A 57671-nucleotide genomic window follows, 5' to 3' on the forward strand; every position below is an offset into this window, starting at 1 on the left:
TGCTTGGTTGGGATTTTGGACATTTGCATTCAGTTCTGTTATCTTTAATCATAAAAAAGCAGATTAGCCAATTACCAGGCACTAAATACGCGAGGGTATGACGAAGCTACAACCTACGTAGTGCGTGGAAATATATAATTAGCAGAAGTTATTAACTATGCATAAGCTTACAAAACAGTTTCATGACAGTTTCATGACTGAGAGGAGGATGAACCTATGGCGGATGCACTCGTAATCGTGGAGTCGCCCTCAAAGGCGAAGACGATAGGCAAATATTTAGGCAGCAAGTTCATCGTAAAAGCTTCGATGGGGCATATTCGCGATTTGCCAAAGAGTCAGATCGGCGTTGAGGTAGAGAATGATTTTAATCCGAAATATATTACGATCCGCGGCAAAGGTTCAATTTTGAAAGAACTGAAGGATGCACGGAAGAAAGTGAAAAAAGTGTATCTCGCAGCTGACCCGGATCGCGAAGGTGAGGCTATCGCATGGCATTTGGCCCATGCTCTTGAACTGGATGATACGGCAGATTGCCGGGTAGTATTTAATGAAATTACAAAACAGGCGGTCAAAGATGCGTTCAAAACGCCGCGGAAAATCAATATGGATTTGGTTAACGCGCAGCAGGCAAGACGTATTCTGGATCGACTCGTTGGATATAAAATTAGTCCGTTATTATGGAAGAAAGTGAAAAAAGGTTTGTCTGCAGGCCGGGTTCAGTCCGTGGCTGTTAAAATCATTTTAGATCGTGAAAATGAAATTGATGATTTTGAGCCGGAAGAATACTGGAGCATTACCGCCAAACTGACAGCAGACGGCAATCCGTTTGAAGCCAAGTTTCATAAACTGAACGGGGCCAAAACAGAGCTGGGCAGTGAAGCGGAAGTGCAAGCGATCCTGAAACAGATCGAAGGTGCAGACTTTACGATCAAGGAAGTTAAAGAGAAAGAACGGAGCCGTAACCCCTCCGCCCCGTTTACGACAAGTTCTCTGCAACAGGAAGCGGCACGTAAATTGAATTTCAGAGCTTCCAAGACGATGTCGGTCGCCCAACAACTATATGAAGGTGTAGACCTTGGAAAAGAAGGCACAGTAGGTCTCATCACGTATATGCGTACGGACTCCACACGAATTGCGGCATCTGCACAAGAAGAAGCCAAAGAATATATCGTTGGTAAGTATGGTGAGCCATTTGCACCTGAGACTCCACGAAACTATTCCAAAAAAGCAGCTAATGCTCAGGATGCGCATGAAGCGATTCGTCCAACTTCAATTTTGCGTGACCCTGACTCAATCAAGTCATTCATGAGTCGCGATCAGTTCCGGTTGTACAAACTGGTATGGGAACGTTTTGTTGCGAGCCAGATGTCTTCGGCTATCCTGGATACACTCTCTGTAGATATTGCTGCGGGGGACACCATTTTCCGTGCAGCAGGTTCGAAGGTACGATTCCAAGGTTTCATGAAGGTATATGTTGAAGGAAACGACGATGGTACAACTGATGAAGATCGTCTGCTGCCTCCGTTGAAAAGTGGAGATGTGCTTGAGAAGCAGGAGATTGAGCCAAAACAGCATTTTACACAACCGCCACCCCGATATACGGAGGCAAGGTTGGTTAAGACGCTTGAGGAATTGGGTATAGGGCGTCCGAGTACATATGCGCCAACACTGGAGACCATTCAGAAGCGCGGATATGTTGCAATTGAGGAAAAGAAATTCATGCCGACCGAGCTGGGTGAACTGGTCATCGAACAGATGGAAGAGTTTTTCCCGGAAATCCTGAATGTAGAGTTCACCGCAAACATGGAAGGTGATCTTGACCATGTGGAGGAAGGTTCGGAGGATTGGGTCAAAGTACTCGCAGAATTCTATGAATCTTTTGAGAAACGCCTTGAGTTTGCGGAAGAAGAAATGAAAGAAATCGAGATTGAAGACGAAGTATCCGATGAGATCTGTGAGAAGTGCGGCAAACCGCTGGTTTATAAACTCGGACGTTTTGGCAAGTTTCTTGCGTGCTCGGGCTTCCCTGATTGCCGGAATACCAAACCGATTATCAAGGATATCGGCGTGACTTGTCCGAAGTGTAAGGAAGGTCATGTTGTTGAGCGTCGTAGCAAAAAAGGACGTATTTTCTACGGTTGTGACAAATATCCTGAATGTGATTTTGTCTCATGGGACAGACCTTCAGCCAAACCATGTCCAAGTTGCGGATCGCTAATGATTGAAAAGCGGAACAAAAAGGGAGCACGATTGCAGTGTACTTCATGTGATCATCAGGAGCCGGTGGATGAACCGGATGACGAATCAGCAGATTAGTATATATGTGAATCAATACAATTATAGTGAAATATGAAATTGCTTTATGGGGGTAAATGATTTTGACGAATGAACAACAAGTAACCGTTATTGGTGCCGGTCTGGCAGGAACAGAAGCGGCCTGGCAGATTGCAAGTCGCGGCGTACGCGTAAAATTATACGAGATGAGACCTGTTGTGAAAACGCCAGCCCATCATACGGATAAATTTGCAGAACTGGTATGTAGCAACTCGCTGCGTGCGAATGGATTGACCAATGCAGTAGGTGTGTTAAAAGAAGAAATGAGAATGCTCAATTCTCTTGTATTGTCAGCAGCAGACAAACATGCAGTTCCCGCAGGTGGGGCGCTTGCTGTGGACCGGGATGGATTTTCAGGTGAGATTACATCCACGTTGCACCAGCATCCGCTCATCGAAGTGGTGAATGAGGAATTAACTTCTCTGCCGGAAGATGGCATCGTTGTTGTGGCAACGGGTCCGTTGACTTCACCGGCATTGTCTGAGCAAATCAAGGCACTAATGGGTGAAGAATATTTCTACTTCTATGATGCAGCAGCACCGATCATCGAAAAAGATTCAATTGATATGAATAAAGTGTATCTGGCTTCCCGTTATGATAAGGGTGAAGCGGCATATCTGAACTGTCCGATGACAGAAGAAGAGTTTGATGTCTTCTATGAAGCTCTCATTACTGCTGAGGTTGCTCAATTAAAAGAGTTTGAGAAAGAAATCTACTTTGAAGGCTGTATGCCAATCGAAGTGATGATGAAACGCGGGAAACAGACGGCTCTGTTTGGTCCAATGAAACCGGTAGGTCTGGTTAACCCTCATACAGGAGAGTTGCCACATGCGGTTGTTCAGCTTAGACAGGACAATGCAGCTGGAACCCTGTATAACTTGGTGGGCTTCCAGACGCATCTGAAATGGGGAGAACAGAAACGTGTCTTTTCCCTTATTCCTGGACTTGAAAATGCAGAGTTCGTTCGTTATGGCGTAATGCACCGTAATACATTTATTAACTCTCCTAAACTGCTTCTTCCGACGTATCAGTTTAAAGAGCGTCCAAACCTGTTCTTTGCAGGTCAGATGACGGGTGTAGAAGGATATGTGGAATCTGCTGCATCAGGGCTAATTGCCGGCATGAACGCAGCCAAAGCAGCACTTGGGCAGGAACTGGTGGTATTGCCGGTAGAAACAACACTTGGCAGTATGGCTCAGTATATTACAACTGCTGACTTCAAGCACTTCCAACCAATGAACGCAAACTTTGGTTTGTTGCCGAAGCTTGAAACAAAGATTCGTAACAAAAAGGAAAAAAATGAAGCTCTTGCACAGCGTGCACTGGATGGCATTACTAGTTTTGCTGCGGCAGAAGGTCTAACTGTTCCGGAACGCGTATAAATTATTCGTGGGAGGATGCTGATATCATGGATATGTCATTTCATGCTACAACGATCTGTGCTGTTCGTCATAATGGTAAGGCTGCAATCGCAGGAGATGGTCAGGTGACCATGGGCCAAAGTGTTGTGATGAAGAATACAGCCAAGAAGGTAAGACGTTTGTACCGCGGACAGGTTGTTGCTGGCTTTGCTGGTTCTGTGGCGGATGCGATCACCCTGTTTGAGAAATTCGAAGGTAAGCTCGAGGAGCACCATGGTAACTTGCAACGTGCTGCTGTAGAGCTTGCCAAGGATTGGCGTCAGGATCGGATCTTGCGTAAGCTTGAGGCGCTGTTGATTGTGATGGACAAATCAGGTATGCTGCTCATTTCAGGCGGCGGGGAGATAATTGAACCGGATGATGACGTTATTGCTATCGGATCAGGTGGAAACTTCGCCTTATCTGCTGCGCGTGCGTTGAAACGTCATGCAGTAAACCTGGAAGCCAAAGATATTGCGCGTGAATCACTTCAGATTGCCTCGGAGCTATGTGTATATACCAATAATAATATTATTGTAGAAGAGTTATAAGCCAAAGAAATCTCCCGTAGTGGAGCATGATTCTGTAATCTGCTCCAGGACGTCTAGGGGATTCTTTGTCCTTGTTAGGAAAAATAAATTCAACATACTGGTAGGAGGGAAGCAATATGAATACTCAAGCGTTAACACCGAGACAGATTGTTGCAGAGCTTGACAAGTATATTGTAGGTCAAAAGAAAGCTAAAAAATCGGTAGCGGTAGCCCTTCGTAATCGTTATCGGCGTAGCCTTTTGCCTGAGCACACTCAGGACGACATTGTGCCTAAAAATATCTTGATGATTGGACCTACCGGTGTGGGTAAAACGGAAATCGCCCGTCGCCTCGCTAAACTGGTAGGTGCGCCATTTGTGAAAGTGGAAGCTACCAAGTTCACTGAAGTAGGTTACGTTGGCCGTGACGTTGAATCGATGGTGCGTGATCTGATTGAGACATCACTGCGTATGGTGAAGCTGGAGCGGACTGAAAAAGTGAAGGACAAAGCTGAAGAAGCTGCCAATGAGCGAATTGTACATATTTTGGCTCCTTCACAGTCTAAGTCCAAGAGTCAGCGTAATCCCTTTGAGATGATCTTTGGTAATAATGGCAACAACGTTCAGGAACAGGATGAGCCAGAACCGGATACTGGGGTTGCCGAACGCCGCCGTAAGATCAAGTTTGATCTGTTGTCCGGCAAGTTGGAGGATGACATCATTGAGATTGATGTCGAAGACACTGCGCCTAACATGATGGACATGTTTGCTGGACAAGGTAATGATCAGATGGGCATGAATATGCAGGAGATGTTTGGCAGCCTCTTACCTCGTCGTACGAAAAAGCGCAAGCTCGCTATCAAAGAAGCGCGCAAAGTGTTGATCCAGGAAGAAGCAGGCAAATTGATCGATATGGATGATGTTACACAAGAGTCCATTCGCCGGGCGGAGCAGACAGGTATCATTTTCATAGATGAAATCGACAAGGTTGCCAGTCAAGGACGCGGTAGTGGACCTGATGTATCCCGTGAGGGTGTGCAACGTGACATTCTGCCTATCGTAGAGGGGTCTACAGTAATGACGAAATATGGTCCTGTCAAAACGGATTATATTCTGTTTATGGCAGCTGGTGCATTCCACGTCGCCAAACCCTCTGATCTGATTCCTGAGCTTCAGGGACGCTTCCCAATCCGTGTGGAACTAAGCAGTCTAACACTTGAGGAGTTTGTATCCATTCTGACTGAACCCCAAAATGCACTGACCAAGCAGTATGTTGATCTGTTGCGCACAGAGAATATTGAGATTGAGTTCTCAGATGAGGCCATTCGCGAGATTGCCAAATTGGCTGAATCCGTCAATCAAAATACAGAAAATATAGGTGCACGTCGATTGCATACGATTCTTGAGAAGCTTTTGGAGGATTTATCCTTTGAGGCACCTGAGCTTACACTGGAACGTATGGTGATTACTCCGGAGTATGTCCGGGAGAAATTAAATGATATTGCGCTTGATCGTGATTTGAGTCAGTATATCCTGTAACATGCGGCTGCGGCTAGTAATGTAGTTGTTAAAATGATGTTATAAATGAACGGTATGCAAGAGAGTAGAGAACATTTGTGTGATCGACAAAGGGACGCGATCCTTTAACGAATCACAAAGGCCCTCTTACTTGGCGCATATCGTTTATTTTTGTTTCTATCTAAAGGATTTTGATGTTACAACCGATAAAAGATGTGTGGTTGTTATACGGATCGACAAAACCTAGGACTTGTGCCGCATGTATACGGAGTTAAAACCTATCGGAGTGGTAGTTATTCTTCCATTCCATACCCAATGATTCCCATTAAAAGAATTTTCCTTATTCCAAGTCTGGTCATCGGTTTAGTCGACAGATTGGTAAATGTTGCGTAAATGCGCAAAATGATGAATTGTTGAAAAGTTTGAAGTCACTAATTGTTTTCTTAAAATTAAAATATATAGACCCCGCTTAATTGTTAAGAAAGTGTTGTGTGGGCAAGACGAGTTTTCTTTAGTCTTGAAAGATAATTTGTCAATTGATTAATATACAGCTTTGTATGTATACCTATCATATTGTCTTTAAACCCTTAGTATAACAGCAAAAAATTCTAACATTATCAACTATGAAATATTCGGAATTATACATAATTACGGGCGTTATAAGCTCATGTTGAGACTCGAAATTTTTTTTTTATTTTAAGAATGTATAAGAACAATAAGGGAGAGTATTAACATACTTTTGTTTTGGGCCCCAACATTTACGAAAAAATTCATAATTTGCAGAAAATACACAAAAAGCCCCGTCTTTCAGAAAAGATAGGGCTTTTTTCTTATTGTAATAAATCCCAAACTCGAAGAAACTTATGTTATACGACAACATCAGAGTTAATTCTACTTAAGTCCTAGAAAACCGTGTAAAGACGAATGTTTTTGTCGAAAAAAACATAAGAATTTTCAAGGGAAAAGATACAATCTTTTTCCATAACTTCTAAAGAGAGGAGGGGGATTGTGAATCTTTTAAACGATATCAGCTTTAAAAGATTGCAAGGTGCACTCGATGCGTCCAATATCAGACAACGAACAATTGCTGACAACATCGCGAACGCCGATACCCCGTATTTCAAGCGCTCGGACGTTTCTTTTGAAGAAATGTTGCAAGGGCAAATGAATGGAGATATGCCTGTTCTTAAGGGTAAAGTAACTGATGCAAGGCATTTTGTCATAGGTCCTTCCTCTTCCGTACCCACGCCAGTAGTTAATATGGACCAGTCAACCTCCATGAATAACAACGAAAACAATGTCGATATAGACAGAGAAATGAGTCTTCTGGCGGAGAATCAGTTACGTTATAACGCTTATATTCAGCAAGTGAATGAACAAATTAAAATCATGCGTGTTGGCGTGGAAGGGAGATAACCTAAATTGAACATTAGTAATAGTTTTAGTATCAGTAGCTCAGCTCTGACAGCCCAACGGTTGCGGATGGACGTTATATCTTCCAACATTGCCAACGCAGAGACTACGCGCGCGAGCGTATCCAATGGTGAAGCGGTCCCTTACAAACGTAAAATGGTTGTGCTTGAGCCGAATAAAACGTCATTTGGTACGATGCTGCAAAATCAGATGAGAGGTAGCGGTTCAGGAGATGGCGTAAGAGTAACGGAGATTCGCGAGGATCAGTCACCTCTGAAACCTGTGTATGACCCTTCTCATCCGGATGCAAACGCAGAAGGATATGTATTTATGCCTAATGTGGATATTGCGAAAGAAATGGTCGACATGATCTCTGCTTCGCGTTCCTATGAAGCAAACGTAACAGCACTGAATTCAACCAAAGCGATGATCTCCAAAGCTTTGGAGATTGGAAGATAATCTGCTTAAAAATGAAAATAAGAAAAATACAAACCAGGATGAAGGGGAGGGACATTAATGATTCAGAACAACATGTTTAGCACACAGGGGATACAACCGCTACAGATGAAGAGTGCAACCGAAAGTAAGCCTTCTACACCAGCCGAAACCATTCAGAGCTTCGGTACATACTTACAGAATGCATTAGGGTCCGTTGCAGCACAGGAGGCTCAATCGCATGAAATGTCGAATCAATTTTTGGTCGGCAAAGCGAATGTGGATCAAGTGATGATTGCTTCAGAACAGGCCTTGTTAAGCCTACAACTCACAACTCAAGTCCGAAACAAAGTGGTCGAAGCATACCAAGAAGTTATGCGAACGCAGTTATAGAATAACCTACTTGCGCTTCGATAATAGCGCTGATCATTACAACAAAGCAGCTGCGATGCTGCTCCTGATCGTCAACCTATGAAACGGCTAGGGTTGAGTAAGGACAGACTAAGCAAAGTTTCGGATGGGGTGACAGAGTGAATGAGAGAATCGCCCAGTACAGGGATAAGGCATCCCAGTATTGGAATAGTTTTAGCAAAAAGCAAAAAGTATTATTTATATCCACCTTCCTGTTCCTGATTTTGGCTGCAGTCGTACTCACGATGCAATTGTCCAAAACGGAATATGAAGTTGCTTTTACAGATTTGAATGCAAGTGATTCAGCGGGCGTTATCAGTTATCTCGATTCATCTAGCATTCCATACAAATTAAGTTCAGATGGCAAGACCATATCCGTACCGAGTACAAGTGTTGCAATTGCAAAGGTGAACGTTGGATCTCAAGGGATTATTCAGAATGGTTCATTAGGGTATAAGTCATTCGAGGAGTCATCATCCCCCATCGGGATGACGGATAAAGAGTTTGATGTAAAGTACAACAACGCTATAAACGGAGAAGTTGAACAGTTACTTCAGCGGATGCAAGGGATACAGGATGCTAAAGTACTGGTTAATATGCCGAAAGATAACATCTTTGCTGGTTTAGAAGAACAAGACAAAGCATCAGCATCGGTAGCTCTTCAATTCAAACCGGGTTATCACCCAAATCAGGCAGCGGTAGATGGCTACTTTAACTTGGTTAAGACTGCAATTCCTAATCTGCCTGTTGAGAACATCACAATTACGAACACAGATGAAGCAGAATTGATTCCAACTGCCCGAGGTGGCAGTGGCGGGTTGTCTTCCGAAGTTCAAGAGAACATGGCACTACAGAAAAAGTTTGAAAACGATGTCCGTAATAACGTAAAGCAATTCCTTTCCCAGATTGTAGGCGAAGACAAAGTTAATGTTTTGGTAGCGTCCAAGCTTAATTTTGACAAAGAAACACGTAAGGAAAATCTGGTCACACCTGTTGATGTAGATAATATGAAAGGCATCGAGATCAGTGTGCAGGAGATTCAAAAGAGCTACACTGGCGCAAGCAATCCAACAGGTGGTGTTGCTGGCACAGGACAAGAGGAAGTTCCGGGTTACCCATCATCTGATGCAACCGGTAACTCTACCTCCGAAGAATCATCAAGCACTATAAACTACGATGTTAATCGAATTGCCAAGGATATCATTTCCAGTCCGTATACTGTAAAAGACTTAACCATTAACGTTGCAGTTGAACCACCGAATGGAGAAACAGAATTACAGGGACCGGTTCAGGACGCAATTGAGAACATTTTGGTTAACATTGTTCGTGCTTCACTGGCAGACTCAGGCACTGTAATAAGTGACGCCGATCTGACAAAGAAAGTTTCAGTCATGTCACAAGGCTTCCAGACTGCCTCTGCAGACAATACAGGTTTCCAGCTTTCCTCAACGATGATGTGGGGTGGAGGCGCACTCATAGCGGCATTGATCGCAGCGGTAGTTATTTTGTTAGTACGCCGTCGCCGCAAACAAAACGAAGTCGAAGAAGAAGAGATTCCTCTTCCAATAGCAACAGAGTTCCCATCCATTACGCTGGACAGTGTAACGAACGAAAGTCAGGTGCGCAAACAATTGGAGAGTTTGGCCAAGAAAAAGCCAGACGAATTCGTCAATCTGCTGCGTACATGGCTGGCTGACGAATAGAGGTGAGCGCATTGGCAAAGGCAAGCAGTCAAGGTTTGACTGGCAGACAAAAAGCAGCAATATTGTTGATTACATTAGGTCCGGAAGTATCGGCTCAGATTTTCAAACATCTGCGTGACGAAGAGATCGAGCAACTTACGTTGGAGATTGCCAACGTTCGCAAAGTTGATTCTTCCGAAAAGGATATGATCATGGCCGAGTTTCACCAGATTTGTCTGGCGCAGGAATATATCTCTCAGGGCGGTATCAATTACGCCAGAGAAATCCTGGAAAAAGCTCTGGGTTCATCAAAAGCACTTGAAGTCATTAATCGTTTGACAGCTACGCTGCAAGTCAGACCATTTGACTTTGCGCGCAAAGCAGATCCGAATCAAATTTTGAACTTTATTCAGAATGAAAGCCCGCAAACGATTGCCCTGGTTCTGTCTTACCTGCAATTCGAACAGGCAGCAGCGATTCTATCATCCTTGCCACAAGAGAAACAGGCAGATGTCGCTCGCCGGGTGGCTGTTATGGATAGTACTTCGCCAGAAGTTATCTCTCAAGTGGAGCGGGTTCTGGAACAGAAACTATCTTCTACTGTAACGCAGGATTACACGAATGCGGGTGGTATCGAATCGATCGTTCAGATTCTGAACGGAGTCGATCGGGGGACAGAACGTACCATTTTGGACTCGCTCGAGATTCAGGATCCAGAGCTTGCAGAGGAAATCAAAAAACGCATGTTTGTATTCGAAGATATCGTCAATGTGGATGATCGTTCGATTCAGCGCATTATTCGGGATATCGACAACGCAGATTTGCAGTTGGCACTCAAAGTGGCAAGCGAAGAAGTTCGGGATGCCGTGTTCCGGAATATGTCGAAACGGATGTCCGAGACATTCAAAGAAGAGATGGAATTCATGGGACCTGTGCGATTGCGTGATGTTGAGGAAGCTCAGACACGTATCGTAGGAACGATACGCAGATTGGAAGAAGCCGGTGAGATCATTATCGCACGCGGTGGAGGAGATGATATCATTGTCTAATTTGATTAAATCTTTCCAGTATGTACCGGTTGATGACCGTAAAAAACTTGAAAATCATCATCATTATGGTGGTGCTGAGGAGTCTGAAACGGAATTAAATGGTGTGAGTGCTGAAGGTTCTGAAGTTGAGACACTTCAAGCACGCGTGGACGAAGAAACACAACGTCTTACCGCAGAAATGCTGGAAGATGCCAAGGAGTTTGCAGAAAAGCAAGTACGTGAAGCTTCAGAAGAGGCAGAGCGCATGCTTCAAGAGGCCCGTGAACAGATCGACAGCTGGTGGCAGGAACAACGACAACAGGATGAACATCTGACTGAAGCGCTTCGTTCACAAGGTTTCCAACAGGGTTTTGAAGAAGGCAAAGTACAAGCTGAACTGGATCTCCAGGTGCAGATCGAAAAGATGATGATTGAAGCCCAGGAAGTGCTCAAGGAAGCTTATGTAGCTAAAGATCAGATCATTCAGGAAGCCGAACCGTTCCTCGTGGAGCTCGCTTGCGGGATCGCTGAGAAAGTCATTGATAAGCAACTTACCATTGAACCCGATCATACATTGGAACTGATTCGTCAGAGTTTGTCACGTAAACGGGAACAGGGTTTGATCACACTCTGTGTGGCACCTGATCAGTTTACATTTGTACAGGCAGCTCGTGAAGAATTGTCTCTGTCCATTGACTCTCAGGCAGAATTGCAGATTTTGCCTGATTCAACGGTCAAAGATAAGGGATGTGTCATTCGTTCTTCGTTTGGAAGTGTAGATGCGAGAATTGATACACAGCTTGCTGAGATTAAAAAAGAACTGGTCCGCATAGCACTTGAGGATGAGGAGCGAAAAAATCAACATGAAGGTTCTTAGTTCACAGCGATATATGGAACATTTGCGCCAATTCGATCCTGTTCGTATTAACGGCAAAGTTACTCAGGTCATTGGTCTTATGGTGGAGTCAGAAGGGCCAGATGCAAGTATCGGTGACGTATGTTATATCTATCCTGGTAAATCGGCTAAGCCTCTTCAGGCCGAAGTTGTTGGGTTTCGAGATAACAAAGTGCTGCTGATGCCACTGGGTGAACTTCAATCCATCGGTCCTGGTTGCGATGTAGTAGGTACGGGTAAACCACTCGGCGTTCAGGTAGGCTCCGAATTGCTCGGTAAAGTATTGGACGGACTTGGACAACCGCTGGACGGTTCCCTCCTTCCATCCAGAATGCCGATGTACTCAACCTCCAATACACCGGTTAATCCAATGGATCGTCCACGTGTACTTGAAACGATGGGTGTTGGTGTAAGAGCTATCGACGGATTGTTGACCGTAGGTAAGGGACAGCGTGTAGGTATTTTTGCCGGTTCTGGTGTTGGTAAGAGTACATTGATGGGCATGATCGCTCGTAATACAGCAGCAGATGTCAATGTCATCGCGCTTGTGGGTGAGCGTGGACGTGAGGTGCGCGACTTTATTGAACGGGATCTGGGTCCGGAAGGACTGGAACGCTCCGTAGTCATTGTTGCAACTTCAGATCAGCCTGCCCTGATTCGGATTAAGGGAGCAGTTATTGCGACCACTATTGCAGAGTATTTCCGAGATCGTGGAATGAACGTGATGCTCATGATGGATTCGGTAACCCGATATGCGATGGCACAAAGGGAAGTGGGTCTGGCCGTAGGTGAACCTCCGGCAATGAGAGGATATACGCCATCGGTTTTTGCGAGTTTGCCAAAACTGCTTGAACGGGCGGGTACAGGACCTACCGGTTCGATTACAGCCTTTTACACCGTTCTGGTCGATGGGGATGACATGAATGAACCGATCGCGGATGCGGTAAGGGGTATTCTGGATGGACACATCGTATTAAATCGATCCATTGCAAATAAAGGTCATTTTCCAGCGATTGATGTGTTAGCCAGCATAAGCCGTGTTATGAAGGATATTGCTCCAGAAGAGCAGTTGGAAGCCGTTAATAATATGAAACGTTTGATGGCTGTGTACAAAGAATCGGAAGATTTGATCAATATTGGAGCTTACCAGCGGGGATCAAATGCAGCCATAGATGAATCGATAGACCAGATTGATAGTATATGGAACTTTACCAAGCAGAAAGTCGACGAGAAAGTCACTTTAAGTGAAGTACAGGAACGTTTGATTCTTGAATTTGCAAGGAGATGAATGGGTAAACGATGAAATTTCGATATCATTTCCAGAAAGTTGTTGACCTGAAGAGCAATGAAAAAACACAGGCAGAGTGGATGTTATCCACAGCGATCGGTAAACTTCAGACGGAGGAAGAACATCTGATTCAACTTCTGAACGATAGAAATAATCTGGTCGGGATCATCCAATCTGCTACGGAAAATACAGCGTCTGTAAACAGTCTGCAGGAAATGCAGCGATATGTACATCATCTTGACGAGTGCATTTCACGCAAAAACAGTGATGTTAAACATGCTCAGGTCAATGTGCAACGGAATCAGACGTTTCTGAACGGTAAGATGGTTGATGAAAAAGTATGGCTTGGAGCGAGAGACAAGGCAAAAATCAAATTTCAGCAGGAGATGCTCCTCCGGGAACAGAACGATCTGGACGAGATGGCTACTGTACGCTTCGCTGCCAAAGCCGGACGCGCGAATTGATGTGAGCCGGACGCGAAGTTGTCTCGTGAAGGAGGAATGAACGATGGCTGTTAAAGATGATAGCGACATGGAAAAAGAATCGGGAGGCGGCTGGGAAAAATTTCTCATGATTTCCATCCCGATTGTATTCACCGTAGTATTGCTGGGCGTATTGCTTACGCTTTTTAATGTAGATATTCGTAATAATTTGTTCGAATTCGCCAACAAGATACCAGTAGTTAAGGAATGGGTACCTGATCCTGTACTGGATCCGGAGAAGGAGAAGCTGGAGAAGAGTGAGCAGCAGGTTGAAAGTGCTGAAGCCACAATCGAAAAGCTGAAATCCCAAGTAACTGCCAAAGAAACAGAGCTCAAGGCAGCACAGGAAGCGACAACAACTGAAGCAAAGAAGGCCACGGACCTTCAGAAGAAGTTGGATGATGCGGAAAAAGCGGCTGAAACGGCTACAGCAGCAACGCCCGAAACGGAATCTGATTATCAGAAACAAATCAAAGATTTAGCTAAAATGTATGCGGATATGAGTCCAAGCAAAGCTGCACCGATTTTGCAAAATATGACGAATGAGGAAATGGTATTGTTGTTGAATGCCATGCAGTCATCTGCTCGGACCAAGGTGCTTGAAAAGATGGACCCGAAAACGGCAGCCGATGTCACCATGATGATGAAGGATGCTAAACCGTCCGGAGATCTGGCACTGGATGCGCTGCAATCCAGATTGAAGAAAGAAACCGCAGCAACTTCAACTGCATCCACAACCACAAGCAAAAACCTGGATAAAAACCAGCTTAGTCAAACATTTGCTTCGATGTCTGCTTCAAGTGGTGCCAAGCTATTATTGGAAACATACAAGTTAAGTCCTGACAAAACATTGACCATCCTGAATTCAGTAGATGATGCAACACGCTCTCAATTGCTTGAGAACATGTCTTCAGAGGACTCGGTTGAAACTGCAAAAATTTTGAACAAATTAATGGGCAACAAGTAGACCTGATTACACTGTTTAACCGAGAGGAGGTGAAAATAAATGTCGATTGTATATCAAATGGCATCCACAGCAACTGCAAAAGCAACAGGAGCAGGTCAGACAACCGGAGCACAATCTAAAGGTTCAGTTGCAGGTGCTAGCGGTGAATTTCTCCAAACTCTTGCACAATCGCTATCTGGAGGAAATACAGAAGGTGATAGTTCAAGCGCTACTGGAAGTTTAACTGCCAATCCGTTGGTGTTTTCCTTTGCTACAAGTGAAGAAGGAGAAGCGGCGTCAATCACGGCTATACTGAATTCGTTGTTCACGGACTTGGATTCACTTGACGAAGCTTTGGAAAATGACCCAGCTCTACTTGCAGGTTTGCAAACTCTGATTCAACAAATGTATACACAATTAAGTAATCCTTCAGGTACTAATGCAGAAGGTTCCGACGAGTCTTCGAACGGAGCGGAAAGCGTAAAAACAGTACCCGCAATTGAACTGTCGCAGCATCCTGCAGCAGTACGTTTTGTTCTACAAGATATGCTTACACAATTAGTAGCTGGAATGAATGATCCTGAGAGTAACGTTGCGAAGAACGCTCCTGAATTCAAACATTTGTTACAATCTCTGCAGAGTCAGCTTCAAGAGGCTGGAGTGGATACCACTAGTAACAAAGGATGGACTGAACTGAAATCCATACTGGATACATTGACTGCAGTTAAGGATCAGACTGCACAAGTCGCTCCAAGTACTTCGCTTCAAACATCCAAACAGGATTCGGTCGTACCACAAGTTCTTGTTGCAGCAGTGGCGAATTCTGGAACCCAGGTAAAAGATGAGGCTGTTACCACATCTGGTTCAAATGCAGGTGGAGAAGTGGAACACTCAACCATCATTACTGCAGGAGAGCTGTCCTTGCGTTCATCAGGTACAACAGCAGGAAAACCGGCTGAACCTGTAATGCAAACATCACAGTTTGCCAAGGAAATGACACAGTTTGTTGTTAACAAGCTGGATATTGTCCAGCAAAAAGGATTTTCCGAGGCGACCATCTCACTTCGGCCTGAGCATCTAGGTAAATTGGATGTTCAAATTACCTTGCAGAACGGGCAGTTGGTTGCACGGTTTATGACTGAGCATACGATGGCTAAAGACATGCTTGAACAACAAATGACGCAGCTGCGTTCTTCACTTCAAGCCCAGGGAATTCAAGTGGAACGACTTGAGGTTACCCAGAACAGTTCAATCGGATCACAGATGTATCAGGACGGAGGCCGTCAGCCGGGAAGTAACTCTCAACAACAACGCCGTTCGCGTGAGCGTGAGGAACAATCGGATGATGCTATAGCTACAGCAGGGATTCAAGAAGAATTGCGTAACTGGCGTAGCGAGCAAGTCGAAGGAAATGAATTACAGAGAGATACGTTTAGTGCTAAGGCTTAAATAGAAATGAGGTGAGCATATGGCTAATGAAATTGTTTCAACGAATAATACCTGGCCGAACTATTCGGCAGCCAATAAAGCAACCACAAGTGCTGCAACAAAAGAATTGGGTAAAGATCAGTTTCTAAAAATCCTGATTACCCAGCTGCAAAATCAAGACCCGATGCAGCCGATGGAGGATAAGGAATTTATCGCTCAAATGGCACAGTTCAGCTCAGTGGAACAACTGGTCAATATTTCTACGCAGCTTAAAACATTGAACCAGTCCCTTGGTGCTGTATCCGGCATGATTGGCATGGAGGTAAGTTGGCTCTCTTCTAATAAAGATGATAACGGAACTCTTCGTCAGGGTATTGTAGATTCCATCATTGTAAGAGATAGCGTTCAATACGCAAAAGTGGGCAACGACGAGATTAAGCTGGATGAGATCATTCAGGTGAATTATCCAAAACAGGCAGAAGAGAGTCAAACTCCGGTACAGAACGTTCAGGATGTAACCCCTGAAACGAACGAGAGCCAGGAAGTTGAATCATCCGCTGAAACGGGTGATACGGAAGATAGCGGGAAAACGATATGAGTGATCGCATAACGGTTGGACAATTATACGCAGGCCCGATTACACCGAATATGCTTCAAAGACCCAAAACGGGAGAAGCTTCGGCTATACCCGAAAAACCTTTTGCAAAGGTGCTGGAAGATAATCTTCTGAAATTGAGCAATCATGCTGCCAAACGATTGGAACAGCGTGGTATTGAACTCAAAACCGAGCAAATGGAACAGATTGGTTCTGCTTTAGACAAAGCTGCTGCCAAAGGAGCCAAAGAGTCATTGATTTTAATGCAGGATATGGCTTTTATCGTCAATGTCAAAAATCGTACTGTGGTTACAGCTATGGACAGTGAGAGCATGAAGAATAATGTGTTCACTCAGATTGATAGTGCCGTAATCATTTCTTAACCGGCTGGCCCTTCTCGGGAGCCGGAATGCCGCTGACCGACTGATGCGGTAACCAAATGAAGACTGGGAGGATTTTTAAAAATGATAAAATCAATGTACTCAGGCGTTTCCGGGATGCGGGGTTTCCAAACAAAACTCGACGTAATTGGTAACAATATTGCGAACGTAAACACGGTTGGCTTCAAAGGCAGTCGGGTTATGTTCAAAGATATTATGAGCCAAACAACGGCAGGGGTAACTGCCCCTGGCGATGCAAGTGGTGGTGTCAATGCGAAACAAATCGGTCTTGGTGTAACGGTAGGTTCAATTGATACGCTGCATCTGGCAGGTAGCCCAATGACAACGAATAATCCAACAGATCTTCGGATTAATGGAGATGGATTCTTCTTGGTACGTTTGAGTGAAGATCAGGAAGTACCTTACCTGACTCGTGCAGGGGATTTTCATGTGGATGCTGCACGTAACCTTTTGACTTCGGATGGATTGTTTGTTCTGGATAACGGTGGTGGAAATATTACGATACCGGATGATGTTGTTTCCTTCACGATAGGTCAGGATGGAACAATTAACCAAACCATGGCAGACGGAACCATCGAAGCGGGTCCACAGATTGGAATAGGTAAAGTTGTCAATCCAGAAGGCCTTGAGAAAATTGGGGGCAACTTGTACCGTATGACAGCAAACGCGAATCCGGATGGGGCGCTGGAACCATTAACAGCGAACAGTGCTGAGGACGGAACAGGAGCAATCATTGCTGGACAGCTCGAGATGTCTAACGTGGATCTGACAGGAGAGTTTACTGAGATGATCGTAGCTCAACGTGGATTCCAGGCAAACTCCCGGATCATTACAACGTCGGATGAAATACTTCAGGAAGTTGTTAACCTGAAACGTTAATAACTGATTAATGAATTTTTAAAACGTGGGGGAGCTTGCTCCTCCCACTCTGATTAAGGGGGCTTAGCATGATTTCGGTTACGCGGTTAAATGGTTCTCCCATGTGGTTAAATGCGCTGATGGTTGAAATTGTGGAAGAGACGCCGGATACGTATATTACTCTGGTAACTGGAAAGAGACTGATTGTGCTTGAAAAAGCCGCTGACGTTATTTCCAAGATTAAAGATTACAACCGTGAAATCGGGGTTCAGGCAGCCACTATTAAAGTGCAGCAAACGGAGGAATCCTGATGAAAAAAATGATGCCCTGGCTTGCAACAATGTTGCTGGCAATAACACTCATTGTGGTGGTTGTGTTTGTATTTATGCAAGGACAGAACGGGAATAAGGACGACACACATACGGCGGCGGCTTCAGAAGCCAAGAAGATGACTGCGGATGAGATTGTAGAGGTTTCCTCTGAGCTTGGAGAAATTAAAACCAATTTGGCTGATACGGATCATGTTGTAGTTGTCAGCTTCTCATTCAAGTTGTCAGACAAAACAGCCAAAGAAGATTTCGAGAAAATCAAAGAAATTACAGTGAAGCCTATTATCATTCAGACGTTTGCGGATACAAAGTCTGAGGAGCTGGCTACAGCGAAGGGCCGCGTACAATTTAATGAGAGATTGACGGGGCTAATTAATGAAGCTTTACCTGAAGGTAAGTTGAGCAGCACCAGTTTTTCAGCTTTTGTAATGGCGCCAATGTAAATGAACAGAACACGCTGTAGACCTGTAAGGGGGTGAGAACATGGTGGATGTATTATCACAAAATGAGATTGACGCCCTATTAGCAGCCCTTTCTTCTGGTGAAATGGACGCAGAAGAATTGAAGAAGGAAGAAACTCAGAAGAAAATTAGATCGTACGATTTTAAGCGGGCAGTGCGTTTTTCCAAAGACCATATCAGAAGCTTGACTCGTATTCACGAAAACTTTGCACGCTTTCTCACCACTTATTTTTCAGCCCAACTGCGGACGTTCGTTCAAATCAATGTCGTTCAGGTCGAACAGTTGCCTTATGATGAGTTTATCCGTTCTATTCCTAAGATGACGATATTGAACATTTTTGAAGCGGAGCCACTACAGGGACGAATGGTGATGGAAGTCCATCCAAACGTGGGATATGCGATGTTGGATCGCCTGCTTGGTGGAACCGGAATTGCTCCAACCAAGATCGCATCCATGACGGAGATTGAGACTACCATCATGGAGCGGATATTCAGCCGAGCATTTGAAAGTTTGCAGGAAGCATGGAAGACTGTGTTGGATATTTCCCCAAGGATGGAAGCGCTCGAGACCAATCCGCAATTTATGCAGATTGTGTCTCCCAATGAGACCATTGCTCTGATCTCGCTCAGTACCAAAATTGGTGACACGACAGGCATGATCAATCTATGTATACCGCATGTCGTTCTTGAACCTATTATGTCACGGTTGTCAACTCATCAGTGGTTTGTTTCGGAGAAGAAAACGAGAGCTCCGGAGGAGTATGATGCTCTAAAAGAGCGTGTGAACAAAGCCAAGTTACCAATCGTTGCGGAATTGGGAGAATCGAGAATTTCAATTGCAGAATTTCTGGGTCTGTCCGTTGGTGATGTCATTACATTGAACAAACCAGTTGATGAGGGACTTTCCATTAAAGTGGGTGACAAACTGAAATACATGGGCAGTCCGGGGACAATCAAAGACCGTGTGGCTGTGCAAATAGACAAGATTGTCACCGAAGGAGTTGAAGAATTTGACGAGTAAGGATTATTTATCCCAAGAAGAAATCGATGCTTTGCTCAGGCAATCGGAATCGATAAACAGCTCGGAACCCGCTGAAAAGACGGTTGATGATTTTTTGACCGAGCTGGAGCAGGATGCCTTGGGGGAGATTGGTAACATTACATTTGGTAGCGCGGCAACAGCCTTATCCACGCTATTAGGCCTCAAAGTAGATATTACAACACCTAAAGTTTCTATCATTAGTCGAACGCAGTTTGAAGAAGCTTTTCCTAAGCCACATGTTGCCGTTCATGTGAATTACGTGGATGGATTCGAAGGCATTAACTCACTTGTTATCAAGAAGAGAGATGCCCAAGTCATCGCTGATTTGATGTTGGGTGGCGAAGGAAATCCGGTCGATGAAGAACTGAATGAAATCCATATTAGTGCAGTACAGGAAGCAATGAACCAGATGATGGGTTCCTCAGCAACCTCAATGTCCACGATTTTTAATCGTTTTGTGAATATTTCCCCTCCGGGAATCGATATTCTCAATCTGGAGAGTGGAGAGGGTGTAAGTAATCTTCCAGCAGATGAGACACTTATCCAAGTTTCATTTCGTTTGTTAATCGGGGATCTGATCGATTCCAATCTGATGCAGTTGCTTCCAGTACATTTTGCCAAAAGCATGGTAGATATGCTGATTGGAGGCGCTCAGGAGTCAACTGCCAGCGCACCAGTGGCATCAACACCTGAACCTGCGCCAGCAGCTGTACCAGCAACGCCACCACCGGTTGCGGAGCAGCCGCCCGTTCAGCACCAACAGGCTCCACAGGCTCCACAGGCTCCACAACAGCCTGCTCAGGACTATAACGGATATGGACAGGCCCCGATGGGTATGCCTCAAGGAATGCCGCCACAGCAGCCGTATGGCATGCCACCGCAGCAACCTAATGGTGCACCTCAACATTACGGTGGAATGCCAAATAGGAATGTTAACGTACAACCAGTTCAATTCGCCAATTTGCAAAATGGGGCGTATGGTCAGGTAGACGAAAACAATTTGAATTTATTGATGGACATTCCCCTTAAGGTCACCGTAGAATTAGGAAGGACCCAGAAGCAAATTAAAGATATTTTGGAACTGTCACAGGGTTCGATTGTCGAACTGGATAAGTTAGCCGGGGAACCTGTCGATATTTTGGTGAATAACAAACTGATCGCCAAGGGAGAAGTTGTCGTTATTGACGAAAACTTTGGTGTTCGTGTTATAGATATCGTTAGCCAATGGGACCGAATTCAGAAATTACAATAAGCACAATTTAGGGAGGACTTGAATCAAGATGGCAAACCGAATTTTAGTCGTAGACGACGCTGCATTTATGAGAATGATGATCCGGGACATTTTGTCCAAAAATGGATATGAGGTTGTTGGTGAGGCACAGGATGGCTCACAAGCAATTGAGAAATTTAAAGAGCTTCGTCCGGATCTGATCACAATGGATATTACGATGCCTGAGATGGACGGCATTGCAGCTTTGAAAGAAATCAAGAAGATTGATGCTAACGCTAAAGTAATTATGTGCTCCGCGATGGGTCAACAAGCGATGGTAATCGACGCTATCCAAGCAGGTGCTAAAGACTTTATCGTTAAACCGTTCCAATCTGACCGGGTTATCGAAGCGATCAGCAAGACACTGGGCGTTTAAGAGACATGATGATGGCTCAGGGTGATATTCCAGGAGGAGCTGGCGTGGGAAGTAATTATTATTTACAGCTTGTATGGGTGATTGTTGTCCTGGCCGTCATCCTGGCCCTTATTGTTTATCTGATCCGTTTTCTAAACAAAAGGAATCAGCAAATGTTCCGGCACGGCACAATTCGTACCCTGGGCGGAGTTGGACTGGGGCAAAACAAGTCGTTGCAAATTATGGAAATTGGTGGATGTGTATATCTGCTTGGTGTAGGTGAAGACATCCAGTTGATAGATAAGGTTTCGGATCTGGAAGAGGCCCAAAGAATCATTGATTCCTTCGAACGAGATGCTGCTGCACAACAAGGAAATCTCTCACCTCTCATTGCCAAGCTCACAAAACGTTTCCGTAAAGAAGAACCGCCGCGGGAAATGGAACTAGAGGACACAACTTCTTTTCACGAAATGTTTGAATCCAAACTTCGGCAGATGCCTAACCGTAAAGAGAAGATGGAAAAGCTCCTGGATAAAGACAATACTACAGATCGGTCGAGGGATTCATGAAGAAAAAGATTTGGTTAGCGTGTTGTTTATTAGGACTTATCAGTCTGGCATCTGTAACGGTTGCCTTTGCCGAACCCATTCCGAATATTGATATTCAGATTGGAAACGGTGATGGAGGGACACCAAGCACGAGTTCACTGTCCATCATTCTGTTAATTACGGTGCTTAGTATTGCTCCAGCAATGCTTGTACTGATGACCAGTTTTACCCGGATTGTAATTGTGCTCGGTTTTATACGTACATCTTTGGGTACACAACAAATGCCACCCAATCAGGTGCTGGTCGGTTTGGCGCTATTTCTGACACTTTTCATTATGTCGCCGACGTTGTCTTCCATAAATCAGGTAGCGCTTCAGCCCTATCTCCAGGGAGAGCTTACGCAAACCGAGGCACTTGAAAAAGCAGCGGATCCCATGAAGAAATTTATGTTTAGTCACACCAGAGAAAAAGATCTTCTGCTATTTATGAAGTACAATCAGACTGAACAACCAAAGACCTATCAGGATATCCCAATTACTGTTATGGTGCCGGCATATGTAATCAGTGAGTTGAAGACAGCATTCCAGATGGGGTTTATGATTTTTATTCCGTTTCTGGTTATAGACATTGTTGTCGCGAGTACACTCATGGCAATGGGGATGATGATGCTTCCGCCGGTCATGATCTCATTACCTTTCAAAATACTGCTCTTTGTCCTTGTGGACGGGTGGTATCTGGTTGTCAAGTCACTGTTACTGAGTTTTAACACTTGATCCGGAAAGTTAAAGGAGGACGGTCATGACTTCGGAATTTATTATCGGTCTGGCCGGGAAAGCGGTATACACGTCATTGCTGGCCAGCGCACCTATGCTTATACTAGCTCTGGTTGTAGGACTTGCAATCAGTATTTTTCAAGCGACAACTCAAATTCAGGAACAAACATTAGCTTTTGTGCCCAAGATTGTTGCCGTACTTCTGTCAGTACTTTTGTTTGGACCCTGGATCTTAAATATCTTGGTCGATTTTACGTTTAACATTCTCGATAATCTATACAGATACATAGGGTAGGCTTTAGCAGATGGAGACATTGTTGCAAAGTTTCCCTGTCGCTCTGCTTATGTTTTGTCGAATCACATCATTTTTTGTAACTGCGCCAGTTTTTTCGGCTCGAAATGTGCCGGCTTCAGTTAAAATAGGTATCTCTGCATTTGTCACATTATCTGTCTATCTGATTTACGGAATAGACCAGACCGTACCCACAGACCTGAGTTATGTCTTATTGATCATCAGAGAGATTCTAATTGGCCTGCTTTTAGGTTTTGTGGCTTATCTGTTGATGACGGCAGTTCAGACTGCGGGGACCTTTATCGATCTACAGATCGGTTTTGGTATGGCCAATGTATACGATCCAATGACAGGTGCTTCAGCTCCACTTACGGGTAACTTGAAGTATGCATTTGCTATGCTTCTGTTTCTGACGATGAATGGTCACCATTATTTGCTGGATGCGATAGTTTACAGTTACCGGTGGGTACCATTATCTAATGTGTTTTTCATACGGTTGGCAGATGGAAGTATTGCTGAATTTTTGATTCAGACCTTAGGTCAATCATTTATGCTGGCTTTTCAGATGTCGGCTCCGATTGTAGTTGCGTTGTTTTTGACGGATGTTGGATTGGGTTTTTTGGCCAAAACTGCTCCTCAATTTAATGTATTTGCAGTTGGGTTGCCGCTTAAGTTACTCGTTGGTCTTGCTATTTTGCTTTTGCTGGTTCCCAGTTTCTCCTTTGTATTTAGTCAATTGTTCGAAGCGATATTCAGATCGATGGAAAAATTGCTTGGAACCATTGGACAAAGGCCCGGCTGAGTGAAACGGAGGAAAAGACACGGATGAAACTTCAACTCGACCTCCAGTTGTTTTCAGGGGAGAAGACGGAGAAAGCTACCCCGAAAAAGAGACAGGATACACGAAAAAAAGGACAGGTTGTAAAAAGCGCTGAACTATCTGGCGCATCCATTCTCCTAATCGTGTTTTTGATCATGATGGTATTCAGCAATTTCTATAAAGAACGTATAGTTCGTCTGTTTACTGATATCTTCATCAATCGATTGAGTATGGATATCACCGGAGAGAATGTGATGGCGCTTATGATGCGCTATGGCATTGAAGTTTTGTTATTGATCGCTCCCATTTTGCTGGGTGCGTTCCTGGTTGCTTTGATCGTTAACTACATGCAAGTTGGTTTTCTTCTTGTAGGGGAAGGATTGAAGCCAAAACTTGAGAAACTGGACCCGATTAAAGGTTTCAAAAATATATTCTCTCTCCGCTCATTAGTGGAATTTGCTAAATCCATTTTGAAAATGTCGATTATCGGTTATCTCGTTTACAGTACAATTAAAGGCTACCAGTCAGATATTGCTTCACTTTCTCATTTTTCATTGGATGCTATTTTACATTTCGCTGCGTCGATCACTTTAAGTCTTGGTATCAAGATTGCAGTGGCATTAATGATACTTGCGATATTTGATTACATGTATCAGAAGTATGACCATGAGAAGAAGATTCGTATGTCCAAGCAAGACATCAAAGACGAGTACAAGAAAATGGAAGGTGATCCGCTGATCAAAGGTAAAATCCGGGAACGCCAGCGTCGTATGGCTATGCAGCGTATGATGCAGGAAGTGCCAAATGCGGATGTAATCATCACGAACCCGACCCACTTTGCGGTTGCGCTAAAGTATGAAGGTTCCGAGATGGAGGCACCACAGATTATTGCCAAAGGTCAGGATTATGTCGCCTTGCGTATTAAGGAAATAGCCAAAGAAAACGGTGTTATTACGATGGAAAACAAGCCGCTGGCACGGGCATTGTTCCAGAGAGCCGAGATTGGTGACGCTATACCGGCCGATTTGTTCCAAGCGGTAGCTGAAGTGCTGGCTTATGTATATAAACTAAAGGGCAGAACGAAATAAAAGGGGATCGGAGGCCGTACATTCATTGAAGATTAAAGATATAGCTGTCCTTGCGGGTATCATTGGCATTGTGTTGATGATGATTCTTCCGATCCCGACCTGGCTGTTGGACTTGTTGCTGGTCGTCAATATTTCAATTGCACTGATGATACTCCTTGTTGCAATGAACAGCAAAGAAGCGTTGCAGTTTTCTATCTTTCCAGCTTTGCTGTTGATCACTACACTATTCCGACTGGCTCTGAACATTTCGACTACCAAGCTAATTCTTGGTGATGGGGATGCTGGAGCTGTAGTTGCTACCTTTGGTAGCTGGATTGCTGGAGGACAGATTGCAATTGGATTTATCGTGTTTTTGATCCTCGTTGTCGTTCAGTTTATCGTTATTACAAAGGGGTCTGAGCGCGTAGCTGAAGTTGCTGCCCGATTCACCCTCGATGCGATGCCTGGTAAACAAATGAGTATTGATGCGGATCTGAATGCGGGTCTGATCAACGAGCAACAAGCTCGTGAGCGTCGTTCCAAAATTGAACGTGAAGCCGATTTCTATGGAGCGATGGATGGAGCAAGTAAATTCGTAAAAGGTGACGCAATTGCAAGTATTATCATCCTCCTGATCAATCTCATTGGTGGATTTATTATCGGTATGACTGTGCATGGGATGGCTTTCGCAGATGCGATGGCAACGTACTCTGTACTGACTATCGGAGATGGATTGGTAAGCCAAATCCCTGCTCTGCTTATTTCCACAGCAGCAGGACTTATCGTCACCAGAGCGTCATCAGAAGGAAACCTGGCAGATGATATTACGGGGCAACTGTTTACATATCCAATACTAATTTATATCGTAGCTTTCGTTATTGCCATGCTCGGTTTCTTCACACCAATTCATGTTATTACTACGCTTCCGTTGGCAGGTGTGTTGGCATATGCCGCGTGGCGTATGCAGAATAATCTGAATTTGAAACAAGTAGCGGAAGAACAGTTGGAAGAAGAACAGCAGATTGAAGAGGTTAGAAGTCCTGAAAGTGTAATTAACCTGCTTCAGGTGGACCCTATTGAGTTTGAATTTGGTTATGGTTTAATCCCGCTTGCTGATAATCAGCAGGGTGGGGACTTATTGGATCGGATCATTATGATTCGGAGGCAGTGTGCTCTTGAACTGGGGTTGGTCGTTCCGGTTATACGGATTCGAGATAATATCCAGCTCAGACCCAATGAGTATGTTATCAAAATCAAGGGTAATGTGGTAGGTGGCGGAGAACTGTTGTTGAATCATTACCTTGCCATGAGTCCTGGCTATGATGAGGAGTCTGTGACAGGTATTGAAACGACGGAGCCTGCTTTTGGGCTTCCGGCACTATGGATAGATGAAGTGACCAAAGACAGAGCCGAACTTGCAGGATATACGGTTGTTGACCCGCCTTCCGTTGTGGCTACACATCTGACGGAACTGATTAAGAAACATGCGCATGAGTTACTTGGAAGACAAGAGACAAAAGCACTTGTGGATAATCTCAGAGAGAACTACTCTGCCCTTGTGGATGAACTGATCCCTTCTCTACTTTCCATTGGTGATGTACAGAAAGTGCTTGCCAAGTTATTGCGTGAGAAAATATCTATTCGAGATATGGTGACCATCTTCGAGACACTGGCTGACTATGGTACGTATACGAAAGATCCTGATGTGCTGACTGAATACGTCAGACAATCCCTCTCACGTCAGATTACTCAGCAGTTCTCACAGAAAGGTGAGACACTTCGAGTGATTACGGTTGGACCTGGTCTTGAGAAGAAAATTGCTGAAAGTGTGCAACAATCGGATCAAGGCAGTTATCTTGCGCTAGACCCTGTATCTACACAAAGTGTATATCAGAAGCTCAGTGAACAAGTGAACCGTTTGATTCAATCAGGTCAACAACCTGTTGTATTAACTTCTCCAACCATTCGGATGTATCTGCGTCAGGTTATTGAACGTACTATGCAGGACATTCCTGTGCTTTCCTACAGCGAGTTGGAGCCGAATGTTGAAATTCAAAGTATCGGGGTGGTGAACTTATGAGAGTAAAACAATACGTTGTTGAGACCATGCCCGAAGCTATGCTTCAAATTCGCAAAGACCTGGGAAGTGATGCCGTTATTCTGTCCACCAAAGAGATTAAGGTGGGCGGTGTGATGGGAATGTTTCGCAAAAAACGGATCGAAGTTGTAGCTGCAGTGGATAAGGAAGAAAACAAGCAAACAACAAAGCCAGTACAAAATCAATTCACACCTGTACCTCGTGCATTTGTACCTGAGGCTTATCGGCAAACAGCTCGTTCGTTTGTTGCGGCTTCTGATGAGTCGGTGACAACGAATACAGCTGATCAAAGTGTACAGGACCAATCTGCGGCTGCACCGTCTGTGTTTGAATCGCGTAATATCGGTTCAAACATAGACAGCGGCTCAGGTTCTTCAAGCACGGATCATAAACCGCGACCGCAAGGGGCGGATTTTTCGGGTTCAACAACTGGTCCGAAGCCAACAGGTTCAGACCTGCACCAGGATAAGTTGATGACTGAATTGCAGGATCTTAAACAGATGGTGACCAGGCTTTCAAAGCAAGGTACTTCTGCAGACCCTGTGCCAGAGGAACTGCATACGATCCGAGAACGTTTGACAGAACAAGATGTTTGGCCTGAAGTATGGGAATCCTGGTTTGATTCAATTCAAGCAAAATGGTCTGAGAATGGATTAAAAGAACAGGATGTAGAGCAAATAGTGAAGCTTGAGGTTATGCACTTTTTGGAGCAACGTATTGAAGAAGGCATTCTTCCTACCACGCGAATCGTCTATGTAGCTGGACCAACCGGTGTAGGGAAAACTACGACAATTGCAAAATTGGCTGCTGAACAAATGTTCAAAAAACAGCGTAAAGTTGGATTCATTACATCAGATACGTATCGGATCTCGGCGGTAGAACAGCTTAGAACGTATGCATCTATACTGAATGTTCCACTTGAGGTGGTGCAATCGCCTGGTGATACACAACGTGCCATTTCTCGATTAGAGAATTGTGATTTGATCTTTATGGATACAGCGGGTAGAAACTACAGAAATGAATTACTTGTTTCGGAACTGCAAAGTTTGCTTGCTCCTGTAGAGAATAGCGAAACCTTTCTGGTAATGAGTATGACTTCCAAAAGTGCTGATATGGTGCAGATCACGGAACATTTCAGTAAATATGGACTGGATAAGGTGATTTTCACCAAAATGGATGAGACTGGGAGCTGCGGTCCGCTATTTAACTTGTTACACCGTTTTCCACTCAAGCTCGCATATGTGGCAAATGGACAAAATGTTCCGGACGATTTGTTGAAACCAGATGCAGATTCGTTGTCCAAACAGTTGCTGGGAGAATGGTCACAATGAAGGATCAGGCAGCTGCACTTCGAAGTATGGTCTCCGCGCCATTGGAATTGGAAGGCATTGAGCGAGATATTCGATCCTCGAAAATCATTACTGTGGCCAGTGGTAAGGGAGGTGTTGGCAAATCCAATTTCACACTGAACTTTGCCTTGGCATTGCAGGCTTTGGGGCAAAAGGTACTTGTATTTGATGCCGATATTGGAATGGCTAATATTGATGTTCTTATGGGTACGTCTTCTTCCTATAATCTTTACCACCTGTTGTACCGACAAAAATCCATAAGGGAAATCATACAACTGGGTGCCAGTGGCTTGCCTTACATTGCTGGAGGATCGGGCATGAAAGAGTTGTTCTCATTGTCTGATCGTGATCTGGAGTTCTTCGCCAGTCAAGTCGAGGATATTGCCCAGGAAATGGATTATGTCATCTTTGACACTGGGGCAGGACTCTCCAGAGAGAATATGAAGTTCATCGGTGCTGCTGATGAATGCCTGATTATAACTACACCTGAACCGACTTCAATAACCGATGCTTATGCTTTAGTCAAAGTTATGCACGGCCAGGAAAATGCTACGCCCTTTCGGATGATCGTTAACCGGGTGGAAGACGAACGAGAAGCGGAACGGGTGGCAGAAAAAATAGCTGGAGTGGCGAGGCGGTTTTTGCAGACGGATATTCCGTTGCTTGGGTATATTTCAGAAGATGCCCAGGTAGTCAAGGCGGTTAAAAGGCAAATGCCCTATAGTCTGGCTTATCCGAATGCCAAAGCCTCTAAAGATATAGAGAAACTTGCTCTTCGTTATCTGGCTGTACCTGCAACTCCGGGATCCGGAACCTTGACAGGAATCAGGGGATTTATGAATAAGTGGCTTAGACGGACAACATGATTTCTGAATAAAGGAAACAGGGGTGACACAACATGGCGGCGTATCAAGTATTGGTTGTCGATGATTCCGCTTTTATGCGTAAGATTGTTACGGATTTGATCCAAGCGGATCCGGAATTCAAGGTTACGGCAACGGCATCAAACGGTAGAGAAGCGATTCAAAAATCACTAGAATTGAAACCCGATATTATTACAATGGACGTTGAGATGCCCGAAATGAATGGGTTGGATGCATTAAAATCAATTATGAAGGAATCTTTCGTTCCTGTGATTATGCTCTCTGGTATCAATGAACAAGGCATGAAAGAAACCATTATGGCGCTTGAAGCCGGGGCATTTGACTTCATTCGCAAACCATCTATTTCACATGACCAGGATATTGCTCAAGTTGGTAAAGCCTTGGTTGAGCGCATGCGTGCTGCGATGAATGAGATCAAAAGAAAAGCTGATCGTGAGTTATCCATGAAAAATAGAGACATGTTGCGAGGAGCAGTTGCTCCCCCAACTCAGCCAGTGCAGAAAGAACTGCCGGCTAGGGATCGAGCGGAGCCTGTGAAAAAAACGATCGAACCTGTCGAGACGATTCAACGCTCTCTTCGAGAGCGGACTGAAGCCTTTCAGGCCAAAGCAAAGAAACCAATTGAACCATTGTCACCTTCAAAACCAGGTCGCGTAGAGAATAAACCGGAGCCTTTGCCAAAGGCTGAACGTAATTTGGGGACGAAGGCAGAAAAAGCAGTGAGGTCAGCTAATCCAGTACAGACTCCAAAGGAAGTTCGACTACCTAATGCAGCTAGAGTGGCAGCTGATCAAATAGCGGCAACTTCTGCCTCTGCAAAAGCCAAGGATGTAATCAAGCCTAATCCTGTTCCCAAAGGTGGAGGGGGGCTGGAAGGACCATTCAACAAACTTGTGGCAATAGGTTGTTCTACGGGTGGACCGAGGGCTCTCAAGACATTGCTCGAGCAGTTGCCTGCTGATTTGCCTGCACCGGTCATTATTGTGCAGCATATGCCGCCCAATTTCACACGTTCTCTGGCTCAACGATTGAATACATTCAGTCCACTGCATGTGGTTGAAGCTGAAGAGGGCATGGTTCTGAAAAAAGGAACCGCCTATATAGCACCCGGCGGATTCCATGTGAAAGTTAACAAAACAGCAGACGGGAAGTTTATCGTGAAGCTGACTGAAGATCAACCAGTGAATGGCCACAGACCTTCAGTGGATACGATGTTTGAGTCACTTCTGCCGTTTACATCTTTACAAAGGCATCTTGTTTTGCTGACGGGAATGGGAAGTGATGGAGCACGTATGATGAAGAGATTATACGAAGCTGGAGTTACATCAACCTTTGCCGAGAATGAAGAAACATGTGTTGTATATGGTATGCCGCGTTCTGCTGTAGAGCTGCAATGCGTTCGTCATCTTCTGCCATTGCAGGAGATTGCGTCTAAACTTGTTCAAGCAGTGAAATAACGGAGTGTAACTCACGGAGGAGGTGCCTCACAATGGACATGAACCAATATTTATCCATGTTTATTGATGAGTCTAATGATCATCTGCAATCGCTTAACGAAAACATGCTTCAACTTGAAGGCAATCCGGAAGACCTGGGCATAGTTCAGGTTATATTCCGCTCTGCTCATACCTTGAAGGGTATGGCAGCAACTATGGGCTTTGAAGATTTGGCATCACTGACACATAAAATGGAAAATGTGTTGGATCTGGTTCGTAATGAGAAGTTGAAAATGCAGGATTACATTTTTGATACCATGTTCAAGAGTCTGGACGCTTTGGAAACCATGGTTCAGGATATTACCGAAGGTGGACAAGGTAAAGCAGATGTGTCGTCAATCGTAGCTTCACTTCAAGCCATTGAAAATGGTGAAATGACAAACGGTAATGGACCTGGTACAGAAACAAACAAGCCGGCTAACGCTTCAATCTCTTCGGCTGTGGAGCTGGATGAATTCCAATATTCAGTGCTGGATCAGTCGATCGCCGAAGGTCATCGTGTGTTCTACGTGGATGTGCTTGTTAGCGAGCATAGCCAGTTAAAAGGTGTACGGGCTTATATGGTCTTTGATATGCTGGAACGTTCAGGTGAAGTCGTTAAGGCTTACCCATCCGTTCAGGATATTGAGCAGGAGAAGTTTGAGCGCAGTTTCTCGTTGTATTACATAACAACTAAAGAGGCGCACGAACTGGAAGAAGGCATCATGAGTATCTCTGAAATTGAAAGTGCAAAGCTCATTCAACTGGATCAGGAGACTCTTCAGCAGATGGCCAATCAGGTAGCAGCTACAGTTGAAGCGCCACCCGCACCAACAGCTGTAGCTGAGGTTGCTTCGCCGGATAAGAATTCTGTACCCAAAGAAGAAGCCACAACGGCACCAGCTAAAACAGCTGCACCGAAGCAAGCTGCTGCACCTTCACGTACCATTCGTGTGGATATTGAACGTCTTGACGTATTGATGAACCTGTTCAGTGAATTGTTGATTGACCGTTCACGTCTGGAGCAACTGGCCAGTGAAACAGGCAACAATGATTTATCCGATACAGTAGCTCATTTAAGTCGAGTTAGCACAGATTTGCAAAATATTGTACTTAAATTGCGGATGGTTCCGGTAGATACCGTATTTAATCGATTCCCGCGCATGATCCGTGATCTGGCTAAGACACTTGATAAAAAAATCGATCTGGTGATTACAGGTGCTGAGACGGAACTGGATCGTACGGTAATTGATGAGATTGGTGATCCGCTTGTGCATTTACTGCGTAACGCGGTTGACCATGGTGTGGAATCCATTGCAGAGCGTGTAGCTGCAGGTAAACCAGAGATGGGTACAGTAAACCTGCGTGCCTTCCACAGTGGAAATCACGTATTTATCGAGATTGAAGATGATGGTAAAGGTATCTATCGCGACAAGCTTTTGAAAACCGCGATCAAACGTGGTGTTGTAACCGAAGAACAAGGTGCCAAGATGAGTGACGATGAAGTGAATCAACTGTTGTTCGCACCTGGTTTTAGTACTGCTGATATTATCTCGGATATCTCTGGCCGGGGCGTTGGCTTGGATGTAGTAAAATCGAAGATTACTTCGCTTGGCGGTAATGTAACGATTCATTCAACTCCAGGCAAAGGCACGAACTTCTCTGTTCAGCTTCCGTTGACACTATCCATTATTGCTGCAATGCTTGTACGACTTGGTTCAGAGAAATATGCTGTTCCGTTGTCCTCCATTGTAGAGACGGCCATTGTACAACGTGAGCAAGTTCGTAATATCCACGGCAATAAAATGATCACGTTCCGTGAGTCACTGATTCCGTACTTGTCTTTGAGCGAAGTATTCTCTGTACCGGATTTCAATGACGCTGATGAGCAAGAAACAGAAATTGTCGTGATTCGCAAAGGCGACCGTCTTGCAGCCGTAGCTGTTGAAGAATTTATTGGACAAAGTGAGATTGTTCTCAAATCAATGGGAACCTATCTTCCTGCTATTGAAGGAATCTCTGGAGCAACCATTCTCGGAGATGGACAAGTAGCCCTGATTCTTGATCCTAATGCATTTATTAAATAAGCATAGAGCTAAGTCTTACATTTAATAGGGAGGTTTTTTACATGGAAGAAGAGTTGAAAGTCATCGTCTTTAAATTGGGTTCCGAAGAGTATGGTATTGAGGTAGACAAGGTTCAGACGATTGAGCGCATGATGCCAATTACCCGTGTTCCCAAGACACTTTCCTTTGTAAAAGGAGTTATTAATCTACGCGGTGTTGTAATTCCAGTCATTGATCTACGCGGTCGTTTCTCCCTTCCGGAAACGGAATACACGGATCAGACTCGTATTGTTATCGTAGGTGTAGACGACATGCAAGTTGGCTTTATCGTAGATTCTGCTAATGATGTTATTGATATCAAAAGCAGTGCGATCGATAGCCCCCCAGAAGTGGTTGGCGGCGTCAAAGCGAGATACCTGCGAGGTGTTGCTAAATTGGAAGATTCACGCTTGTTGATTATGCTCAACCTAAACGAAGTATTAAATAAAAGCGAGATTGTACAGCTGGAAAGTGTTGAGGGCTAGTACCGTGGAGATGTTCAACCGATTTGAGGTATTCCAGATGGATGTGCTCAAAGAGGTCGGTAACATTGGAGCAGGCAACGCCGCAACGGCGTTGTCTCAACTCCTCAACAGACCGATTGACATGGGTGTACCTACAGTACAAATGCTCCCTTTTGAAGAAGTTGCCGAAAAAGTGGGCGGAGATGAACGCATCGTGGTTACCGTGTTTCTTCGTGTAGAAGGCGAAGCACCGGGAAATCTTTTCTTTATGATGACACCAGAGGCTGCTAAAATGTTGTTGAATAGACTTGCCGGGTTTGATCTGAAAGAAGGACTCGATTTTACAGATATGGAACAATCAGCGCTTTCCGAGATTGGAAATATTTTGGCTGGATCCTATCTTTCTTCTCTGGCAGATTTCACGAAGTTGTCTATGTATCCAACTGTCCCTGGACTTGCCATCGACATGGCAGGTGCCATTCTAAGTTATGGCTTGCTGCAATTTGGCGAGATGGGTGACGCTGCATTGTTGATTGACACATCTTTCTTTGAAGGTGAAGATCAAGTTGAGGGTCAGTTTTTCCTCATTCCGGATCCACCATCCTTTGCAAAGATATTTGAATCGCTAGGGGTGCCACTGAGCCATGATTGAGGACAAAAGCGTCGTTAAAGTCGGTATGGCGGATTTAAACATCGCTCATCTTCCTGGTGTAATCCGTACGACTGGCTTGGGTTCGTGTGTGGGATTAACAATGTATGACCCACATTTGAAGCTGGCTGGAATGGCGCATGTCATGCTTCCTACTTCAGAGATCGCCCGTGAGGGGAAACTGAACACTGCGAAATATGCGGATACGGCGTTGCCTGAGCTTTTGGAAAAGATGATTAAACTAGGCGCTTCTCACTCACGTATTGTGTCTAAAATGGCCGGAGGCTCTCAGATGTTTGCCTTTGCTGGCGCTGGAGATACAATGCGTATTGGACCAAGGAATGCAGATTCTTGTCGAGAGTGGCTTCAAAAACTCAATATCCCTCTTCTAGCAGAAGATACGGGTGGGAATTATGGACGAACGATTGAGATGGATTGTGAAACTGGACTTTTGACTATTCGAAGCGTACAAATGGGTGTAAAGGAACTATAAGACTATGATAGGAAACTACCGCATTAATCTTGGAGCAGGCATCGTTGGGTTTATTCTTACTTTTTTTGTAGCGTACAGCAGCAATGTGCTGATGACCAGTTTAATTCGCGGATTGATCGGATTCGTAGCCTGGTTTGTCCTTGCATATGGTTTACGCTGGGGATTGGGATTGCTGCTGAACCCTCAGATCGAGGGAAATGGGTATGGTTATGATTCATCAAGTGCTCAAGATCAAAGAGGTTCACAGGTGGACATTAAAATCGAAGACGATGGACAAGAGCTGAATGATTTGCTCAAGAGTGGACAGAACGCTTCATCTGGGGACGATCTTCCGCCATCTGAGACGAAAGCTCCAACGGGATTCGCCCCTTTGGATCCGCCTAAACTTGTCCGGACCAAGGATCCGGAGGAATTGGCGCAGGCCGTTCGTCACCTGACAGACAAATAAGGAGGGTGAAAGTAATTGAACGAGCGTAAAGCTTCACATTTGAACCATTCTGATCTGTGGGAAAAGTGGAAAGAACATGGAGATCTTGAAGCCAAGAAAACTTTGATTGAAAAGTATCTTCATATTGTAAATTATGTATCCGGTCGACTGGCTGTTGGTTTACCCAAAAATGTTCCCAAGGATGACTTGGAGAGCAATGGCGTTATGGGGTTAATTGATGCATTGGAGAAGTTCGACTATGAACGTGGTCTGCAATTTGAAACTTATGCATCATGGAGGGTCCGCGGAGCCATTCTTGACGGTCTGCGTCAAGGTGATTGGGTTCCGCGTTCTGTGCGTGAGAAGGCCAAGCGAATTGAAGACGCCTACCAACAGCTGGAACAAAGTTATCTCAGGTCTGTTAGTGATGAGGAAATGAGCGAGTACTTGGACGTATCCACTAAAGATTTTCAACATATGCTTCAGGAAGTGGCAGTCATGTCACTTTGCTCGCTGGAGGACCCAATTCGTGAGGAAGAGTCTGAGACTCGTCTGTCTTTGATGGTGGATGAGAAAGCCAAAAATCCGGATTATAAAGTGAATGAGTTTTATTTGAAGGAAGCTTTGGTGCAAGGGCTTGACAAGTTGACGGTAAAAGAGAGAACGGTTGTTTCACTCTTGTATTACGAAGATCTTTCTCTTAGTGAAATTGCTGAGGTTATGTCTCTTTCTCCGTCTCGTATATCCCAGTTACATTCCAAGGCAATATTACGATTACGCGGCACGTTGGACAAACAGAAAGATTTGTTGATGCGTAAAGATTAATAGAGAGAAGTAATATCATTGGAGTTTGGGGAGTGGAAAGTCTAAAAGGGGGAAGAATTGCGGTGACACAGCGGACTGCTTTGGAACAATGTTTAAACATTGTTTTATCGGACGACAAATGCACAGCCTACCTTGAATTTTCCAAAGAGGAAGAAGGCTTTGCCTGCACGATCGATGAACTTGAACAATTTGTGGCAAACAAGGGCATCAAACAAGGTGTATCGCGAGAGGCACTATTACTTTTTGTGAACAACCCTGAAACCTATTTGAAAGATAAATATAAGATTGCAGAAGGTGTCGCTCCCATTCAAGGAACAGATGGCTTCATCAAGGTTCTGGTTGGAATGGACGATACGAATGAACGACGACCACTGGAATCGGAAGATGGAACTGTCGATTACAAAGAAGTGACCCGGTTAAACAATGTCCGTAGTGGTCAGATCATTGCAGAGCGGATCGCTCCTAGCGATGGCATACCAGGCAGGGCAGTAACGGGTGAGGAAATTCCTTATCGTCCGGGAAAAGAAGCTCGGTTTAAAGTTGGGAAAAACGTTGTGATTAACCCAGATGGTTCTGCGATGTATGCTGCACTGGATGGGCTGGTTACCAAAACGGACGGTAACAAATTGAATGTGTTTCCGGTTTATGAAGTCAATGGTGACGTTGACTACAATAACGGTAATATCGACTTTGTAGGCACAGTTGTCATACGAGGCAATGTACTTACCGGATTTAAAGTAAAAGCAGCAGGTGACATTCGTGTGGTCGGAGGTGTCGAAGGAGCTGAACTGGAAGCAGGCGGCTCAATCGAAATTACCGGTGGTATTATTGGTTATAACAAAGGACTGGTACAAGCAGGCCATAATGTTAAATGTACTTTCATTCAAGAAGGCAACGTAGATGCCGGTGAAGATGTTCTGGTTTCCCAAAGTATTATGCATTCCAATATTCGTGCTGGCCACGGTGTCATCTGTGCGGGAACCAAGGGTCTTATTGTTGGTGGCTCGATCCAGGCTGGTCAGAACGTCTCAGCGCGTGTTGTGGGCAACAGCATGTCCACGGTCACTTCCATTGAAGTTGGTGTGCTACCAAAGCTGCGTAACGAACTCAATGATTTGCGCAAGGAAGTCAGAGAGCAGATGGATTCCTTGGACAAAACGAAGAAAGCTTTGACATTGCTGGATCAATTAGCTGCCGCTGGACAACTAACTCCAGATAAGATGTCGATGCGAATCAAACTGAATGCTACGCAGAAATCTGCTCTTCGTATAAGTGAAGAAACGAAAATGCGTATCTTTGAAATTGAAAAGGCACTTGAAGATACAAGTAATGCTCGTGTTGATATTCTGAAGATGATTTATGGAGGCTCTAAAATAGTTATCGGCAGATACACGAAATTTATTAAAGATCCAGTGAGTCGAATTTCATTTTATTATCACGATGGTGATATTACGATGGTTCCATACGTTTAAGTACAGCATTCAGGCACAGGAAGAAATCCATTCGAAACCGTGAGGTGAGCGTATGAGTTTCAAAGCAGTGGAGTTGCAGATTGCGGTACCACGAACAAGTGAAGCGGGACGTTATCAAAGTGAAGCCCAGCAGCGACCGATTACGGATCAGAATCTTTTGGCAGAGCAAACGTCGAAAGAAGCAAATGAAGCAAGGCAACGAAGTGAAGCAATGGACGAAACTTCACAGACTTCGGTGCGTGATGGTCATAACCATGATGGGGATCAGCAGAGTGGTTCCGATGGACAGGAGACTGCTCAGGCTCAAGAAACTGTCAAACCTGCAGAGCACCCGTACAAGGGAAAACACATAGATCTGTCTTTATAATAAATGGTTGTTATGGACATGCAGTCTTGCGCACCGATGGTTGAATCAGAAGGAGAGAACCCAATTTGTCACCATGGATCATTATTGTCATATTAGGGGCCTGCGCCATCGCCTACGCTTGTATTATGCCTCGGAAAAACAAGGCGCAAGAGCCTGGGCATCAACTGGTGCAGGAGATGGAATCTACGCTTGAGCACTACATGACCGAGATCGAAAATGATAATGATGCTCTTATTCAACGTGTGGCTGAAATGAAGGGAGAAGCGACAGCAGCCGATCAACGTATGCAATTGCAACTTCAGGAATTACAGCAGCGGTTGGATCAGCTGGAACAGAGCAGAAAGAATGAAGCTGTCGCATCACCTGTTCCACACTCCGGTAATGTATCTGTACAATCTTCCGAAGGTTTGCAGGCACAAGCGCTCGTGAAAAGTGTACAAGCAGAGGCGGCCCAGCAGGCGTTAGAAGCAGACCAACAGACCAGTGAAGTCGAATCTTTGCCTGGGCGTGAATCGATTAAAGATCGATATGCGGAACTCTTTAATCTACATGCTGAAGGTAAGTCGATGGATGCGATATCCAAGCAGACAGGCATTCAGCGAGGTGAGGTACAGTTAATACTGCAACTGGCAGAACGGGAGGAAAGCTAAGTCATGGACAAGCGATCCTTATGGATTGGTCTGGGGAGCGGCATGATTATTGGTGCGGTTTTGCTTCAACTGGCTACAGTTGGACAAAATGCATTGTCGGATAGTAATCTGGACCCCGAGCAGACTGCCAATATGACCAAAGAACAGCTTGAAACGGCCGCGAAAACCTTGGATATGAAGTTGGTCGGTTCTGAAGAGGAACTATACACAGAAGCAGAGTGGGTGGCAAAGAAAAAGCAGGAGAGCAGTGAGTTGCAGGGGAGTACAGCAACACCGCCAGAGACAGCTACCTCTACGGAAACACCTACCGAGCCTGAGAAGCCACAAGAGCCTGCTGCAAGTGAAGGTGAAGGGCAGAAAGAGATAACTGAGCCGAAGACAACAGAACCTGTAACGCCAAGCAATCCGAAAGGCGCAACAGTATCATTTAAAGTACTTTCAGGCAACAGTCTGGCGATCGTTGCAGCAAACCTAAAAACTGCGGGAATCGTAGATGATGCTCAAGCATTCATAAAGGCTGGCAAGGCTGAGCGAATCAATACCAAAATCCAGGTGGGTACCTATGCGCTTGAAAAAGGCGAAAGTTTCAAATCCATTATCGCAAAAATCACGAAAGAACCGTCAAACTGAGCATGCTCGGACAGGACGGTTTTTGCGTATTAAACGGTACATTTTCAAAGCTTGATAATAATTAGTGATGAGTTACATATCAAGTTTAAAATGATTCGATACTAGCAAAAAATGAAAAGTAGATTTTAGCTTCAAAGACTGTTGCATCGGACAGTCAGTTATGCTATATTAGATAACGGTGTTAAAACACACGCATGTGCTAATTTTGTTGAGGGTGCTTTCCTTATGGAGAGTCTTGGCGAAAAATGATGCCGGCGGAGGACACAATAAAAACCATATTAGGAGGTGTGTGAAGATGGCAGTAATCTCCATGAAGCAGCTTCTCGAAGCTGGGGTACACTTCGGTCACCAAACTCGTCGTTGGAACCCAAAAATGGATCGTTATATCTTCACTGAAAGAAACGGAATTTATATCATCGACTTGCAAAAGACGGTGAAAAAAGTCGAAGAGGCTTACAACTTCGTTAAAGGAATCGCAGGAGAGAATGGTACAATTCTTTTCGTGGGTACTAAGAAACAAGCTCAAGATTCCGTTAAAGAAGAAGCTGAACGTGCTGGTCAATTTTACATTAACCAACGCTGGCTTGGCGGTACCCTGACTAACTTCCAAACTATTCAAAAACGTATTGATCGTTTGAAACAGTTGGAAGCTTGGGAAGAAGACGGTACATTCGCTGTATTGCCTAAAAAAGAAGTTATCTTGCTTCGCAAAGAAAAAGATCGTCTGGAGAAATTCTTGGGCGGTATTAAAAATATGAAAGGCCTGCCAAGCGCCCTGTTCATCATCGATCCACGCAAAGAGCGTATCGCTGTTGCGGAAGCTCGCAAATTGGGTATCCCAATTGTTGGTATCGTTGATACTAACTGCGATCCGGATGAGATCGATTATGTTATCCCAGGTAATGACGACGCGATCCGCGCTGTTAAATTGCTGACAGGTAAAATGGCTGATGCTGTAATCGAAGCTAACCAAGGCGAAGAAACTTCCGCTTAATAGATTCGAACATATGTTATAAACTAAATGAAAAGGGTGGTTGGCAGGTGGATAACCTCTCACTGCCCTTTTTTTAGAGTGTACGTACAATACTTAATGTTGGAGGGAATTTATAATGGCAGTTAATGCGAGTGCAGTAAAAGAACTTCGCGAAAGAACGGGCGCTGGTATGCTCGATTGCAAAAAAGCACTGGAAGAAGCAAACGGTGATGTAACAAAAGCAGCTGAATTGTTGCGTGAGAAAGGTCTTTCTGCAGCAGCAAGCAAAGCAGGCCGTGCAGCAACTGAAGGCGTTGTGGAATCTTACATCCACGCTGGTGGACGTATTGGTGTCTTGGTTGAAGTTAACTGTGAAACAGACTTCGTTGGTAAAACGGATCAATTTAAGGATTTCGTTAAAGATGTAGCTATGCAAATCGCTGCAGCTAATCCTAAATTCGTTACACGCGAAGAAGTTCCTGCAGATGAGCTGGAAAAAGAAAAAGAAATCCTGAAAGCTCAAGCTCTTAACGAAGGCAAACCAGAGAAAATCATTGAAAAAATGGTTGAAGGCCGTATCGGTAAATACTACGAAGAGTACTGCCTGCTGGAACAAACTTTTGTTAAAGATCCAGACAAAACAATCTCTCAATTGCTGAACGAAAAAATCAGCCAAATTGGTGAAAACATCTCCATCCGTCGTTTCGTTCGTTACGAACTGGGTGAAGGTCTTGAGAAAAAAGTAGACAACTTCGTAGAAGAAGTTATGTCCCAAGTAAACAAATAAGACGGTTTCTATAAACCGGCGAGCAGAATTGATTTTCGAAGATATAAGAATGATGAAACTTCGAAGCGTAAACTCCCTTATATCTCAGGAAAACAGTGCCTTACCGGTTAAACGTTTTTCCTAAAAGAGCGGAACACAACTGTGTTCCTTTCTTTTTAAGCAGGAGGCCATGCGCGAGAAGTTTTGTTGGTTGAACACCAAGCGTGTTCGATTCAAAGTGGAGGGTGAATAATTGGAACAGCCAGTATTTAAACGTGTTGTCTTAAAGGTCAGCGGAGAGTCTCTTTCCGGTCAAAACGGCTACGGTATTGATGCAGATACGATCTCGTCGATTGCCCAACAGGTAAAAGAGGTTGTTGCACTTGGTGTACAGGTTGCTATTGTATGTGGCGGCGGAAACATCTGGCGTGGAATTGCCGGTAGCGAAAACGGCATCGATCGTGCAACTGCCGATTATATGGGTATGCTGGCGACAGTAATGAACTCGCTGGCACTGCAAGATGCTTTGGAACAGATTGAAGTGCCTACGCGTGTACAGACATCTATTGCAATGCAACAGATTGCAGAGCCTTATATTCGTCGTAGAGCTATTCGCCATCTGGAGAAAGGCCGGGTCGTTATTTTTGCAGCAGGTACAGGTAACCCGTTCTTTTCCACGGATACAACAGCAGCACTGCGCGCAGCGGAGATTGAAGCAGAAGTTATCTTGATGGCCAAAAATAAAGTTGATGGTGTATACTCAGCAGATCCGTTTAAGGACAGTACAGCTGTGAAATTTGATCAGTTGACTTACATGGATATTCTTAACAAAGACCTTGGTGTAATGGATTCGACGGCATCCTCGCTTTGTAAGGACAACAACATCCCGTTGATCGTATTTGCCATTACGGAACAAGGTAACATCAAACGTGTTGTTCTGGGCGAACGTATCGGAACAATCGTTAAAGGGAGTGTAGATTAATGCCACAAGCGGTTAAACAACATGCCGAAGAGCGTATGGAAAAAGCAATTCAAGCATTGCGTCGTGACCTGGCTACTTTGCGTGCAGGCCGCGCAACTCCAGCTCTTCTGGACCGAATTCAGGTAGAGTATTATGGAGCAATGACGCCATTGAATCAACTCGCTAATATCAGTACTCCGGATTCCCGTACACTGATGATTCAGCCTTGGGACAAATCCTCCATGAGTGACATCGAGCGTGCCATCATGAAATCGGATCTGGGTCTTACTCCAGCCAATGATGGTAGCATGATTCGTTTGTCTATTCCGGCATTGACGGAAGAACGTAGAGCGGAACTTGTTAAGCTGACGAAGAAGTTCGGTGAAGAAGGTAAAGTAGCGATTCGTAACATTCGCCGTGATGCGAATGATGACATCAAGAAACTGGAAAAGTCAGATATTTCTGAGGATGAATCCCGGAGACATCAAGATGATATCCAAAAATCGACCGACAAGTTCATTGCTGAAGTCGATAAGGTACTCGCTGCCAAAGAAAAAGAAATCATGGAAGTGTAAGACAAGCGCAGCCCCTCCAATACGGTGGGGTTTTGTCTCTTTTTCCAAGCTTCAGATAAAGAAACTTCAGGGATTTTGGAGGAACAGGAATGATCAAACGGGTTCGGTCGTGGTGGAATGGGGCTGACAAGCAGGAAACGCTGACTATATCCGAGGACAATATCCCGCAGCACGTCGCCATCATCATGGACGGCAATGGACGATGGGCCAAACGTTTGGGGCTGCCGCGTATAGCCGGGCACCAAAATGGCATGAAGGCGGTCAAACGTGCGACCATCGCGGCGGATGAACTGGGCATCAAATATCTGACGATGTACGCTTTTTCGACAGAAAACTGGACGCGTCCAAAAGAAGAAGTGGATTTTCTGATGCGACTTCCGCAAGAATTTCTAGCTATAGAGCTGGATGAACTTATAGAAAAAAATGTGCGCATTCGCATGATGGGTCAAGAGGAACATTTACCTTCTCATACCATTAATGCCTTGCGGGAAGCCATTCGTCTTACGGAACATAATACAGGTCTCGTTTTGAATTTTGCAATGAACTATGGAAGTCGTCGTGAAATGACGGACTGTGTTAAACAGATCGCTCTGCAGGTGAAATCGGGGGAACTATCGGCAGAGGATATAACACCTGAACTCATTGATAGACATATGCTGACGGTTGACATGCCTGATCCGGATCTGCTGATCCGGACGAGCGGAGAGTTGAGATTAAGCAACTTTATGCTTTGGCAGCTTGCATATAGTGAATTATGGTTTACGGATATATACTGGCCCGAATTTGGCAAAAAGCATTTGCTTGAAGCAGTAGCCGAATATCAGCGCAGAACAAGGCGTTACGGCGGTTTGAAATAGATGGAGGATGAAGCCGTTGAAACAGCGACTAACGACAGGAATCATAGCAGGTGTGTTGTTTTTAGGTTTTTGCATGCTGGGCGGACCCTGGTACCATGGTTTGGTATTGCTTATGGCTCTCATCGGTTATTATGAATTTGTTAAAATGACCGGGGTGATGCCTTTTTCAGGTGTAGCCCTGATTGGATATGCTGGTGTGTTTGCCATTGTGTTTCCTTGGGAAATGCTTTGGGAGGCAAGACCGCTATCCTTATTTCAGGTCATCTGGATAGTAATGCTAGTACTGATGACAGCTTCGGTTGTCACCAAAAATAAGGTTCCCGTGAATACAGTGGCCATGCTTTTCCTCGGCGTGTTGTATATAGGGATCGGTTTCTATTACATTGCAGAATCCAGACATCTGCATCATGGGTTGTTCTGGACGTTCCTGTTGCTGGGCTCCATATGGGCCAGTGATGCAGGAGCTTATTTTGTAGGGAAACTCATTGGTAAAAACAAACTGTGGCCTTCCATCAGTCCAAACAAGACTATAGAGGGTGCACTGGGTGGCATTGTAATTGCAATTGTTACTTCTGTTATTTTTGCATTAGTATCAGATGGTTTGCTTTCCTGGCAGAGAGCGATTGTGATCGGAATTGCCTGTGCAGTTGTAGGTCAGATGGGTGACTTGATCCAGTCTGCATACAAACGTGTATATAATATCAAGGATTCAGGCAGTCTTCTCCCAGGGCATGGAGGCATTCTTGATCGGTGCGACAGCTGGATTGTTGTTTTTCCATTCGTACATATACTAATGCTACTGCCCTACTAAAGAAGAACATGAGTCTGAGATAACAGCATTGTTCGCCGTAGGCATTGGATAATTAAAGATGAGGTGCAGCATGAAAAAAATTGCGATTCTTGGGTCAACCGGTTCCATTGGAACCCAGACACTGGATGTAGTTGACATGCATCCAGAACTCTTTCAAGTGGAGGGACTGGCTGCCGGAGGCAATACAGACCTGCTGATCGAACAAACCAAACGTTACCGGCCGAACAAAGTATCAGTGGGGTCCAAAGAACTGGCGGAGAAGATAGCTCCACATTTGCCAGCAGGAACGCAACTATTTTATGGCAACGAAGGACTCGTAGAAGTTGCGGCAGGAACCGATGCGCATACGGTTGTTACAGCGGTGGTGGGCAGTGTTGGATTGGAGTCAACGCTTGCTGCCATAGATGCAGGCAAACAGATCGGACTGGCCAATAAGGAGACATTGGTTACAGCGGGGCATATCGTTACGACAAGAGCGGCTGCCAAAGGAGTCTCTTTACTGCCCGTTGATAGTGAGCACTCTGCGATCTTCCAATGTTTAAATGGTGAAAACAGAGAACGCCTGACAGGCATCACGCTCACCGCTTCAGGTGGATCATTCCGTGATCTTACCCGTGAACAGTTGAAGAACGTGACTATAGAGGATGCACTTAAACATCCAAATTGGTCAATGGGCTCCAAAATCACGATAGACTCGGCAACGATGGTTAACAAGGGTCTTGAGGTCATTGAAGCACATTGGTTATTTGGTCTTCGATATGATCAGATTAATGTATTGCTTCACCCAGAGAGTGTTATTCATTCATATGTGGAATTTGATGACACAAGCATCATCGCACAACTGGGGAATCCGGATATGCGAGTTCCAATTCAATATGCACTGACTTACCCTGACCGCTTGCCATCACCGGCACAGCGTCTGTCTCTTGCTCAAGCTGGGAAATTACAATTCCGTGATATGGATATGGAACGGTTCCCGTGTTTAAGAATGGCGTATGAGTGTGGTAAAATGGGAGGAACCGCAACAACGGCGTTTAATGCAGCCAACGAGGTTGCTGTAGCCCGTTTCTTGCGTAAAGAGATTTCATTCCTTAAAATAGAAGATATTATTGCTTCTGTGCTGGAAGCACACCACAATGTGGACGAGCCTGATCTGCAGGAGATCGCGCGTTGTGATCAGGAGAGCCGTAAGCTTGCGGCCAGTCTGTAATCTCTTTTTTCATTACAAATTGGAAGAAGTGATTCTCTTGTGCGGCATCAGAGAATAATGATAATCTAGAGGGACAGACTGCGGTATGTGCCGTGAAGGAGGATGGATAGGGATTGGAAACCATACAAGTGGTATTTCTAACGGTGCTCATGTTCTTTGTCATCGTGACGGTTCATGAATGGGGGCATTATTATTTTGCCAAACGCGCCGGTATTCTTGTACGGGAGTTTGCGATCGGTTTTGGTCCCAAATTGTTCTCATATAAAAGAAACGAGACCCAGTTTACATTGCGTTTGTTGCCTTTTGGTGGATATGCACGGATGGCAGGGGAAGATCCGGAACTGGTAGAGATCCAGGAAGGACAGACCATCGCGGTAAGATCAGCGGATGACCAGGTGAAGATGATCTATCTGGATCAGTTGGATAACCGTAAAAATGTAATACGTGGTGAAGTCATCTCCATTGATATGGAGAGAGCGCTGAAGCTTCAACTCGATGTAGATGGAGAGATTCAGGAGTATCGTATTCATCCTCAAGCAATGTTGGTAAGTCGTGGTAAACAAACGCAGATTGCACCGAAAGATCGTCAATTCGGCAGCAAAACTGTTGGACAGCGTGCATTGGCTATTTTTGCGGGCCCACTCATGAACTTTATCTTGGCCTTTGTGCTGTTTGCTGTATATGCCCAGATGGCAGGAGTTCCAGTGGAAAATCCAAAAAATCTTGTAATTGGTGAAGTGCTTGAAGGTGGGGCAGCCTATGAGGCGAACCTGCAAAAGGGCGATATTATCGAAACCATCAATGGTACTGCAATTGGTACGGATTCACAAAAAATGGTGTCGATGATTGCCGATTCCAAAGACAAGCCGATGGAATGGACGCTCCGCCGGGGTTCGGATACGTTTAATATAACGATTACTCCACGTGCTGTAGAAGGACAAGAAGGCGGTAAAGTGGGAATTGTACCTACGTTACCAACCCGATCTGTTGGATTTGTAGAGACATTTAAAGTCTCAGGCGTGGCCATGGTTGATACAACCAAAATAATATTTGAAGGTTTTAAACATCTGATCAATCAATTCAACATGGATGATATTGGTGGTCCAGTTCGCACATTTGAAGTGACAGGACAAATTGCTAAACAAGGGATTGAGCAGTTAACGAGATGGGCAGCAATTTTGAGTCTGTACCTTGGGATTTTCAACCTGCTACCAATACCTGCACTGGACGGCAGCCGTCTGGTATTTTTGGGAATTGAAGCGCTGCGCGGCAGACCTGTTGATCCCAATCGCGAAGGCATGGTGCATTTCATCGGATTTGCGATGTTGTTTGTGTTGATGCTGGCAGTAACTTACAATGATATATTACGTTTAATTAACGGATAATTACGGTTGGACTACGCTCTGGACATTCAGAGATAGTCGTTATGGGAGGACGCTGGAGTCTTATGTCAAAGGAAAATGATAAACAGTTCGTGACTGAAATCACACCACAGGGTGAGGATTTCTCACGCTGGTACATTGATGTTATCAAAAAAGCTGATCTCATGGACTATGCACCCGTACGCGGTTGTATTGTGTTCAAACCAGACGGATTTGAAATCTGGGAACATATTAAGGATGAGTTGGATCGTCGTTTCCGGGAAACGGGTCATCGCAACGCATACTTCCCGATGTTCATTCCTGAGAGCTTCTTTCAAAAGGAAAAAGAGCACGTGGAAGGTTTTAACCCTGAATTACCATGGGTTACGGAAGCTGGCGGAGAGAAGCTGGAAGAACGTCTGGCAATCCGTCCTACATCCGAAACGATTATTGGTCACATGTATTCCAAGTGGATTCAGTCTTATCGGGATCTTCCGGTACTGATCAACCAGTGGGCTAACGTAGTTCGTTGGGAAAAAAGAACGTTGCCTTTCCTTCGCACAAGTGAGTTCCTGTGGCAGGAAGGTCATACAGCGCATGAGACGGAAGAAGAAGCACGTGAAGAAACGATGAAAATGCTGGAGATTTATCGTGAAGTGGTTGAGGAATACTTGGCTATTCCTGTAATTGTGGGTCAGAAAACCAAATCCGAGAAGTTTGCAGGTGCGGTGGATACGTACTCAATTGAAGCCATGATGAAGGATGGACGTGCTGTACAAGCAGGTACATCTCACTACATGGGGACGAACTTTGCAAAAGCATTTGAAATCCAGTATCTTAGCCGGAATAATGTGCTTGAGCTGGCTTACACTACTTCATGGGGAGTAAGCACACGTTTGATCGGAGCATTAATTATGGTTCATGGAGATGACCGTGGTCTCGTACTTCCTCCTAAAGTAGCACCAACACAAGTAGTCATGATTCCAATTGGACCTCCGAAAACGCGTGATGCTGTTGTTGGACGTGCAGATGAATTGTTCACTGAGTTGAAAAAAGCTGGAGTCCGTGTGAAAATGGATGATCGCAGCGATGTTCGCCCAGGTTGGAAATTCAATGAATACGAGATGCGCGGTGTTCCGATTCGTCTGGAGATTGGTCCACGTGATATGGAAAATGGCGTTTGTGTACTCGTATCACGGATCACAGGTGAGAAGAAAGTGGTAGAACAAGCGAACCTGGTAGAGGAAATCCAGGCTATGCTGACACAGATCCAGGTAGATATGTTAGAGCGTGCTCGCACATTTATGTCGGATAACTTCTACTCCGTGGATACACTCGATGAGATGAAAGAACTGATGGAAAATAAACGTGGGTTTACACTGGCCGGATGGTGCGGTTCAGAAGCTTGCGAAGATAAAGTAAGAGAAGTTACAGGTGCAACAAGCCGGAACATTCCGTTCCAGCCTGCGGAAGAAAAGCATACGTGCCTGGCTTGTGGTGAACAGGCAGAACACACGGTTGTGTTTGCAAGAGCATACTAAGTCAGGATCACTTGACGAAAAGCACTTATTCACCGTTTAAGTAATGAATGGAGAGCTTCTGTCGGATAAAATGAGTCGGTGCGAGTTCGGATCGGTGACATTTTTGAATGCAGGGGCTTTTCATGCTTTAAGGGGGTACAAGGAGGAACACGATGAGCGGATTCGAGGAGAAAAGAAAACGGTTTGAGTTGTTGATGAAACAGGCAGAGCTTCCGGCTGGTCTGTTAGAGCCCTATTTTTTGGATGGATGGATTGAACAAGTAGAGACCAATCGAAGTAATCGGGAATGGAATATTCTGATTGCAAAGGATACGTTGGTACCCGCTCCAATCTATCGCACATTTTGTCTGCATATTCAAGAGAAGATGAATCATATCGCCAAAATTTCATTTGGCTTCAAATACACGGACCAAGTACAGAATGGTGATATCGTCAGTGAATATTGGAATCTGTTTCTGGAGTGGGTTACCCGTGAGATTCCATCTGTAAATGGTTGGATGAACCGGACAACCTTTGAATGTGAAGAGGATCTCCTACAACTGACAATGAGTGATGCAACGTCGATGGAATTGGCTCGTAAGAAACAGATTGATCAAGCTATTACAAAATTCTATGAAAAATACTTTCATTTACCTCTTCGCATCAAGATGCAAGTGGGTGAAGTGGGAAGTAATAAAGAGGCCATGGAACAGTTCCAGGCCCAAAAACGTGTAGAAGAACTTGAGGTCATCGAGAAGATGATGAGTGAAGTGGACACAGAAATCCCGGTGGATGAGGAGCAGGGTGATCTGCGTTTGCAAATGGGTTATGACATCAAGGAACCTGCAGTACCCATGCAGGAAATCCAGGATGAAGAGAAAAAGGTCACGCTTCAAGGTTCGGTGTTTGGACTGGATCGTAAAGAACTGCGAAACGGAAATACGTTGTTTACCTTCTACCTGACCGACTTCACGGACTCCATGCAAATGAAGATGTTTGCCAAAACAAAAGAGGATGTTAAAATTCTCAGTTTGTTGGCTAACGGTAAATGGGTAAAAGTGCGTGGTCGTGTAGAATATGACCGGTTTATGCAAATTCCTGAACTCGCCATGATTCCTTCGGATTTGATTGAAGTTAAAGCACCGCCGTCTCGCAAAGATAATGCACCAGAGAAACGGGTGGAGTTCCATTTGCACTCTACGATGAGTACGATGGATGCTGTAACTTCAATTGACAAATACGTGAAAATGGCAGCGGAGTGGGGACATAAGGCGATTGCAGTCAGTGATCATGGTGGGGTGCAGGTATATCCCGAGGCTTCCAAGGCTGCTAAGAAAAACGGGATTAAGATGATCTACGGCCTTGAGGCCAATGTTGTGAATGACTCTGTTGCCGTTGTAATGGCTCCTCAGCCATTGGATCTTCAAACAGCAACTTACATCGTATTTGATATCGAGACCACAGGTTTGTCGGTAACACAGAACAAAATCATTGAGATTGCAGCCGTGAAGATGCAAGATGGTAAAGAAATCGACCGATTTGCAACGTTTGTGAATCCGCATGAACGCATTCCCTACAACATTCAGCAGTTGACCAATATTAATGATGACATGGTAAAAGACGCACCTGAGCTGGAGCCTGTTATTCGTGAGTTTGTGCAGTTTGCTGGTGATGGTGTGCTTGTTGCGCATAATGCACGTTTTGACATGGGCTTTATCCAGGCTTCCCTGAAGCAAATTGGATTGCCTGAACTTCCTAACCCGGTTCTTGACACATTGGAACTGGCGAGATTGTTATTTCCAAAAAATAAGAACCACCGTCTGAATACGATGGCGGATAAATATAAGGTTGGACTCGAAAGTCATCACCGTGCCATTGATGATACGGTTGCACTCGCGGGCATACTGATCGGATTATTAAATGATGCTGCTCAGATGAAAGGTTTAACGAGGCTTGATCGTTTGAACGATTATGTAGGTGTCGACTTGTCGAATACAAGACCTTTCCATTGTGGAATCTATGCATTGAATGATGTCGGTAAGAAAAATCTATACAAGCTGGTATCTCTCTCTCATACGGAACATTTCAAGCGGGTACCGTGCATTCCCAAATCGAAACTGATTAATTTGCGTGAAGGCCTTGTTATTATATCGGGCTGTGAAAAAGGGGAGTTTTTCGAAGCGGTGCTTAACAAATCGCTCGAAGAAGCGGAAGAGATCGCTGAGTTTTATGACATACTGGAGATCCAACCACTTACTATGTATATGCATTTGGTGGATAAAGGGTTGGTGGCTACACCCGAAGAAATCAAAACAGCGATCCGTAAAGTCATTGATATAGGCGCAAAATTTAATAAACCAGTCATAGCCACAGGTAACGTGCACTATTTGGAACCGCGTGACAAGTTATATCGGGATATCACCATTCACGGAATTACAGGTTTTAGTCCACTCAAAGATCAACGTAAACCGGATGCACATTTTAGAACGACGGAGGAAATGCTGGAAGAGTTCCAGTTCCTGGGCCAAGATAAGGCTTACGAAGTCGTTGTTACAAATACGATAGAGTTATCTGATCGTTTTGAGGAAATTAAGTTATTCCCGGACAAACTGTTTACTCCGATTCTGGAAGGTGCGGACGAAGAAATCCGTAATACCTGTTATGACACTGCCAAGTCCATCTATGGCGAGGAATTACCAGAAGTAATCGTGGCACGACTAGAAAAAGAGCTCATTCCAATTATTAAATACGGTTTTTCTGCCAACTATCTGATCTCGGAACGCTTGGTTAAAAAATCGAATCAGGATGGTTACCTCGTAGGTTCGCGGGGATCGGTTGGCTCCTCTGTTGTTGCTACATTCCTCGGTATATCCGAGGTTAATCCACTACCTGCTCATTATATTTGTGTGAATTCAGAATGCAAACACAGCGAGTGGTTCCTGGACGGCAGTGTTCGGAGTGGATTTGACCTTCCAGAGAAAGAGTGTCCGGATTGTGGTGGCACACTTAAAGGAGAAGGCCAAGATATTCCGTTTGAGACCTTCCTTGGGTTTAAAGGAGATAAAGTTCCCGATATTGACTTGAACTTCTCTGGTGATTATCAGCCTCACGCACATAACTACACGAAAGTGCTATTTAGTGAGAAAAGTGTTTTCCGTGCGGGGACCATTGGTACGGTGGCTGAGAAAACAGCATTTGGTTTTGCCAAGAAGTACGAGGAACAGCATCAGAAGAAATGGCGTGGAGCTGAATTGAATCGTTTGGCCTCTGGCTGTACTGGGGTGAAACGGAGTACTGGACAGCATCCCGGCGGTATTGTCGTGGTACCTGATTATATCGAAGTCGAAGACGTTACACCTGTTCAGTTTCCGGCTGACGACGTTAATGCGGAGTGGAAAACGACACACTTTGATTATCATGCTTTTGAAGAAAACTTGCTGAAACTTGATATTCTGGGGCACGATGATCCAACTATGATGCGGATGTTACAGGATTTGACAGGTGTCGATCCAACGACCATTCCGATGAATGATCCCAAAGTCATGAGCATGTTTAACTCAACCGACGCTCTGGGTGTTACACCGGAACAGATTAGGTCGCCAGTCGCAACGTTTGGCGTGCCAGAGATGGGAACGAAGTTTGTACGTCAGATGCTTGTTGAATCCCAGCCGACGTCTTTTGCCGATTTATTGCAGATTTCCGGATTGTCCCATGGTACAGGGGTATGGCTTGGAAACGCTCAGGATCTGATTAAGAACGGAACGTGTAACATTAAGACGGTAATTGGTTGTCGGGATGATATCATGTTATTCCTGATCTATAAAACGGGAATGGACGCAAGTCTGGCATTTAAGATTACCGAGAGTGTTCGTAAGGGACGAGGTCTGCCACAGGAATGGATTGACGAGATGAAGAATTGTAAAGTGCCTCAATGGTACATTGATTCGTGCCTCAAAATCCAGTACATGTTCCCGAAGGCTCACGCGGCCGCTTATGTTATTTCCGCAGTACGTACGGCATTCTTCAAGCTGTATCATCCGATTGAATATTACGCAACTTACTTTACCGTTCGGGCGGATGAGATAGATATCGAACTGATGTGTCAGGGATATGACGCGATCTATCGCAAAATTACGGAAATTGAGCAATTAGGTTTCCAGGCACCTCCAAAAGAGAAAAACATGTTACCTGTCCTGGAAATGGGTCTGGAAATGGCAGCACGCGGATTCTCGCTGAAACCTATTGACTTATATCGTTCGGAAGCGACGAAGTTCATCGTTGACGGAAAATCACTAATCCCTCCATTCTCAGCTTTGGCAGGAATCGGGGATAACGCTGCTCGCAATATCGCTGCGGCAAGAGATCATGGTGAATTCCTGTCGGTGGAAGACTTCCAGCAGAAGTCGAAAGCAAGTAAGACCATTGTTGAACTCCTGTCGAATATGGGATGTTTCCGTGGCTTGCCAGAGAGCAATCAGCTTTCCCTTTTCTAGGATTGAATTTGGATCTGACCATAGCGATTGTTGGGGGAACGTTATTTTTCCTTCATTAGTAAGTAAACTGCCTGAAGCATCGCTTACTTGTCACTATTACCAGACTATGTTATAATTTTTGAAGTGAACGAGATAGTACGAATTTCTAAAGAGTGGGGAAACCCACTCTTTAGTCTTTGGTATACAAGAATCTTGGGTATTGAATAATCTGCCAGTGCTTTTTTGCTGGTGTAACCTAAGTTGGAGGTTATTGGTTTTGAGCACAACGAACATTAAATCTACCGTGGAAGAAATGATCCAACCCTACTTGAACGAACAAGGCTTCGAGCTGGTTGACATCGAATACGTCAAAGAAGGCAGCAACTGGTTTTTACGGGTGTATGTCGACAAAGAGGGTGGCATCGACATCGACGATTGTGTCTTGATCAGCGAAAAGCTGAGCGCCAAGCTGGATGAGAACGATCCGATTCCAACCATCTATTTCCTTGAAGTGTCTTCTCCCGGTGCGGAGCGTCCACTGAAAAAACCTGAGGACGTTACCAAAGCTGTAGGCAAAAATGTTTTTGTTACAACCTACGAGCCGGTGAACGGATTGAAGGAATTTGAAGGCAAGCTGCTTTCCTTTGATGACGAGGAACTCGTGATCGAAGCAGGCAAAAAACAGCATGCCATTTCTTATGATAAGGTTGCCAGTGCGCGCCTAGCTATTTTGTTTTAAGTGCCTTGTTCACTTTATTAATGAAAAAGACACATCTCACGATAACGGCAAGGTGCTCATGAGTTCAGAGCCTTTCGCCGTTTTACGTATGAGATGCCATGTTTGAAAGGGGGATCAACATTCATGAGTATGGATTTTATTGAAGCAATGAATGAATTGGAACGGGAAAAAGGGATCAGCAAGGATGTGCTGTTTGAAGCGATCGAGGCTGCACTAATTTCCAGCTACAAGCGGAATTTCAACACGGCCCAGAATGTGCGTGTTGACATGAACCGTAATACGGGAGTTATTCGGGTGTATGCCCGTAAATTGATCGTGGAAGAAGTCCTGGATTCACGTACCGAAATTTCATTGCCTGCTGCACGAGAAATCAACCCACACTTCCAGTTGGAAGATATTGCGGAGATTGAAGTTACGCCGCGTGATTTCGGACGTATCGCGGCACAAACTGCCAAACAGGTAGTGACCCAGCGGATTCGTGAAGCCGAACGCGGCCTGATCTACAACGCTTTCGTAGATAAGGAAGAAGATATCGTTACGGGAGTGGTGCAGCGTCAGGATTTGCGCAATATCTACATCGATCTGGGCAAAATCGAAGCGGCTTTACCGCTGACCGAATTGATGCCGAACGAGAAGTTTGTTCATGGTGACCGTATTAAGGCGTATATCACCAAGGTCGAGAATACGACAAAAGGGCCGCAAATCATTTTGTCCCGTACCCATCCGGGCCTCTTGAAACGTCTCTTTGAACTGGAAGTGCCTGAGATCTTTGACGGTGTAGTTGAAATTCGCTCCGTCGCTCGCGAAGCAGGGTTCCGCTCCAAGATTGCCGTTCACTCCCGCAACGAGGAAGTTGATCCAGTTGGATCTTGTGTAGGTCCTAGGGGAATGCGCGTGCAGACCATTGTGGGTGAGCTGCGCGGTGAAAAAATCGACATCGTTCGTTTCTCCGATCAGGTAGACGAATATGTTGCTAATGCACTGAGTCCTTCCAAAGTATTGGAAGTTCATGTATTTGAGGAAGAAAAGATGGCTCGGGTTATCGTTCCGGACTATCAACTGTCCCTCGCAATTGGTATCAAAGGCCAAAATGCCAGATTGGCAGCCAAATTAACCGGCTGGAAAATCGACATTAAGAGCGAGAGCCAGGCGGAACAGGAATTCGGCAGAGAAAAAGATTCTTCTTCTGAAATGCATCAGGATTCCGTCTCCGTCGACTAAAGTAAAGTACGGGGGGCGCTGACGTATGAAACCAAAAAAAGTGCCGCTGCGCAAATGTGTGGCATGCCAAGAAATGATGCCCAAAAAGCAGCTGATTCGCATTGTTAAAACGCCAGAGGATGAAGTGCTGATCGATTTGACTGGCAAAAAATCCGGACGTGGTGCCTATTTATGCGGCAAAGAGTCCTGTTTTAAGCTCGCACTCAAAAACCGGGCTTTGGATCGGGCGTTAAAAGGCAAAGTCTCACCTGAAATTTACGAGCAATTAGCAGCTGACTTCATCGCGGTTGAGGATGAATTCAAAGCAGCACAGGAGCGTGAACATGACTAATATTAAAACGCTGTCTTATTTGGGACTCTCTATGCGTGCAGGTAAACTTGTAACAGGTGAAGAAATTGTACTTAAAGCGATCCGTTCTTCCGAAGCTAAAATGGTTATTGTTGCGGGTGACGCCTCAGCCAATACACAAAAGAAATTTCGCGATAAATGTGGAACTTATAAGGTTCCTCTGTTGATCGGATTTGACCGGGATAGTCTGGGTTCAAGTATCGGTAAAGACACGCGTGTTGTTCTTGCAGTAACGGATCGAGGGTTTGCAAAAATGATCTCCAAGCAAGTCGGTATAATGTCGGAGGTGGAGTATATTGAGTAAACAGGAAAACAAGGATAAATTGCGAGTTTATGAATATGCGAAGTCCCTTAATATGAGTAGTAAAGAAATTATAACCATTCTTAAAAAGCTGGAAATTCCCGTAAACAATCATATGAGTGTCATGGAGAATGGTTCAGTCGGTAAGGTGGAACAATTTTTTAAAGATATAAAATCCACTGCTGCTTCGAAACAAGGCAACGATGCAAAACCAGTTGCTACTTCGGCAGTGCGCAGTGACAAACCAGTGGACAGCAACAAGCCGGCCGGCGGAGTGAACACGCCGAAGAGCAGTAACCCATCCGGTAGTCCCGTACAAACAAAAATACAACAGGAAAAGCAGGTAGGTATGAACAATAGACCAAATTCCAACAATAACAATGGCACCCAAAGACCCAGCGGCCAAGATAGCCGCAACAGAACGAACTCTTCCCAAGGCTCAAGCCAAGGAGGACAATCAACTAACCGTCCAAGACCAGCTCAAGGTGGACAAAGCAGTACTGCATCCCGTCCGCAAGGAACGGGTCAACGTCCGAATAACAGCGGTGGCGGTCAAGTAAGAACTTCAGGCCCTAACAGCGGTGGTAATACAGGTACTGCTGGCAACCGTAGCGGTGGCCAAGGTCAGAGCCAAGGACAAGGCCAACGTAGAAGCGGCCCAGGTGGTACTACTGGCAGCAACAACAATAGTGGTAACCGTTCGAACAGCGGTGGCGGTGGGCGTCGTTATGATGACAACCGTGGCGGCAACTTCCGTGGTAACCGTGGTGGCAAGAACAACCGCAACAGAAATCAACAACAGTACCAACAACGTGAGAAAATTGATAACACACCTAAGAAAATCATCGTTCGTGGTGATATGACCGTTGGTGAAACAGCGAAGTTGCTCCATAAGGATGCTTCCGAAGTTATCAAAAAACTCATCGCTATGGGTGTTATGGCAACAATCAACCAAGAGCTTGATATCGAAACGATCCTTCTGCTTTCAGGTGAATTCGGTGTTGAGGTTGAAGTGAAGATTGTGCTTGAAGATGACCGTTTCGAAACACTGGAAGAGAATGATGATGCTGCTGACTTGCAGGCTCGTCCACCAGTAGTTACGATCATGGGTCACGTTGACCATGGTAAAACTACTTTGCTGGATGCGATTCGTTCCACGAATGTATCCGATGGCGAAGCAGGCGGAATCACGCAACATATCGGTGCATATCAAGTTGAAATTAACAACAAAAAGATCACGTTCCTGGATACTCCGGGTCACGAAGCGTTTACAGCGATGCGTGCACGTGGCGCACAAGTTACGGATATGACGATTATTGTCGTAGCTGCGGATGACGGTGTTATGCCACAGACCATTGAGGCGATTAACCATGCCAAAGCTGCTGGGCTACCAATCATCGTGGCTGTCAACAAAATTGACAAGCCGGGCGCTGATCCAGACAAAGTGAAACAAGAACTAACCAGCTATGAACTCGTTCCTGAAGAGTGGGGCGGAGATACCATCTTTGTTAACGTGTCAGCGAAACAAAGAATGGGTCTGGAAGGTCTGCTTGAAATGATTCTGCTCGTTGCAGAAGTGAACGAATACAAAGCGAACCCGGACAAACGTGCCCGTGGTACAGTGATTGAAGCCGAGCTGGATAAAGGACGTGGCCCAGTTGCACGTATCCTCGTACAGCACGGTACATTGAAAGTCGGCGATGCTTTCGTAGCAGGTAACTGCTTCGGTCGTGTTCGTGCGATGGTCAATGACAAAGGTCGCAAATTGAAAGAAGCTGGACCTTCAACACCTGTAGAAATCACAGGTCTGACTGAAGTTCCAGGTGCGGGAGATCCATTCATGGTGTTTGAAGATGAGCGCAAAGCGCGTTCCATCGCTGACAAACGTTCGATCACGCAACGTGAATCCGATCTGGGTACGCATACTCGTGTGACGTTGGATGATCTGTTCCAGCACATCAAAGATGGCGAGATCAAAGATCTGAACGTAATCATCAAAGGTGATGTACAAGGTTCGGTTGAAGCATTGAAAGGTTCCCTTGCGAAGATCGAAGTTGAAGGTGTACGCGTGAAAATCATTCATAGCGGCGCTGGTGCAATCACAGAATCCGATATCATTTTAGCTGCAGCATCCAATGCTATCGTGATCGGTTTCAACGTTCGTCCTGATAACCAGGCGAAATCAACTGCAGATCAAGAGCAAGTAGACATTCGTCTGCATCGCGTGATCTACAGTGTTATCGAAGAAATTGAACAAGCGATGAAAGGTATGCTTGATCCGATCTACAAAGAAAAAGTTATCGGTCATGCTGAAGTTCGGAGCACGTTCTCCATCAGTAAAGTGGGTACCATCGCTGGTTGTATGGTTACCTCGGGTAAAATTACGCGTTCTGCGGAAGCACGCCTGATTCGTGATGGCATTGTCCTTTACGAAGGTAAGCTGGATTCCCTGAAACGTTATAAAGATGATGCCAAAGAAGTAGCACAAGGTTACGAGTGCGGTATCACACTTGATAAATATAATGATCTCAAAGAAGGCGACGTTATCGAAGCTTTCATTATGGAGACCGTACAACGATAAGCAAGGAAGCATGAGGTGAACAACAATGGCTAAGATTCGTACAGGTAGAGTGGGCGAGCAGATCAAGAAAGAAATAAGTCTGCTCATCCAGTCTGAACTGAAAGATCCACGTATCGGCTTTATTACGGTAACGGGAGTCGAAGTGACAGGAGACTTGTCGCAAGCCAAAGTTTATCTGAGTGTCTTCGGTGAACAGGAACAAAAAGATAACACGCTGAAAGCTCTGGCAAAAGCAAATGGATTTTTGCGTTCGGAGCTGGGCAAACGTATCCGGTTCCGGCATGTTCCCGAGTTGATATTTAAGATTGACGAATCCATCGCTTATGGTAGCCGAATTGAGAAGCTGCTTGGCGATATTGGTTCCGACAAGAACGAATCCCAGTAACAGAATAGAGGAGACGGCAATGCACACTTATGAACAGGCGCTCCAGGCCGGAAAGCAATTTCTGCTGGAGCATGATGATTACCTGGTCGTGTCGCATGTAC

The 57671-nt window shown here is 44.9% G+C and carries 59 protein-coding genes (2 of these 59 running past the window's edge); all 59 read left to right on the forward strand.

The genetic code is table 11. The features are described from left to right. On the forward strand, positions 1 to 101 hold the final stretch of the coding sequence (gene dprA / locus MHH92_RS10975) for a DNA-processing protein DprA (RefSeq protein ID WP_340903705.1). Its footprint begins 1030 nt before the window's first position; only the last 101 of its 1131 coding nucleotides appear in the window; its start codon lies beyond the left edge, outside the window; it ends in the stop codon at positions 99 to 101. Between the two features lie 115 nt (positions 102 to 216). Then, positions 217 to 2316: a type I DNA topoisomerase gene (gene topA, locus MHH92_RS10980; RefSeq protein ID WP_047842473.1), complete on the forward strand. Its 2100-nt coding sequence runs from the start codon at positions 217 to 219 to the stop codon at positions 2314 to 2316. A gap of 56 nt (positions 2317 to 2372) precedes the next feature. Then, entirely contained in the window at positions 2373 to 3716 is a 1344-nt protein-coding gene (gene trmFO, locus MHH92_RS10985; RefSeq protein WP_370511405.1) for an FADH(2)-oxidizing methylenetetrahydrofolate--tRNA-(uracil(54)-C(5))-methyltransferase TrmFO, read from the forward strand. A 26-nt stretch (positions 3717 to 3742) separates the two neighbouring features. Further along, a complete protein-coding gene (gene hslV, locus MHH92_RS10990) occupies positions 3743 to 4285 on the forward strand; it encodes an ATP-dependent protease subunit HslV (RefSeq protein WP_017689194.1) in 543 nt (180 codons plus the stop codon). Between the two features lie 116 nt (positions 4286 to 4401). After that, positions 4402 to 5802, forward strand: coding sequence for an ATP-dependent protease ATPase subunit HslU (gene hslU, locus MHH92_RS10995; protein WP_047842474.1), 1401 nt, complete (start codon positions 4402 to 4404; stop codon positions 5800 to 5802). Positions 5803 to 6789: 987 nt separating this feature from the next. Then, positions 6790 to 7197 (forward strand): flagellar basal body rod protein FlgB, encoded by a 408-nt coding sequence (flgB, locus tag MHH92_RS11000; RefSeq protein WP_036670359.1) that lies wholly within the window; start codon positions 6790 to 6792, stop codon positions 7195 to 7197. 6 nt (positions 7198 to 7203) lie between these two features. Beyond that, the gene (gene flgC, locus MHH92_RS11005; RefSeq protein WP_017689191.1) at positions 7204 to 7653 is read left to right on the forward strand and encodes a flagellar basal body rod protein FlgC; all 450 of its coding nucleotides are present in this window, start codon (positions 7204 to 7206) and stop codon (positions 7651 to 7653) included. A gap of 57 nt (positions 7654 to 7710) precedes the next feature. Then, positions 7711 to 8022: a flagellar hook-basal body complex protein FliE gene (gene fliE, locus MHH92_RS11010; protein WP_017689190.1), complete on the forward strand. Its 312-nt coding sequence runs from the start codon at positions 7711 to 7713 to the stop codon at positions 8020 to 8022. A gap of 137 nt (positions 8023 to 8159) precedes the next feature. Further along, positions 8160 to 9743, forward strand: coding sequence for a flagellar basal-body MS-ring/collar protein FliF (gene fliF / locus MHH92_RS11015; protein ID WP_036609370.1), 1584 nt, complete (start codon positions 8160 to 8162; stop codon positions 9741 to 9743). Positions 9744 to 9754: 11 nt separating this feature from the next. Beyond that, the gene (fliG, locus tag MHH92_RS11020; RefSeq protein WP_047842476.1) at positions 9755 to 10771 is read left to right on the forward strand and encodes a flagellar motor switch protein FliG; all 1017 of its coding nucleotides are present in this window, start codon (positions 9755 to 9757) and stop codon (positions 10769 to 10771) included. Beyond that, positions 10764 to 11627 carry a FliH/SctL family protein gene (locus MHH92_RS11025; protein WP_076249819.1) on the forward strand — a complete coding sequence of 288 codons (864 nt, stop codon included), beginning with the start codon at positions 10764 to 10766 and terminating at the stop codon, positions 11625 to 11627. The genes fliG and MHH92_RS11025 overlap by 8 nt, the downstream gene beginning before the upstream one ends. Next, positions 11614 to 12933, forward strand: a complete 1320-nt coding sequence (fliI, locus tag MHH92_RS11030) for a flagellar protein export ATPase FliI (RefSeq protein ID WP_036609365.1) — start codon at positions 11614 to 11616, stop codon at positions 12931 to 12933. Before MHH92_RS11025 ends, fliI begins: the two co-directional genes overlap by 14 nt. A gap of 11 nt (positions 12934 to 12944) precedes the next feature. Beyond that, complete coding sequence (gene fliJ, locus MHH92_RS11035) at positions 12945 to 13397, forward strand: flagellar export protein FliJ (RefSeq protein ID WP_340903714.1); 453 nt, start codon at positions 12945 to 12947, stop codon at positions 13395 to 13397. A 43-nt stretch (positions 13398 to 13440) separates the two neighbouring features. Continuing rightward, complete coding sequence (locus MHH92_RS11040) at positions 13441 to 14382, forward strand: MotE family protein (protein ID WP_076208900.1); 942 nt, start codon at positions 13441 to 13443, stop codon at positions 14380 to 14382. A 39-nt stretch (positions 14383 to 14421) separates the two neighbouring features. After that, entirely contained in the window at positions 14422 to 15810 is a 1389-nt protein-coding gene (locus MHH92_RS11045; RefSeq protein WP_340903716.1) for a flagellar hook-length control protein FliK, read from the forward strand. Positions 15811 to 15829: 19 nt separating this feature from the next. Then, positions 15830 to 16387: a flagellar hook capping FlgD N-terminal domain-containing protein gene (locus MHH92_RS11050; RefSeq protein WP_047842480.1), complete on the forward strand. Its 558-nt coding sequence runs from the start codon at positions 15830 to 15832 to the stop codon at positions 16385 to 16387. Continuing rightward, positions 16384 to 16767: a TIGR02530 family flagellar biosynthesis protein gene (locus MHH92_RS11055; RefSeq protein ID WP_036609362.1), complete on the forward strand. Its 384-nt coding sequence runs from the start codon at positions 16384 to 16386 to the stop codon at positions 16765 to 16767. The genes MHH92_RS11050 and MHH92_RS11055 overlap by 4 nt, the downstream gene beginning before the upstream one ends. Before the next feature lie 81 nt (positions 16768 to 16848). Beyond that, the gene (gene flgG / locus MHH92_RS11060; RefSeq protein WP_237175959.1) at positions 16849 to 17664 is read left to right on the forward strand and encodes a flagellar basal body rod protein FlgG; all 816 of its coding nucleotides are present in this window, start codon (positions 16849 to 16851) and stop codon (positions 17662 to 17664) included. 68 nt (positions 17665 to 17732) lie between these two features. Continuing rightward, a complete protein-coding gene (locus MHH92_RS11065) occupies positions 17733 to 17954 on the forward strand; it encodes a flagellar FlbD family protein (RefSeq protein WP_017689179.1) in 222 nt (73 codons plus the stop codon). Further along, positions 17954 to 18415 carry a flagellar basal body-associated FliL family protein gene (locus MHH92_RS11070; protein ID WP_036609360.1) on the forward strand — a complete coding sequence of 154 codons (462 nt, stop codon included), beginning with the start codon at positions 17954 to 17956 and terminating at the stop codon, positions 18413 to 18415. The genes MHH92_RS11065 and MHH92_RS11070 overlap by 1 nt, the downstream gene beginning before the upstream one ends. A gap of 40 nt (positions 18416 to 18455) precedes the next feature. Continuing rightward, entirely contained in the window at positions 18456 to 19454 is a 999-nt protein-coding gene (gene fliM / locus MHH92_RS11075; RefSeq protein ID WP_036609359.1) for a flagellar motor switch protein FliM, read from the forward strand. After that, positions 19444 to 20727 carry a flagellar motor switch phosphatase FliY gene (gene fliY, locus MHH92_RS11080; protein ID WP_340903720.1) on the forward strand — a complete coding sequence of 428 codons (1284 nt, stop codon included), beginning with the start codon at positions 19444 to 19446 and terminating at the stop codon, positions 20725 to 20727. Before fliM ends, fliY begins: the two co-directional genes overlap by 11 nt. Before the next feature lie 28 nt (positions 20728 to 20755). Further along, positions 20756 to 21121, forward strand: coding sequence for a response regulator (locus tag MHH92_RS11085; protein ID WP_017689175.1), 366 nt, complete (start codon positions 20756 to 20758; stop codon positions 21119 to 21121). An 11-nt stretch (positions 21122 to 21132) separates the two neighbouring features. Then, positions 21133 to 21669 (forward strand): flagellar biosynthetic protein FliO, encoded by a 537-nt coding sequence (locus MHH92_RS11090; RefSeq protein ID WP_100529395.1) that lies wholly within the window; start codon positions 21133 to 21135, stop codon positions 21667 to 21669. Continuing rightward, entirely contained in the window at positions 21666 to 22421 is a 756-nt protein-coding gene (gene fliP / locus MHH92_RS11095; protein WP_036609355.1) for a flagellar type III secretion system pore protein FliP, read from the forward strand. Before MHH92_RS11090 ends, fliP begins: the two co-directional genes overlap by 4 nt. A 25-nt stretch (positions 22422 to 22446) precedes the next feature. Next, positions 22447 to 22716 (forward strand): flagellar biosynthesis protein FliQ, encoded by a 270-nt coding sequence (gene fliQ / locus MHH92_RS11100; protein ID WP_017689172.1) that lies wholly within the window; start codon positions 22447 to 22449, stop codon positions 22714 to 22716. Between the two features lie 10 nt (positions 22717 to 22726). Then, entirely contained in the window at positions 22727 to 23515 is a 789-nt protein-coding gene (fliR, locus tag MHH92_RS11105) for a flagellar biosynthetic protein FliR (protein ID WP_100529396.1), read from the forward strand. Between the two features lie 23 nt (positions 23516 to 23538). Then, a complete protein-coding gene (gene flhB / locus MHH92_RS11110; protein WP_181155343.1) occupies positions 23539 to 24621 on the forward strand; it encodes a flagellar biosynthesis protein FlhB in 1083 nt (360 codons plus the stop codon). A 25-nt stretch (positions 24622 to 24646) separates the two neighbouring features. Continuing rightward, positions 24647 to 26680, forward strand: a complete 2034-nt coding sequence (gene flhA / locus MHH92_RS11115) for a flagellar biosynthesis protein FlhA (RefSeq protein ID WP_047842487.1) — start codon at positions 24647 to 24649, stop codon at positions 26678 to 26680. Then, positions 26677 to 28029, forward strand: coding sequence for a flagellar biosynthesis protein FlhF (gene flhF, locus MHH92_RS11120; protein WP_340903723.1), 1353 nt, complete (start codon positions 26677 to 26679; stop codon positions 28027 to 28029). Before flhA ends, flhF begins: the two co-directional genes overlap by 4 nt. Then, positions 28026 to 28913 carry a MinD/ParA family protein gene (locus MHH92_RS11125; protein WP_340903724.1) on the forward strand — a complete coding sequence of 296 codons (888 nt, stop codon included), beginning with the start codon at positions 28026 to 28028 and terminating at the stop codon, positions 28911 to 28913. The genes flhF and MHH92_RS11125 overlap by 4 nt, the downstream gene beginning before the upstream one ends. A gap of 32 nt (positions 28914 to 28945) precedes the next feature. Then, positions 28946 to 30388, forward strand: a complete 1443-nt coding sequence (gene cheB, locus MHH92_RS11130; protein ID WP_047842490.1) for a chemotaxis-specific protein-glutamate methyltransferase CheB — start codon at positions 28946 to 28948, stop codon at positions 30386 to 30388. Positions 30389 to 30420: 32 nt separating this feature from the next. Next, positions 30421 to 32493 carry a chemotaxis protein CheA gene (locus MHH92_RS11135; RefSeq protein WP_340903725.1) on the forward strand — a complete coding sequence of 691 codons (2073 nt, stop codon included), beginning with the start codon at positions 30421 to 30423 and terminating at the stop codon, positions 32491 to 32493. A 41-nt stretch (positions 32494 to 32534) separates the two neighbouring features. Next, positions 32535 to 32996 carry a chemotaxis protein CheW gene (locus MHH92_RS11140; RefSeq protein WP_036609340.1) on the forward strand — a complete coding sequence of 154 codons (462 nt, stop codon included), beginning with the start codon at positions 32535 to 32537 and terminating at the stop codon, positions 32994 to 32996. A 10-nt stretch (positions 32997 to 33006) separates the two neighbouring features. Further along, on the forward strand, positions 33007 to 33627 hold the full coding sequence (locus MHH92_RS11145; protein WP_091017763.1) for a chemotaxis protein CheC: 621 nt from the start codon (positions 33007 to 33009) through the stop codon (positions 33625 to 33627). Continuing rightward, entirely contained in the window at positions 33620 to 34117 is a 498-nt protein-coding gene (locus MHH92_RS11150) for a chemotaxis protein CheD (protein ID WP_017689162.1), read from the forward strand. The genes MHH92_RS11145 and MHH92_RS11150 overlap by 8 nt, the downstream gene beginning before the upstream one ends. 4 nt (positions 34118 to 34121) lie before the next feature. After that, positions 34122 to 34565: a hypothetical protein gene (locus tag MHH92_RS11155; RefSeq protein WP_253507499.1), complete on the forward strand. Its 444-nt coding sequence runs from the start codon at positions 34122 to 34124 to the stop codon at positions 34563 to 34565. Between the two features lie 15 nt (positions 34566 to 34580). Continuing rightward, positions 34581 to 35369: a FliA/WhiG family RNA polymerase sigma factor gene (locus MHH92_RS11160; RefSeq protein WP_017689160.1), complete on the forward strand. Its 789-nt coding sequence runs from the start codon at positions 34581 to 34583 to the stop codon at positions 35367 to 35369. 62 nt (positions 35370 to 35431) lie between these two features. After that, positions 35432 to 36841 carry a DUF342 domain-containing protein gene (locus MHH92_RS11165; protein ID WP_076249810.1) on the forward strand — a complete coding sequence of 470 codons (1410 nt, stop codon included), beginning with the start codon at positions 35432 to 35434 and terminating at the stop codon, positions 36839 to 36841. Positions 36842 to 36893: 52 nt separating this feature from the next. Then, positions 36894 to 37208, forward strand: coding sequence for a hypothetical protein (locus MHH92_RS11170; protein WP_036609332.1), 315 nt, complete (start codon positions 36894 to 36896; stop codon positions 37206 to 37208). 65 nt (positions 37209 to 37273) lie between these two features. Further along, entirely contained in the window at positions 37274 to 37858 is a 585-nt protein-coding gene (locus MHH92_RS11175; RefSeq protein ID WP_340903727.1) for a hypothetical protein, read from the forward strand. A gap of 3 nt (positions 37859 to 37861) precedes the next feature. Continuing rightward, the gene (locus MHH92_RS11180; RefSeq protein ID WP_340903728.1) at positions 37862 to 38488 is read left to right on the forward strand and encodes a hypothetical protein; all 627 of its coding nucleotides are present in this window, start codon (positions 37862 to 37864) and stop codon (positions 38486 to 38488) included. A 295-nt stretch (positions 38489 to 38783) separates the two neighbouring features. Further along, positions 38784 to 39482: a 30S ribosomal protein S2 gene (gene rpsB, locus MHH92_RS11185; protein ID WP_047842496.1), complete on the forward strand. Its 699-nt coding sequence runs from the start codon at positions 38784 to 38786 to the stop codon at positions 39480 to 39482. Between the two features lie 115 nt (positions 39483 to 39597). Then, positions 39598 to 40248: a translation elongation factor Ts gene (gene tsf, locus MHH92_RS11190; RefSeq protein WP_036609326.1), complete on the forward strand. Its 651-nt coding sequence runs from the start codon at positions 39598 to 39600 to the stop codon at positions 40246 to 40248. A 232-nt stretch (positions 40249 to 40480) separates the two neighbouring features. After that, the gene (gene pyrH / locus MHH92_RS11195) at positions 40481 to 41209 is read left to right on the forward strand and encodes a UMP kinase (RefSeq protein WP_017689153.1); all 729 of its coding nucleotides are present in this window, start codon (positions 40481 to 40483) and stop codon (positions 41207 to 41209) included. Further along, complete coding sequence (frr, locus tag MHH92_RS11200) at positions 41209 to 41763, forward strand: ribosome recycling factor (RefSeq protein ID WP_036670384.1); 555 nt, start codon at positions 41209 to 41211, stop codon at positions 41761 to 41763. The genes pyrH and frr overlap by 1 nt, the downstream gene beginning before the upstream one ends. Before the next feature lie 89 nt (positions 41764 to 41852). Continuing rightward, on the forward strand, positions 41853 to 42620 hold the full coding sequence (locus MHH92_RS11205; protein WP_017689151.1) for an isoprenyl transferase: 768 nt from the start codon (positions 41853 to 41855) through the stop codon (positions 42618 to 42620). A 16-nt stretch (positions 42621 to 42636) separates the two neighbouring features. Further along, positions 42637 to 43431: a phosphatidate cytidylyltransferase gene (locus MHH92_RS11210; RefSeq protein ID WP_100529403.1), complete on the forward strand. Its 795-nt coding sequence runs from the start codon at positions 42637 to 42639 to the stop codon at positions 43429 to 43431. 70 nt (positions 43432 to 43501) lie between these two features. Further along, positions 43502 to 44641 (forward strand): 1-deoxy-D-xylulose-5-phosphate reductoisomerase, encoded by a 1140-nt coding sequence (locus MHH92_RS11215; protein ID WP_340903735.1) that lies wholly within the window; start codon positions 43502 to 43504, stop codon positions 44639 to 44641. A 113-nt stretch (positions 44642 to 44754) separates the two neighbouring features. Beyond that, on the forward strand, positions 44755 to 46026 hold the full coding sequence (gene rseP / locus MHH92_RS11220) for an RIP metalloprotease RseP (protein ID WP_340903737.1): 1272 nt from the start codon (positions 44755 to 44757) through the stop codon (positions 46024 to 46026). Between the two features lie 62 nt (positions 46027 to 46088). After that, positions 46089 to 47543: a proline--tRNA ligase gene (gene proS / locus MHH92_RS11225; protein WP_091031854.1), complete on the forward strand. Its 1455-nt coding sequence runs from the start codon at positions 46089 to 46091 to the stop codon at positions 47541 to 47543. Between the two features lie 152 nt (positions 47544 to 47695). Next, positions 47696 to 52015, forward strand: coding sequence for a PolC-type DNA polymerase III (locus MHH92_RS11230; protein WP_340903741.1), 4320 nt, complete (start codon positions 47696 to 47698; stop codon positions 52013 to 52015). Between the two features lie 256 nt (positions 52016 to 52271). Continuing rightward, positions 52272 to 52733 carry a ribosome maturation factor RimP gene (gene rimP, locus MHH92_RS11235; protein WP_047842499.1) on the forward strand — a complete coding sequence of 154 codons (462 nt, stop codon included), beginning with the start codon at positions 52272 to 52274 and terminating at the stop codon, positions 52731 to 52733. 123 nt (positions 52734 to 52856) lie between these two features. Then, complete coding sequence (gene nusA / locus MHH92_RS11240) at positions 52857 to 53954, forward strand: transcription termination factor NusA (RefSeq protein WP_047842500.1); 1098 nt, start codon at positions 52857 to 52859, stop codon at positions 53952 to 53954. A 25-nt stretch (positions 53955 to 53979) separates the two neighbouring features. Next, on the forward strand, positions 53980 to 54285 hold the full coding sequence (gene rnpM, locus MHH92_RS11245) for an RNase P modulator RnpM (RefSeq protein WP_017689143.1): 306 nt from the start codon (positions 53980 to 53982) through the stop codon (positions 54283 to 54285). Beyond that, positions 54278 to 54607, forward strand: a complete 330-nt coding sequence (locus tag MHH92_RS11250; RefSeq protein ID WP_017689142.1) for a L7Ae/L30e/S12e/Gadd45 family ribosomal protein — start codon at positions 54278 to 54280, stop codon at positions 54605 to 54607. Before rnpM ends, MHH92_RS11250 begins: the two co-directional genes overlap by 8 nt. Continuing rightward, positions 54600 to 57185: a translation initiation factor IF-2 gene (gene infB / locus MHH92_RS11255; protein WP_047842501.1), complete on the forward strand. Its 2586-nt coding sequence runs from the start codon at positions 54600 to 54602 to the stop codon at positions 57183 to 57185. The genes MHH92_RS11250 and infB overlap by 8 nt, the downstream gene beginning before the upstream one ends. A gap of 25 nt (positions 57186 to 57210) precedes the next feature. Continuing rightward, positions 57211 to 57570 carry a 30S ribosome-binding factor RbfA gene (gene rbfA, locus MHH92_RS11260; RefSeq protein ID WP_017689140.1) on the forward strand — a complete coding sequence of 120 codons (360 nt, stop codon included), beginning with the start codon at positions 57211 to 57213 and terminating at the stop codon, positions 57568 to 57570. A 19-nt stretch (positions 57571 to 57589) separates the two neighbouring features. Beyond that, positions 57590 to 57671 carry the 5' end (the start) of a DHH family phosphoesterase gene (locus MHH92_RS11265; RefSeq protein WP_076318527.1) on the forward strand. Its footprint extends 896 nt past the window's final position, so only the first 82 of its 978 coding nucleotides appear in the window; it begins with the start codon at positions 57590 to 57592; the stop codon falls past the right edge of the window.

The organism is Paenibacillus sp. FSL M7-1414, from assembly GCF_038003195.1.
GTDB classification, from domain to species: Bacteria; Bacillota; Bacilli; order Paenibacillales; family Paenibacillaceae; genus Paenibacillus; species Paenibacillus amylolyticus.

Bases quoted from the DNA above. Each gene is read 5' to 3' on its own strand.
- MHH92_RS11070 (WP_036609360.1), top strand. From the start codon at position 17,954: ATGAAAAAAATGATGCCCTGGCTTGCAACAATGTTGCTGGCAATAACA.
- MHH92_RS11050 (WP_047842480.1), top strand. From the start codon at position 15,830: ATGGCTAATGAAATTGTTTCAACGAATAATACCTGGCCGAACTATTCG.
- MHH92_RS11085 (WP_017689175.1), top strand. From the start codon at position 20,756: ATGGCAAACCGAATTTTAGTCGTAGACGACGCTGCATTTATGAGAATG.
- flhF (WP_340903723.1), top strand. From the start codon at position 26,677: ATGAGAGTAAAACAATACGTTGTTGAGACCATGCCCGAAGCTATGCTT.
- trmFO (WP_370511405.1), top strand. From the start codon at position 2,373: ATGATTTTGACGAATGAACAACAAGTAACCGTTATTGGTGCCGGTCTG.
- flhB (WP_181155343.1), top strand. From the start codon at position 23,539: ATGAAACTTCAACTCGACCTCCAGTTGTTTTCAGGGGAGAAGACGGAG.
- MHH92_RS11205 (WP_017689151.1), top strand. From the start codon at position 41,853: ATGATCAAACGGGTTCGGTCGTGGTGGAATGGGGCTGACAAGCAGGAA.
- fliI (WP_036609365.1), top strand. From the start codon at position 11,614: ATGAAGGTTCTTAGTTCACAGCGATATATGGAACATTTGCGCCAATTC.
- nusA (WP_047842500.1), top strand. From the start codon at position 52,857: ATGAGTATGGATTTTATTGAAGCAATGAATGAATTGGAACGGGAAAAA.
- frr (WP_036670384.1), top strand. From the start codon at position 41,209: ATGCCACAAGCGGTTAAACAACATGCCGAAGAGCGTATGGAAAAAGCA.
- MHH92_RS11250 (WP_017689142.1), top strand. From the start codon at position 54,278: ATGACTAATATTAAAACGCTGTCTTATTTGGGACTCTCTATGCGTGCA.
- MHH92_RS11065 (WP_017689179.1), top strand. From the start codon at position 17,733: ATGATTTCGGTTACGCGGTTAAATGGTTCTCCCATGTGGTTAAATGCG.
- proS (WP_091031854.1), top strand. From the start codon at position 46,089: ATGTCAAAGGAAAATGATAAACAGTTCGTGACTGAAATCACACCACAG.
- MHH92_RS11125 (WP_340903724.1), top strand. From the start codon at position 28,026: ATGAAGGATCAGGCAGCTGCACTTCGAAGTATGGTCTCCGCGCCATTG.
- MHH92_RS11040 (WP_076208900.1), top strand. From the start codon at position 13,441: ATGGCTGTTAAAGATGATAGCGACATGGAAAAAGAATCGGGAGGCGGC.
- fliR (WP_100529396.1), top strand. From the start codon at position 22,727: ATGGAGACATTGTTGCAAAGTTTCCCTGTCGCTCTGCTTATGTTTTGT.
- topA (WP_047842473.1), top strand. From the start codon at position 217: ATGGCGGATGCACTCGTAATCGTGGAGTCGCCCTCAAAGGCGAAGACG.
- flgG (WP_237175959.1), top strand. From the start codon at position 16,849: ATGATAAAATCAATGTACTCAGGCGTTTCCGGGATGCGGGGTTTCCAA.
- MHH92_RS11230 (WP_340903741.1), top strand. From the start codon at position 47,696: ATGAGCGGATTCGAGGAGAAAAGAAAACGGTTTGAGTTGTTGATGAAA.
- MHH92_RS11155 (WP_253507499.1), top strand. From the start codon at position 34,122: ATGATAGGAAACTACCGCATTAATCTTGGAGCAGGCATCGTTGGGTTT.
- MHH92_RS11045 (WP_340903716.1), top strand. From the start codon at position 14,422: ATGTCGATTGTATATCAAATGGCATCCACAGCAACTGCAAAAGCAACA.
- fliQ (WP_017689172.1), top strand. From the start codon at position 22,447: ATGACTTCGGAATTTATTATCGGTCTGGCCGGGAAAGCGGTATACACG.
- MHH92_RS11055 (WP_036609362.1), top strand. From the start codon at position 16,384: ATGAGTGATCGCATAACGGTTGGACAATTATACGCAGGCCCGATTACA.
- rbfA (WP_017689140.1), top strand. From the start codon at position 57,211: ATGGCTAAGATTCGTACAGGTAGAGTGGGCGAGCAGATCAAGAAAGAA.
- hslV (WP_017689194.1), top strand. From the start codon at position 3,743: ATGGATATGTCATTTCATGCTACAACGATCTGTGCTGTTCGTCATAAT.
- rpsB (WP_047842496.1), top strand. From the start codon at position 38,784: ATGGCAGTAATCTCCATGAAGCAGCTTCTCGAAGCTGGGGTACACTTC.
- cheB (WP_047842490.1), top strand. From the start codon at position 28,946: ATGGCGGCGTATCAAGTATTGGTTGTCGATGATTCCGCTTTTATGCGT.
- MHH92_RS11170 (WP_036609332.1), top strand. From the start codon at position 36,894: ATGAGTTTCAAAGCAGTGGAGTTGCAGATTGCGGTACCACGAACAAGT.
- tsf (WP_036609326.1), top strand. From the start codon at position 39,598: ATGGCAGTTAATGCGAGTGCAGTAAAAGAACTTCGCGAAAGAACGGGC.
- MHH92_RS11150 (WP_017689162.1), top strand. From the start codon at position 33,620: ATGATTGAGGACAAAAGCGTCGTTAAAGTCGGTATGGCGGATTTAAAC.
- MHH92_RS11215 (WP_340903735.1), top strand. From the start codon at position 43,502: ATGAAAAAAATTGCGATTCTTGGGTCAACCGGTTCCATTGGAACCCAG.
- fliM (WP_036609359.1), top strand. From the start codon at position 18,456: ATGGTGGATGTATTATCACAAAATGAGATTGACGCCCTATTAGCAGCC.
- rnpM (WP_017689143.1), top strand. From the start codon at position 53,980: ATGAAACCAAAAAAAGTGCCGCTGCGCAAATGTGTGGCATGCCAAGAA.
- fliE (WP_017689190.1), top strand. From the start codon at position 7,711: ATGATTCAGAACAACATGTTTAGCACACAGGGGATACAACCGCTACAG.
- fliJ (WP_340903714.1), top strand. From the start codon at position 12,945: ATGAAATTTCGATATCATTTCCAGAAAGTTGTTGACCTGAAGAGCAAT.
- fliP (WP_036609355.1), top strand. From the start codon at position 21,666: ATGAAGAAAAAGATTTGGTTAGCGTGTTGTTTATTAGGACTTATCAGT.
- hslU (WP_047842474.1), top strand. From the start codon at position 4,402: ATGAATACTCAAGCGTTAACACCGAGACAGATTGTTGCAGAGCTTGAC.
- MHH92_RS11145 (WP_091017763.1), top strand. From the start codon at position 33,007: ATGTTCAACCGATTTGAGGTATTCCAGATGGATGTGCTCAAAGAGGTC.
- MHH92_RS11135 (WP_340903725.1), top strand. From the start codon at position 30,421: ATGGACATGAACCAATATTTATCCATGTTTATTGATGAGTCTAATGAT.
- MHH92_RS11180 (WP_340903728.1), top strand. From the start codon at position 37,862: ATGGACAAGCGATCCTTATGGATTGGTCTGGGGAGCGGCATGATTATT.
- MHH92_RS11140 (WP_036609340.1), top strand. From the start codon at position 32,535: ATGGAAGAAGAGTTGAAAGTCATCGTCTTTAAATTGGGTTCCGAAGAG.
- MHH92_RS11090 (WP_100529395.1), top strand. From the start codon at position 21,133: ATGGCTCAGGGTGATATTCCAGGAGGAGCTGGCGTGGGAAGTAATTAT.